The organism is Mesorhizobium helmanticense, assembly GCF_003034915.1.
GTDB lineage: Bacteria > Pseudomonadota > Alphaproteobacteria > Rhizobiales > Rhizobiaceae > Mesorhizobium > Mesorhizobium helmanticense.
Map to the genome: position 1 here is coordinate 170383 of NZ_PZJX01000026.1, position 54848 is coordinate 225230.

40 protein-coding genes (1 of these 40 running past the window's edge) are annotated in these 54848 nt (G+C 63.5%); 31 read left to right on the forward strand and 9 right to left on the reverse strand.

Translation table 11 applies throughout. The annotated features are described in order from the left end of the window. Positions 1-149: the 3' portion of a Tex family protein gene (locus C9427_RS13280; protein ID WP_107649615.1), read on the forward strand. Its footprint begins 2170 nt before the window's first position; only the last 149 of its 2319 coding nucleotides appear in the window; its start codon lies off the left edge, out of view; the stop codon is at positions 147-149. Between the two features lie 4 nt (positions 150-153). On the opposite strand, the gene C9427_RS13285 is transcribed toward C9427_RS13280, so the two are convergent. Beyond that, on the reverse strand, positions 154-1131 hold the full coding sequence (locus tag C9427_RS13285) for an AraC family transcriptional regulator (protein WP_107649616.1): 978 nt from the start codon (positions 1129-1131) through the stop codon (positions 154-156). Between the two features lie 128 nt (positions 1132-1259). Between C9427_RS13285 and C9427_RS13290 the strand changes: the two genes are divergently transcribed. Continuing rightward, the gene (locus C9427_RS13290; RefSeq protein ID WP_107649617.1) at positions 1260-2153 is read left to right on the forward strand and encodes an SDR family oxidoreductase; all 894 of its coding nucleotides are present in this window, start codon (positions 1260-1262) and stop codon (positions 2151-2153) included. 54 nt (positions 2154-2207) lie between these two features. On the opposite strand, the gene C9427_RS13295 is transcribed toward C9427_RS13290, so the two are convergent. Then, a complete protein-coding gene (locus C9427_RS13295; RefSeq protein ID WP_107649618.1) occupies positions 2208-3116 on the reverse strand; it encodes a LysR family transcriptional regulator in 909 nt (302 codons plus the stop codon). A 108-nt stretch (positions 3117-3224) separates the two neighbouring features. Between C9427_RS13295 and C9427_RS13300 the strand changes: the two genes are divergently transcribed. The 8 genes from C9427_RS13300 to amaB all read left to right on the forward strand — a co-directional run bounded on the left by C9427_RS13300 (position 3225) and on the right by amaB (position 15995). After that, positions 3225-4415 (forward strand): acyl-CoA dehydrogenase, encoded by a 1191-nt coding sequence (locus C9427_RS13300; RefSeq protein ID WP_107649619.1) that lies wholly within the window; start codon positions 3225-3227, stop codon positions 4413-4415. Between the two features lie 123 nt (positions 4416-4538). Next, entirely contained in the window at positions 4539-7898 is a 3360-nt protein-coding gene (locus C9427_RS13305) for a transglutaminase family protein (RefSeq protein ID WP_107649620.1), read from the forward strand. 6 nt (positions 7899-7904) lie between these two features. Then, a complete protein-coding gene (locus tag C9427_RS13310; protein WP_107649621.1) occupies positions 7905-10316 on the forward strand; it encodes a circularly permuted type 2 ATP-grasp protein in 2412 nt (803 codons plus the stop codon). Between the two features lie 2 nt (positions 10317-10318). Next, positions 10319-11203: a transglutaminase family protein gene (locus C9427_RS13315; RefSeq protein WP_097572135.1), complete on the forward strand. Its 885-nt coding sequence runs from the start codon at positions 10319-10321 to the stop codon at positions 11201-11203. 78 nt (positions 11204-11281) lie between these two features. After that, positions 11282-12424 (forward strand): DNA topoisomerase IB, encoded by a 1143-nt coding sequence (locus tag C9427_RS13320; RefSeq protein ID WP_107649622.1) that lies wholly within the window; start codon positions 11282-11284, stop codon positions 12422-12424. A 108-nt stretch (positions 12425-12532) separates the two neighbouring features. Beyond that, positions 12533-12907 carry a YciI family protein gene (locus C9427_RS13325; RefSeq protein WP_107649623.1) on the forward strand — a complete coding sequence of 125 codons (375 nt, stop codon included), beginning with the start codon at positions 12533-12535 and terminating at the stop codon, positions 12905-12907. Continuing rightward, positions 12904-14178: an RNA polymerase sigma factor gene (locus tag C9427_RS13330; RefSeq protein WP_107649624.1), complete on the forward strand. Its 1275-nt coding sequence runs from the start codon at positions 12904-12906 to the stop codon at positions 14176-14178. The genes C9427_RS13325 and C9427_RS13330 overlap by 4 nt, the downstream gene beginning before the upstream one ends. Positions 14179-14483: 305 nt before the next feature. Continuing rightward, positions 14484-15995, forward strand: coding sequence for an L-piperidine-6-carboxylate dehydrogenase (gene amaB / locus C9427_RS13335; protein ID WP_107649625.1), 1512 nt, complete (start codon positions 14484-14486; stop codon positions 15993-15995). Here the strand turns inward: amaB and C9427_RS13340 are convergent. Then, positions 15992-17488: an HAL/PAL/TAL family ammonia-lyase gene (locus tag C9427_RS13340; RefSeq protein WP_107649626.1), complete on the reverse strand. Its 1497-nt coding sequence runs from the start codon at positions 17486-17488 to the stop codon at positions 15992-15994. The genes amaB and C9427_RS13340 overlap by 4 nt on opposite strands. A 661-nt stretch (positions 17489-18149) precedes the next feature. On the opposite strand from C9427_RS13340, the gene C9427_RS13345 reads away from it, so the two are divergent. From C9427_RS13345 to C9427_RS13375, 7 genes are all read left to right on the forward strand, one after another. Further along, positions 18150-19685: an FGGY-family carbohydrate kinase gene (locus C9427_RS13345; RefSeq protein ID WP_107649627.1), complete on the forward strand. Its 1536-nt coding sequence runs from the start codon at positions 18150-18152 to the stop codon at positions 19683-19685. After that, a complete protein-coding gene (locus tag C9427_RS13350; protein ID WP_107649628.1) occupies positions 19682-20458 on the forward strand; it encodes a DeoR/GlpR family DNA-binding transcription regulator in 777 nt (258 codons plus the stop codon). Before C9427_RS13345 ends, C9427_RS13350 begins: the two co-directional genes overlap by 4 nt. Further along, complete coding sequence (locus tag C9427_RS13355; RefSeq protein WP_167434337.1) at positions 20455-22218, forward strand: glycerol-3-phosphate dehydrogenase/oxidase; 1764 nt, start codon at positions 20455-20457, stop codon at positions 22216-22218. The genes C9427_RS13350 and C9427_RS13355 overlap by 4 nt, the downstream gene beginning before the upstream one ends. Positions 22219-22716: 498 nt before the next feature. Then, positions 22717-23382, forward strand: coding sequence for a DUF2291 family protein (locus C9427_RS13360; RefSeq protein WP_107649629.1), 666 nt, complete (start codon positions 22717-22719; stop codon positions 23380-23382). After that, positions 23379-24926, forward strand: coding sequence for a sugar ABC transporter ATP-binding protein (locus tag C9427_RS13365; RefSeq protein WP_107649630.1), 1548 nt, complete (start codon positions 23379-23381; stop codon positions 24924-24926). Before C9427_RS13360 ends, C9427_RS13365 begins: the two co-directional genes overlap by 4 nt. Beyond that, entirely contained in the window at positions 24923-26080 is a 1158-nt protein-coding gene (locus tag C9427_RS13370; protein WP_165779579.1) for an ABC transporter permease, read from the forward strand. The genes C9427_RS13365 and C9427_RS13370 overlap by 4 nt, the downstream gene beginning before the upstream one ends. 32 nt (positions 26081-26112) lie before the next feature. Beyond that, the gene (locus C9427_RS13375) at positions 26113-27072 is read left to right on the forward strand and encodes a D-ribose ABC transporter substrate-binding protein (protein WP_107649661.1); all 960 of its coding nucleotides are present in this window, start codon (positions 26113-26115) and stop codon (positions 27070-27072) included. 107 nt (positions 27073-27179) lie between these two features. Here C9427_RS13375 and C9427_RS13380 read toward each other — a convergent pair whose 3' ends face one another. The 4 genes from C9427_RS13380 to C9427_RS13395 all read right to left on the reverse strand — a co-directional run bounded on the left by C9427_RS13380 (position 27180) and on the right by C9427_RS13395 (position 31687). After that, entirely contained in the window at positions 27180-27824 is a 645-nt protein-coding gene (locus C9427_RS13380) for a hydroxypyruvate isomerase family protein (RefSeq protein ID WP_245437065.1), read from the reverse strand. Positions 27825-27958: 134 nt separating this feature from the next. After that, complete coding sequence (gene otnC / locus C9427_RS13385; RefSeq protein ID WP_107649631.1) at positions 27959-28594, reverse strand: 3-oxo-tetronate 4-phosphate decarboxylase; 636 nt, start codon at positions 28592-28594, stop codon at positions 27959-27961. Beyond that, positions 28591-29844 carry a 3-oxo-tetronate kinase gene (otnK, locus tag C9427_RS13390; protein WP_107649632.1) on the reverse strand — a complete coding sequence of 418 codons (1254 nt, stop codon included), beginning with the start codon at positions 29842-29844 and terminating at the stop codon, positions 28591-28593. Before otnK ends, otnC begins: the two co-directional genes overlap by 4 nt. Before the next feature lie 472 nt (positions 29845-30316). Next, positions 30317-31687 carry an aminotransferase-like domain-containing protein gene (locus tag C9427_RS13395; protein ID WP_107649633.1) on the reverse strand — a complete coding sequence of 457 codons (1371 nt, stop codon included), beginning with the start codon at positions 31685-31687 and terminating at the stop codon, positions 30317-30319. 142 nt (positions 31688-31829) lie between these two features. Between C9427_RS13395 and C9427_RS13400 the strand changes: the two genes are divergently transcribed. Genes C9427_RS13400 through C9427_RS13430 form a run of 7 tightly spaced genes read left to right on the forward strand, consistent with a single transcriptional unit; the run spans position 31830 to position 40813 of the window. Then, positions 31830-33149 (forward strand): hydroxymethylglutaryl-CoA reductase, degradative, encoded by a 1320-nt coding sequence (locus C9427_RS13400; RefSeq protein WP_107649634.1) that lies wholly within the window; start codon positions 31830-31832, stop codon positions 33147-33149. Between the two features lie 3 nt (positions 33150-33152). Beyond that, positions 33153-34160 carry an ABC transporter permease gene (locus C9427_RS13405; RefSeq protein ID WP_107649635.1) on the forward strand — a complete coding sequence of 336 codons (1008 nt, stop codon included), beginning with the start codon at positions 33153-33155 and terminating at the stop codon, positions 34158-34160. Positions 34161-34197: 37 nt separating this feature from the next. Next, the gene (locus C9427_RS13410; protein WP_167434338.1) at positions 34198-35214 is read left to right on the forward strand and encodes a sugar ABC transporter substrate-binding protein; all 1017 of its coding nucleotides are present in this window, start codon (positions 34198-34200) and stop codon (positions 35212-35214) included. 14 nt (positions 35215-35228) lie between these two features. After that, positions 35229-37343 carry an ABC transporter permease gene (locus C9427_RS13415; protein WP_107649637.1) on the forward strand — a complete coding sequence of 705 codons (2115 nt, stop codon included), beginning with the start codon at positions 35229-35231 and terminating at the stop codon, positions 37341-37343. Then, on the forward strand, positions 37343-38446 hold the full coding sequence (locus C9427_RS13420; protein WP_107649638.1) for an SMP-30/gluconolactonase/LRE family protein: 1104 nt from the start codon (positions 37343-37345) through the stop codon (positions 38444-38446). Before C9427_RS13415 ends, C9427_RS13420 begins: the two co-directional genes overlap by 1 nt. Then, positions 38443-39939, forward strand: coding sequence for a sugar ABC transporter ATP-binding protein (locus C9427_RS13425; RefSeq protein ID WP_107649639.1), 1497 nt, complete (start codon positions 38443-38445; stop codon positions 39937-39939). The genes C9427_RS13420 and C9427_RS13425 overlap by 4 nt, the downstream gene beginning before the upstream one ends. Next, a complete protein-coding gene (locus tag C9427_RS13430) occupies positions 39923-40813 on the forward strand; it encodes a hydroxymethylglutaryl-CoA lyase (RefSeq protein ID WP_107649640.1) in 891 nt (296 codons plus the stop codon). The genes C9427_RS13425 and C9427_RS13430 overlap by 17 nt, the downstream gene beginning before the upstream one ends. A gap of 30 nt (positions 40814-40843) precedes the next feature. On the opposite strand, the gene C9427_RS13435 is transcribed toward C9427_RS13430, so the two are convergent. Beyond that, complete coding sequence (locus C9427_RS13435) at positions 40844-41074, reverse strand: hypothetical protein (protein WP_107649641.1); 231 nt, start codon at positions 41072-41074, stop codon at positions 40844-40846. A 67-nt stretch (positions 41075-41141) separates the two neighbouring features. On the opposite strand from C9427_RS13435, the gene C9427_RS13440 reads away from it, so the two are divergent. The 7 genes from C9427_RS13440 to C9427_RS13470 all read left to right on the forward strand — a co-directional run bounded on the left by C9427_RS13440 (position 41142) and on the right by C9427_RS13470 (position 54274). After that, positions 41142-41678 (forward strand): hypothetical protein, encoded by a 537-nt coding sequence (locus tag C9427_RS13440; RefSeq protein WP_146172537.1) that lies wholly within the window; start codon positions 41142-41144, stop codon positions 41676-41678. A gap of 526 nt (positions 41679-42204) precedes the next feature. Beyond that, positions 42205-45180 carry an autotransporter outer membrane beta-barrel domain-containing protein gene (locus C9427_RS13445; protein ID WP_167434339.1) on the forward strand — a complete coding sequence of 992 codons (2976 nt, stop codon included), beginning with the start codon at positions 42205-42207 and terminating at the stop codon, positions 45178-45180. Positions 45181-45289: 109 nt separating this feature from the next. Continuing rightward, complete coding sequence (gene bcsN, locus C9427_RS13450) at positions 45290-46360, forward strand: cellulose biosynthesis protein BcsN (protein ID WP_107649644.1); 1071 nt, start codon at positions 45290-45292, stop codon at positions 46358-46360. A 195-nt stretch (positions 46361-46555) separates the two neighbouring features. Next, positions 46556-48751 carry a UDP-forming cellulose synthase catalytic subunit gene (gene bcsA, locus C9427_RS13455; RefSeq protein WP_107649645.1) on the forward strand — a complete coding sequence of 732 codons (2196 nt, stop codon included), beginning with the start codon at positions 46556-46558 and terminating at the stop codon, positions 48749-48751. Beyond that, positions 48748-51075, forward strand: coding sequence for a cellulose biosynthesis cyclic di-GMP-binding regulatory protein BcsB (locus C9427_RS13460; RefSeq protein ID WP_107649646.1), 2328 nt, complete (start codon positions 48748-48750; stop codon positions 51073-51075). The genes bcsA and C9427_RS13460 overlap by 4 nt, the downstream gene beginning before the upstream one ends. 53 nt (positions 51076-51128) lie before the next feature. Beyond that, complete coding sequence (locus tag C9427_RS13465) at positions 51129-52133, forward strand: family 8 glycosyl hydrolase (protein WP_107649662.1); 1005 nt, start codon at positions 51129-51131, stop codon at positions 52131-52133. Then, a complete protein-coding gene (locus C9427_RS13470; protein ID WP_107649647.1) occupies positions 52130-54274 on the forward strand; it encodes a tetratricopeptide repeat protein in 2145 nt (714 codons plus the stop codon). Before C9427_RS13465 ends, C9427_RS13470 begins: the two co-directional genes overlap by 4 nt. Positions 54275-54472: 198 nt before the next feature. Here the strand turns inward: C9427_RS13470 and C9427_RS35240 are convergent, their stop codons facing one another. Beyond that, entirely contained in the window at positions 54473-54598 is a 126-nt protein-coding gene (locus C9427_RS35240) for a hypothetical protein (protein WP_280954154.1), read from the reverse strand. Between the last annotated feature and the right edge of the window lie 250 nt (positions 54599-54848).

A 54848-nucleotide genomic window follows, 5' to 3' on the forward strand; every position in this document is an offset into this window, starting at 1 on the left:
ATGGTGACGGTGGTGCTTCGAGAGGCGGGCCACGCAACAATGGCGGCAAACCCGTGCCGCGCGCGCCAGCACCACAGCGTCAGCCGCAACAGCCGGCACAACAGGGTGCCTTCGGCGCTGCCCTGGCCGAGGCGATGAAGCGGAAGTAGCCAGTCAACTGGCGATGGGTCCGAACCGATTGGCGTTGGCGGCTTCCGCTTGGGAAGAGGGTTGGCCATATGAAGAGGGGTCGCGGCCACGGCCATATTGCCGTGGCGAACAGCCCATGACCCGCTTGAATGCCGTGCTGAAGGCGCTTTCGGATTCATAGCCGAGCGACAAGGCGATAACGGAAACGGGATCGCCGGAATTCGCCAGCCTGTCGCCTGCCAGCAGCATGCGCCAGCGCGTCAAATAGTCCATGGCCGATGTGCCGACCATTTGCTTGAATTTAAGGGCAAAGGTCGATCGCGACATGCCAACACGCTCTCCCAGTTCCTGCAATGTCCAGCCATGTGCCGGATCGTCGTGCATGGCGTTGATCGCAACACCTATCTGCCTGTCGGCCAGGGCGAAGAGCCAGCCGACCCGCAACCCTTGCGCCATATGCAGGCGCAGGGCCTCGATCAGGATCATGTGGGCGAGATGTTCGACCACCAGGAAGCCGCCAGGTTGCGGCTCGCGCAGTTCCTGCATCATCCGCTCGACGGGCCAGCGCAGCGCCGACCGGTCGGATTCCCTGCGAATGTGCACGATTGGCGGCAGCATACGCAACAGGATGCCGGCATGGCCGCCGGCAAGGGCAAAGCGACTGCTGACAAGAAGAAAATCGCCACCGCCATTGTGCGAGGTGATGCCACCGGTGCGGGCGGGCGAAAAGATCGTGCTGGCAGCAACCGGTGTCAGGCTCAGGTCGCTGGCGAGACGGAAAGGCCGTCCGCGCGGCAGCAGGAAGCAGTCGCCCGTCTCCAGGCGCACCGCGTCTGACTGGCCCTCCACCGATAGCCAGCATTGGCCGGAAACCACCGCGCCGCATTTGATGGCCGCCTGCTGGTCGGGGAACTGGATCGACCAGTCCCCGCCTGCTTCCAGGCCAGCGGAAAGGTAATTGCGCGGCTTCAGCAGCGACAGCACGTCTGAGAGCGGATCCATAGGCTGTTCCGGACGATTGCGAAGACAATACGGACTTTACAGCATAGATCGTATTTCCTCAATCGCCTACTCCTTCGCCAACGGGGGCCGCCGATGCGGTCCTCTCAGAAAGCAAAGGAGACATTGCAATGCGTGTGTTCGTTACCGGTGCCACCGGTTTTGTCGGTTCGGCTGTCGTGCGGGAACTCGTTGAAGCGGGCCATCAGGTGACAGGCCTTGCCCGCTCGGATGCGGGCGTGAAATCCGTTGCTGCCGCAGGCGCACAGGCGCTTCGCGGTGATCTCGAAGATCTAGAAAGCCTGCGCAGTGGCGCGACCACGGCTGACGGCGTGATCCACACCGCCTTCAATCACGATTTCTCGAAATTCGCGCAAAATTGCGAGGCGGACCGTCGCGCCATCGAGGCGCTCGGTGGTGTACTCGAAGGCTCCGAGCGGCCATTGCTGGTCACCTCCGGCCTCGCTCTGCTGACAAAGGGCGGCATGGCGACCGAGGACGATGCGCCTGTGCCGCCCTCGGCCTCCTATCCCCGCGCTTCGGAAGTGACGGCCGCCGCGCTGGCGGCGCGTGGCGTGCGTGCGTCGACGGTGCGCCTGTCGCCCTCCGTCCATGGCGACGGCGACCACGGCTTTGTACCGATGCTGATCGGCATCGCGCGCGAAAAGGGCGTTTCGGCCTATGTCGGCGACGGCCTCAACCGCTGGCCAGCGGTGCATCGGCTCGATGCCGCCCGCCTCTTCAGGCTGGCGCTGGAGAAGGGGACCGGCGGAGCCCGGTATCACGGCGTCGCGGAGCACGGCGTGCCATGCCGGGCGATCGCCGAAGTCATCGGCCGGCGGTTGAACCTGCCGGTTGTGTCAAAGCCCCATGAGGAGGCGGCCGGCCATTTCGGTTTTCTCGGGCATTTCTTCAGCATGGACTGGCCGGCATCGAGCGAGCAGACCCGCGACGTGCTGGGCTGGCAGCCGAAGCAGCCCGGGCTCATTGCCGATCTCGACCGCCCCAGCTATTTCGAAAGCTGAGCGGAAGCGCTTAGCCCTCCTGGCTGACATGGATTCTGGTCTTGATGCATGTCGTTACTCCAAAACCGTCCCGTCCTTGGCGACATGCGTGAGCAGCCAGTCGCGAAAGGAGGCGACCGGCGGATGGCCACGCTTGTCGTGTGGCACGACCAGATAGTAGGCATTGCGGCTCTGCATCGGCCGGCCCGGCGCCGGCACGAGTTGGCCGCGCTGCAACTCGCCCGATATCAGGATCGACGGCAGCAGGGCGACGCCCAGCCCGGCCATGCAGGCCTGGGCGGCCGTGCCGAACTGCTCGAATTGCATGCCGGGTCCGGTCGGCGCGCTCAGGCCCTGGTGCTCGAACCATTCGGTCCAGGCTCCGGGGCGCGTCGCCATGTGCAGCAGTGGCAGGCGCCCGATATCGGCCGGCGTGGCAATAGCGCGGCCGGCCAGGAATTCGGGCGAGACGACAGGCGCCACGGTCTCGCGCACCAGCAGCGTGGAGTCGGCCTCCGGCCAGTCGGGCAGGCCGTAATGGATCGCGGCATCCAGCCTTTCGCGCGCGAAGTCGAAGCGGCCGACGCGGGTGACGAAGTTGATGGTGATATCAGGGTTGTTTTCGACGAAATCGGGAATGAGCGGCATCAGCCAGCGCGTGCCGAAGGTCGGCAATATGGCGAGGTTCAATATGCCGGTATGCCGATTGCTCATCAATCCGAGTGCCGCGTCGCGCAACTGGCCAAGCGCGGAACGCACCGCTTCGGCATAGATTTCGCCGGCCGTGGATAGCCTGACATTGCGGCTGTCACGGTCGAACAGCCGGCGGCCGAACTGCTCTTCCAGCAGTGCAATCTGCCGGCTCACGGCGCCTTGGGTCAGATCGAGTTCGCGCGCGGCGGCGGTGAAGGAGCCGAGACGCGCCACCGCCTCGAAGGCGGCAAGGGCGCCAATGTTCGGCAAGAGGCGGCGCTGGACGTTCATGATCCATTACTAACGCTCATTGATCGGTGATGCAATTTCGTTTGATTTTTTTGAGACAGGGGTCGATAAGCCGGGCACTTCAAGATTTTGTTGTGGGGATCGAGAGCCATGGCCGCCGAGAAGAATGTTTTCGTCTGGAACGATCCTTTCCTGATCGAGGACCAGCTTTCGGAAGACGAACGCATGGTGCGCGATGGCGCGGCGGCGTTTGCCGCCGACAAGCTCGCGCCGAGGATCGAGGAGGCCTATCTCGAGGAAAAGACCGACGCCGGCATCTTCCGCGAGATGGGCGAGGCCGGCCTGCTCGGCATCACCATCCCGGAGGAATATGGCGGGCTTGGCGCCAACTATGTCACCTACGGGCTGGTGGCGCGCGAAGTCGAGCGCATCGATTCCGGCTATCGCTCGATGATGAGCGTGCAGTCGTCGCTGGTGATGTACCCGATCCACGCCTATGGTTCGGAAGCCCAGCGCAAGAAATACCTGCCGAAGCTTGCGTCGGGCGAATGGATCGGCTGTTTCGGGCTGACCGAGCCGGATGCCGGCTCCGATCCCGGCGGCATGAAGACCCGGGCCGAGAAGACGGCGAACGGCTACAGGCTCTCCGGTTCGAAGATGTGGATTTCCAACGCGCCGATCGCCGACGTCTTCGTCGTCTGGGCGAAATCGGCCGCGCATGACAACGAGATCCGTGGCTTCGTGCTGGAAAAGGGCATGAAGGGGCTGTCGGCGCCGAAGATCGGCGGCAAGCTCAGCCTGCGCGCGTCGATCACCGGCGAGGTGGTGACGGAAGGCGTCGAGGTCGGCGAGGACGCCCTGTTGCCCAACGTTTCCGGGCTGAAGGGACCGTTCGGCTGCCTCAACCGGGCGCGCTACGGCATCTCCTGGGGCGCGATGGGCGCGGCCGAGGATTGCTGGCACCGGGCGCGGCAATATGGCCTCGACCGCAAGCAGTTCGGCAAACCGCTGGCCGGCACGCAGCTCTTCCAGAAGAAGCTCGCCGACATGCAGACCGAGATCGCGTTGGGCTTGCAGGGCTCGCTCAGGGTCGGGCGGCTGATGGATGAAGGCAAGATGGCGCCTGAGATGATCTCGATCGTCAAGCGCAACAATTGCGGCAAGGCGCTCGATATCGCTCGCCAGGCGCGCGACATGCACGGCGGCAACGGCATTCAGATCGGCTACCACGTCATGCGCCACGCTCAGAACCTGGAGACTGTGAATACCTACGAGGGCACGCATGACGTGCATGCGCTGATCCTCGGGCGGGCACAGACCGGGTTGCAGGCCTTCTTCTAGGCGGCGTTAGACCGTTCGGCGCTGCTTAAATTAGGTGCACCGCAACATCTCTGCTTGGAGAATGGCCAGCATTTGTGTCAGGGTTCGGCGAACTCGTTTTGAAACGCCGACTTCCGGGGCACCATGGCAATTCTGGCCGCCGTCTACCACCTGACCCACTACAAATACGACCGGCCGGTCGTGCTTGGTCCCCAGGTCATCAGGCTGCAGCCGGCGCCGCATTCCCGCACCAAAGTGCTCAGCCATTCGCTGAAAGTCGAGCCGGCAAACCACTTCGTCAACCTGCAGCAGGATCCCTACGGCAATTTCCTTGCCCGCTTCGTCTTTCCGGAGCCGGTGAGCGAGCTCAAGATCGAGGTCGACCTCGTCGCCGACATGACGGTCTACAATCCGTTCGACTTCTTTGTCGAGCCATCGGCCGAGACGTTTCCGTTCGAGTACCCGGAAGAGATCAACGACGATCTCGCCATCTACCGGACGCCGGAGCCGGCTGGGCCGCTGCTGTCGTCCTTTCTCGCTACTGTCGACCGCAGCCCGAGGAACACGGTCGATTTCCTCGTCGACCTCAATGCGCGGCTGCAGCGCGAGATCGCCTATATCGTGCGGATGGAAACCGGCGTCTTCTCGCCGGAGGAGACGCTTGCCGCCAGGAAAGGCTCATGCCGCGACTCGAGCTGGCTGCTGGTGCAGATCCTCAGGAATCTCGGTATCGCCGCGCGCTTCGTCTCCGGCTATCTGATCCAGCTCAAGCCCGACCTCGTCGCGCTCGACGGGCCGCCCGGAACCGCTGTCGACTTCACCGATCTGCATGCCTGGTGCGAGGTCTATCTGCCGGGCGCCGGCTGGATCGGCTTGGATCCGACCTCAGGCCTGCTCACCGGCGAAAGCCATGTGCCGCTGGCGGCGACGCCGCATTTCCGCAACGCTGCACCCATTTCCGGCATGGCAAGCTTCGCCAATGTCGAGTTCGGCTTCGATATGCGGGTCGACCGCATCGCCGAGCATCCGCGCATCACCAAGCCGTTCTCCGACGAAAGCTGGCAGGCGCTCGATGCGCTCGGCAACAAGGTCGATGCGGCGCTCCAGGCCGGCGATGTGCGACTGACCATGGGCGGCGAGCCGACCTTCGTGTCGATCGACGATTTCGAGGCGGACGAATGGAACACCGCCGCCGTCGGCCCGACCAAACGCGAAAAGGCCGACGCGCTGATCAGAAAACTGCGCGAGCGCTTCGCGCCGGGCGGCTTTCTCCACTATGGCCAGGGCAAATGGTATCCGGGCGAGAGCCTGCCGCGCTGGACGTTCTCGCTCTACTGGCGCACTGATGGCGAGCCGGTGTGGAGCGACCCGTCGCTGATCGCACGGGAAAAAAGCAAAGCCGATGTCGGGCCGAAGCAGGCCGAAAGCCTGCTGACGGCCATCGCCGGCGAGCTCGGCATCGACAAGGCGATGGTCAGCGAAGCCTATGAGGATCCGGCCGAGTGGCTGCTCAAGGAAGGCAAGCTGCCGGACAATGTCGACCCGTCCAATTCGAAGCTGGAAGACCCCGAAGAGCGCAGCCGCATGGCGAAGGTGTTCGAACGCGGCCTGACCAAGCCGTCGGGTTATGTGCTGCCGGTCCAGCGCTGGAACAGCCAGGCTTCGGGGCCGCGCTGGCGCTCGGAGAAATGGAAGACGCGCCGCGGCCGGCTTTTCCTGGTGCCGGGCGATTCACCGGTCGGCTACCGTTTGCCGCTGGGTACGCTGCCCTATGTGCCGCCGGCGCAGTTCCCCTACATCGTGCCGGTCGACCCGTCGCTGCCGCGTGGTCCGTTGCCGGCGCGCGAGGCCATCTTGCCCCAGGCTGCTCCGGCCGAACTGGAGGGCGCCGACGAGATGGCGCGCCGCCAGCAGGCGGCATCGTTTACGGCCACGACTGGTCAGCAGGATCGCGTCGAGCAGGAGATTACCGAGATCGGTGGCGCGGTGCGCACGGCACTCTCGGTCGAGCCGCGCGAGGGGCGGCTTTGCGTGTTCATGCCGCCGGTCGAGGCCTTGGAGGACTATCTCGAACTCGTTGCGGCGGCGGAAAACGCGGCAAGGGCGATCGGGGTGCCGGTGCATATCGAAGGCTATGGCCCGCCGCACGATCCGCGCCTCAACGTCATCAGGGTGGCGCCTGATCCCGGCGTCATCGAGGTCAACATCCACCCGGCCGCGAATTGGCAGGATTGCGTGGCGACGACCACGGCGATCTACGAGGAGGCGCGGCAGACGCGGCTCGGCGCCGACAAGTTCATGATCGACGGCCGCCACACCGGCACCGGCGGCGGCAATCATGTCGTCGTTGGCGGCGCGACGCCCGACGACAGTCCGTTCCTGCGCCGCCCGGATCTGTTGAAGAGCCTGGTGCTGCAATGGCAGCGGCATCCCTCGCTGTCCTATCTGTTCTCGGGCCTGTTCATCGGCCCGACCAGCCAGGCGCCGCGCTTCGACGAGGCGCGCCACGATTCGCTCTATGAGCTCGAGATCGCGATGGCACAGGTGCCGCATCCCGACAGCGGTAGCGCGCCGCTGCCGTGGCTGGTCGACCGGCTGTTCCGCAACCTCCTGACCGACGTGACAGGCAATACGCACCGCTCGGAAATCTGCATCGACAAATTGTTTTCGCCCGACGGTCCGACCGGTCGGCTGGGGCTGGTCGAGTTCCGCGGTTTCGAAATGCCGCCCAATGCGCGCATGAGCCTGGCGCAGCAATTGCTGGTGCGCGCCATCATCGCCCGCGCCTGGAAGAACCCGCTCGACGGCCGCTTCGTGCGCTGGGGCACCTCGCTGCACGACCGTTTCATGCTGCCGCACTATGTCTGGGCCGACTTTCTCGACGTGCTCGACGACCTCAAGCTAAACGGCTTCGAATTCCGTCCCGAATGGTTCGACGCGCAGCTCGAATTTCGCTTTCCGTTCTGCGGCGAGGTCCGGCATGCCGGCATCAAGCTGGAGCTGCGGCAGGCGCTGGAGCCATGGCATGTCATGGGCGAACAAGGCGCTATCGGCGGCACGGTGCGCTTCGTCGATTCCTCGGTCGAGCGGCTGCAGGTGAAGACCGAAGGTCTCAACCCGGAACGCCATGCCGTCGTCTGCAACGGCCGCATCGTGCCGCTGAAGGTGACCGACAACAGGGAGATCGCGGTGGCGGGCGTCCGCTTCAAGGCCTGGCAGCCGGCCTCTGGCCTGCATCCGGCGCTGCCGGTCAACACGCCGCTGGTCTTCGACATCTACGATCGCTGGTCGGGCCGGGCGGTGGGCGGCTGCGTCTACCATGTCGCGCATCCCGGCGGGCGCAATTACGACACTTTCCCGGTCAATGGCAACGAGGCGGAGGCACGGCGGCTTGCCCGCTTCGAGCCGCGCGGCCACACACCGTCAGCCTATGTGCTGCGCGACGAAGAAGCCGCTGAAGATTTCCCGATGACCCTTGACCTCAGGCGGCCACCAAGACTCTGATCAACGATGGCAAAGGGGAATCAGAAAAAACTACGCGGCAAGCCGCTGGTCCATAGTCTGCTGGAACACTACCAGCCGATCGACGGCGTCGTCGACGAGATGGTCGATGCATCGGGCAACCCCCGCCCGGTCTGGAAGGACTTCATCGAGGCGCTGGAAGAACTGGGGCCGGAAAAGCTCGGCCAGCGCTTCGCCCGCGCCGACCAGTATCTGCGCGACGCCGGCGTCTACTACCGCGTCTACGACAAGGCCGGCGCCAATGAGCGGGAATGGCCGCTGGCGCATGTCCCCCTGCTGATCGAGGAGAAGGAATGGGCCGACATCAGCGCCGGCCTGGTCCAGCGGGCCGATCTGTTCGAGGAAACGCTTGCCGACATCTACGGGCCGAACCGGCTGGTCGAGAAGGGCATCCTGCCGGCGGGGCTGATCGCGGCGAGCCCGGAATATTTGCGGCCGGTGGTCGGTGTCAGGCCTGCCAGTGGGCATTTCCTGCATTTCTGCGCCTTCGAGCTTGGCCGCGGTCCTGACGGCCGCTGGTGGGTTCTGGGCGACCGCACGCAGGCGCCATCGGGCGCGGGCTTCGCGCTTGAAAACCGCGTCGCCACGACGCGGGCGCTGTCCGACATCTATGGCGAGATGCATGTGCACCGCCTTGCCGGCTTCTTCCGCCGCTTTCGCGACGCGTTGAACGGCATGGCCAACGTGTCCGGTGGCCGCGTCGCCATCCTGACGCCGGGGCCGCTCAACGAAACCTATTACGAACATGCCTATATCGCGCGCTATCTCGGCATCATGCTGCTTGAAGGCGAGGATTTGACCGTCTCCGGCGGCAGGCTGATGGTGCGCACCGTTTCGGGCCTGATGCCGGTCAGCGTGCTGTGGCGGCGGCTGGACGCCGCCTTCGCCGACCCGCTCGAACTCAGGCCGGAGTCGCAGATCGGCACGCCGGGGCTGGTCGAGGCGATCCGGCGCGGTGCCGTTTCGGCGGTCAATGCGCTCGGTTCCGGCCTGATGGAGACACGGGCGTTGCTCTCCTTCCTGCCGAAGGTTGCGCGCGAATTGCGGGGCGAGGCGCTTTTGTTGCCCAGCGTCGCCACCTGGTGGTGCGGGCAGGAGAGCGAACGCCGGCACGTGCTCGCCAATTTCGACCGCATGGTGATCGGTCCGGCGCTGTCGACGCGGCTTGCCTTCGAGGACGACAATTTGACCAAACTCGGCTCGGCGTTGTCCGACGAGGAGCGGGCCGAACTGATCGCGCGGATCGAACGGGACGGCGGCGATTTCGTCGGTCAGGAAGCGGTGACGCTTTCGACCACCCCGGTCTATGTCGGCGGCCGACTGGAGCCACGGCCGGCAAGCCTGCGCGTCTATCTGGCGCGCACGCCGGAAGGCTGGACGGTGATGCCGGGCGGCTTTGCCCGGGTCGGCTTTTCGCTCGATCCGACGGCGATCGCCATGCAGCGCGGCGGTCAGGCGGCGGATGTGTGGGTGATCAGCGACAGGCCTGTCGAGCGCGAGACGCTGCTGCCGCAGGAGCACGACAGCTTCACCCGCACCATGCCGGGCAGCCTGCCCAGCCGCTCGGCGGAGAACCTGACTTGGCTCGGCCGCTATATCGAGCGCTCGGAAGACACGGTGCGCATCCTGCGCGCCTATCATGTGCGGCTGGCGGAGACCTCCGATCCGGAGATTCCCTTGCTTGCCGATATCAGGGACTATCTCGAACCTTTCGGCATCGACGTTCAATCGGCAATCCCTTCGGGGCTGATCTCGACGCTGGACAGCGCCGTCTATAGCGCCGGGCAGATCCGCGACCGGTTCTCGCCCGACGGCTGGCTGGCGCTGAAGGATCTGTCGAAGACCATTCACCAATTCGCGGAGACGGTGGCGCCGGGCGATGATGCGACGCGAGCGATGACGGTCATGCTGCGCAAGCTCGCCGGGTTTTCCGGCCTGCTGCATGAGAATATGTATCGCTTCACCGGCTGGCGTTTCCTGGAGATCGGTCGGCGCCTGGAGCGCGGCATCCAGATCGCCCGCACGCTTGCCCGGCTGACCGGGACGGCGGCGCCGGACGGTGCGCTCGACATGATGCTGGAGATCGGCGACAGCGTCATGACCCACCGGCGGCAGTATCCAGTGCAGGCCGGCCGGCGCACGGTGATTGATCTCCTGGTGCTCGATCCGCTCAACCCGCGTTCGATCCTGTTCCAGCTCGAACGGCTGAAGGCCGAAATCGCGCTGTTGCCCGCTGTCGGCGGGGAGGGGCACATGTCGCTGGCGGCGAAAGAGATATTGCAGCTCAACACGGCCATCGCCATCAAGGAGCCTTCGGATATGACGGCAAAGGCGCTCGACGATCTCGCCAATGAGATAGGCGGTCTCTACAGCAGCCTTGCCAAAGCCTATTTCGGGTAAGCATGCTTTACGACATCAGGCTTCATCTCAGCTACGACTACGATGCGGCGGCCGGCGGCGGCCGCCATCAGGTCCGCGTGCTGCCGTCGACGATATCAGGCGTGCAGCGCGTGATCGCCGCTTCGCTGTCGTTTGCGCCGGCGCCGGGCGAACGCTCGGATTTTTCCGATTTCTTCGGCAACAGCGTCACCTCGATCGCCTTTCGCGACGTGCATGATGCGCTCGACATCAGGATGAGCGCGCGGGTTTCGGTCTCGCGGCCGGAGATTGGTCTGGACGTGTCGCCCGACATTCGCCGGCTGCGGGAGGAACTCGATGCGGTGCGATCGCTCTCGCCCGGATCGCCGCATCACTTCCTGGCTGCCAGCGATCACGCCGGCATCGACGCTGCTATCACGGCCTACGCACGCGGTAGTGCCGGCAGCTCGGCTGTCAGCACGGCGATGAACCTGTGCAACCGCATCCACCACGATTTCACCTATGACGGCGAGGCGACCACGGTGCGCACCCGGGCCAGCGACGCTTTCGGCCTGAAGCGGGGGGTGTGCCAGGACTTTTCCCACATCATGATCGCCGGCCTGCGAGGGCTCGGCATTCCGGCCGGCTATGTCAGCGGCTTCCTGCGCACCATCCCGCCGAAGGGCAAGCCGCGGCTCGAGGGCGCCGACGCCATGCATGCGTGGGTCAAGGTGTGGTGCGGGCGCGATGCCGGCTGGCAGGAATTCGATCCGACCAACGGGATGCGGGCCAGCAACGACCACATCACCGTCGGCCATGGCCGCGACTATTCGGATGTGGCGCCGATCGTCGGCGTCCTGAAGACGACAGGCGGGCAGGTCGGCGAGCAAGCCGTCGACGTCATCCCCGTCGTGCTCGAGAAGGCCTGATAGCAGTCCAAAAGCCAGGAGCCGGAACCAGCGGCCGGTCCGGCGCTTATCTATGGGAAATTTTTCCATGGAGAGGACATGCTGGACAAATCGGAGTCGCCGTCAGGCCGATTGGCCACCATATCGGGCAACGCGTCGAAGAATGGGGCGTCGAAGAATGGGGCGTCGAAGAATGGGGCGCCGAGGAACGGCGGCGAAGCCTCCGCCGACCGAGCTTCGCTCGCCTATGTCAGCGACGCCGAGCCCGGCATCCGTCGTGTCAGGACCGGCAAGGGATTTTCGTACAAAGGGCCGAACAGACGAGCCGTGAGTGAGGATGCCGTCGCGCGCATCAAGGCGCTCGCAATACCGCCAGCCTGGACCGATGTGTGGATTTCGCCAGACGCCAACGGCCATATCCAGGCAACGGGCCGGGACCAACGCGGACGCAAGCAATATCGCTATCATGCACAATGGGCCGAGGAGCGGGACGGCGTTAAATATTCGAGCCTGATTGCCTTTGCAGAAAGCCTGCCTGAACTGCGACGCCAGATCGACGCCGATCTGCGCCGTCGCGGCCTGCCGCTGGAGCGGGTTGTCGCTGCTGTGGTCTGGCTGCTCGACAACACTATGATCCGCGTCGGCAATGCCGCCTACGCTCGTGACAATAACAGCTTTGGGCTGACCACGCTGCGTGACCGGCATGTCGACATCAAGGGCTCAAGCCTGCGCTTTGCTTTCAAAGGTAAGTCCGGCAAGGAATGGAAGCTGAAACTCGTCGATCGCCGGATCGCGCGCATCGTGCGTGGCGCCCAGGATTTGCCGGGCCAGAAGCTGTTCCAGTATCTCGACGAGGACGGAAACAGGCGGCCGATCCGCTCCGACGACGTCAACCGCTACATCAGGGACAAGGCCGGAGCCGATTTCAGTTCAAAGCATTTCCGCACCTGGGGCGGCACCATCCATGCCGCGTCGCTGTTTGCGCAGACGGAGCGCCCTGAAAGCCCGGCACAACAGAAGCGGGTGATCAACGGCGTCATCGACAAGGTGGCCGAGCGGCTTGGCAATACGCGCGCCGTCTGCCGCAAATGCTACATCCATCCGCAAGTCTTCGACGCTTGGTCCGAAGGACGGCTGCTCGGCGAAATGACGGAGGCGAACAGAAGGAAGCGGTCGATACAAGGCCTCGATGACGAGGAAGCGCTCGTCCTGAGATGGCTGAAGGCGTGGGAGGGCTGCTAGGTTCGGCCTGTCGACGGCTTGTGTCTCCGTGGCAGGGCGATTTTTTTATCGACGCACTGTCGGGATCAGTCCTAGTGTTTCGTCCTTTGACGGAGAAAAGGACATCCCATGCTCTACGCTATCCTCTGCTACGCTTCTGAAGACGTCGTCTGCTCCTGGAGCAAGGAACAGGATGACGAGGTCATGACGAAACTTCTCGGCGTGCAGGAAAAATACGCTCAAGCCGGCCGGCTTGGCCCGGTGGCGCGGCTGCTGCCGACGACGGCCGCGACAACGCTGAGGAAGGTCAAGGGCGAAGCGGTCGTCATCGACGGACCATTTGCCGAAACCAAGGAACAATTCCTCGGTTTCTACACGCTCGAATGCAACGATCTCGATGAGGCGGTCGATTTCGCGCGCGAGCTTTCCGAGGTCAATCCCAGCGGCGGCTCCTACGAGATACGGCCGGTTTCGCTCTTCAATCCCGCCAAGGTTTCCGCATGACCGACCTTACCTGGATCAGCACGGCGATCAGCACCGCCCGCCCACAGGCGATGGGCGCGCTGCTGCGCTACTTTCGCGATCTCGATGCCGCGGAAGAGGCTTTCCAGGATGCATGCCTGAGAGCGTTGAACAACTGGCCGAAGAATGGCCCGCCGCGCGATCCGGCGGCCTGGCTGATCTTTGTCGGCCGCAACAGCGGCATCGATGCGGTGCGCAAGCGCGCCAAGCAGGCGCCGCTGCCGGAGGAAGACCAGATCTCCGACCTTGAGGATGCCGAAACCGATATCGCCGAGCGGCTGGACGGCGCGCACTACCGCGACGACATCTTGCGGCTGCTGTTCATCTGCTGCCATCCCGATCTGCCGGCCACGCAGCAGATCGCCGTGGCATTGCGCATCGTCTCCGGCCTGACGGTCAAGCAGATCGCCCGCGCCTTCCTTGTCGGCGAAAGCGCCATGGAGCAGCGCATCACCCGCGCCAAGGCGCGCATTGCAGATGCCGGCGTGCCGTTCGAGACGCCCGGTGCGGTCGAGCGCTCGGAACGGCTCGCCGCTGTCGCCGCCATGGTCTATCTGATCTTCAACGAAGGCTATTCGACCAATAGTGGCGAGGCTCCGGCCCGCGCCCCGCTCTGCGAAGAGGCGATCCGGCTGGCAAGGTTGCTTCTGCGGCTGTTTCAGACCGAGCCGGAGATCATGGGCCTGACGGCGCTGCTGCTGCTCCAGCATGCGCGTGCGCCGGCGCGCTTCGACGAGAATGGCGAGATCGTGCTGCTCGAGGACCAGGACCGCAGCCTGTGGAGCCGCAAGATGATCGACGAGGGGCTGGCGCTGGTCGACAAGGCGCTGCGCCACCAGAAGCCCGGGCCTTACCAGGTGCAGTCGGCGATCGCCGCGCTGCATGCGCGGGCGGCAAAGCCCGAGGATACCGACTGGACCGAGATCGACCTGCTCTACAGCCTGCTCGAGCAAATGCAGCCGTCGCCGGTGGTGACGCTCAATCGCGCCGTCGCGGTCGCCAAGGTGCGCGGGCCGGAAGCAGCACTTGCCATGATCGAGCCGCTGGAACAAAAGCTATCCGGCTATTTCCACTTCTTCGGCCTCAAGGGCGGCCTGTTGATGCAGCTTGGCCGGGGCGATGAGGCACGCACTGCCTTCGACCGCGCCATCGCGCTTGCCAATACGGCCGCCGAGGCCGCCCACATCCGCATGCATATCGACCGGCTGATGAAGGACGGCGCGGCCCAGGGGGCTTCCCGAAAGGCGCTCTGAACCTGGTTCAACGGTCTGATCCCGGCCTAAGGCCTGTTGATATTCAGGTGAGGCTGGCCTGCAAATGGCGATTTCCTGCGCTTCCGGTGCTCACGTACTTTGAGTACGCTCCGCTCCGGTTCTCGGAAACCGTCATTTTCGACTCAGCCTGACCTGAATCTCAACACACCTTCGACCATGCCGGGGTGGCGATTTTTCCCCGAAACGCGTAATGCCACGCCATGACAGCGCCTGATGTGCCCGATGGCGCACGGCGCAAGGCTTTGACCTCCGTCCTTTGAGCGACGGACCTGAAAGGGAAAAATATGACGATTGCGAAGGAAGCGGCCGATCTCCTGGCCAAATTGGGCGTCGCCAAGGACGCGCTTGTCGGTGGCGACCTCATCGTGCGCAGCCCGGTGACCGGTGAACAGATCGCGGCGCTGAAGACGATTTCGCCGGCCGAGGCGGCAAGGACCATCGATGCCGCCCACAAGGCCTTCCAGGCCTGGCGGCTGGTGCCGGGGCCGAGGCGCGGCGAACTGGTGCGGCTGCTCGGCGAGGAACTGCGCGCGCACAAGGCCGAGCTCGGCCGGCTGGTGTCGATCGAGGTCGGCAAGATTCCGTCCGAGGGGCTTGGCGAGGTGCAGGAGATGATCGACATCTGCGATTTTGCTGTCGGCCTTTCCCGCCAGCTCTATGGCTTGACCATCGCCACCGAACGCCCGGGACACCGCATGATGGAGACCTGGCATCCGCTGGGCGTGGTCGGCGTCATCTCGGCCTTCAACTTCCCGGTCGCGGTGTGGTCGTGGAACGCGGCACTGGCGCTGGTTTGCGGCGATGCGGTGGTGTGGAAGCCGTCGGAAAAGACGCCGCTGACCGCGCTTGCCTGCGAGGCGATCTTCAAGCGCGCGGCCAAGCGTTTTGGCGATGCTCCCGAGGGACTGGCGCCGGTGCTGATCGGCGATCGCGCCGTCGGTGAAATCCTGGTCGACCATCCCAAGGTGCCGCTGGTCTCGGCCACCGGCTCGACCCGCATGGGCAGGGATGTCGGGCCGCGCCTGGCGAAGCGGTTTGCGCGCGCCGTGCTGGAGCTCGGCGGCAACAATGCCGGCATCGTCTGCCCGACGGCCGATCTCGACATGGCGCTGCGCGCCATCGCCTTCGGCGCCATGGGCACGGCTGGCCAGCGCTGCACGACGCTGCGGCGCCTGTTCGTGCATGACAGCGTCTACGACGCCTTGGTGCCGCGGCTGAAGAAAGCCTATGAGAGCGTTTCGGTCGGCAATCCGCTGGAGACATCGGCGCTGGTCGGTCCGCTGATCGACAAGGCGGCTTTCGAGAATATGCAGAAGGCGCTGAAGGAAGCGGTTTCGCATGGCGGCAAGGTGACCGGCGGCGCGCGCGTCGAGAACGGCCACCCCGACGCTTACTATGTGCATCCTGCCTTGGTCGAAATGCAAAGCCAGGTTTCGCCGGTGACCGAAGAGACCTTCGCGCCGATCCTCTATGTGATGAAATACTCGGACTTCGACGCCGTGCTCGACGAGCACAATGCGGTCGGCGCCGGCCTGTCGTCGTCGATCTTCACCCGCGACCTGCAGGAATCCGAGCGCTTCCTCGGCGTCGACGGCTCGGATTGCGGCATCGCCAACGTCAACATTGGCACGTCGGGAGCCGAGATCGGCGGCGCCTTCGGCGGCGAGAAGGAAACCGGCGGCGGTCGAGAGTCGGGCTCCGATGCCTGGAAGGCCTATATGCGCCGCGCCACCAATACGGTGAATTATTCCAAGGCGCTGCCGCTTGCCCAGGGCGTCTCCTTCGACATCGACTAGGAACAGGATTGCGCGATCATGGCGGCGATGCTGGCGACATCGCAGCCCAACTCCCGGTCCTCCTCGAGGGGAGCAACCCGTTCGCGCACCGTCCTGTAGGCCTCGTCGGCGCCGCGGCCCAATCTGTCCGCTACACCCCGGATCTCGGCGGCGTAAGCCGCAGAGATGAGCTCCATGGCGACGAGGTAGCGGAATCGCTCGACGATCTGGTTGACCTTGGCGATGACCGCCGGCGCCATCGACGACTGATCCTCGACCCAGTCCGAAACCGCGATCGGGGTCAAAGAGATCGGGCTGGCGAGAAAGCGGATTTCGGCTTCCATCGCTGAAACGGGTTTCTGCAAAATGGCAAAACCCATGCGGTTCTGGCCGTTTGCCGCCAGGAAACGCGGCAGGCCGGCTACCGCAGGGGACATGAGTTTGATCGTCCGGTTGGCGATGCCCGCCGCCGCATGCGCCAACGCCTGGCTCAGCCGCTCCCAGGACAGGACGAAAGCGGTCATGTCGAAATTGCCATGCGAGACAATCCGGTCCTCCCCGGCCAGGACGACCGGATTGTCGCCGGAACTGGCCAATTCGATCTCGGTCGCGGCCCTGGCCTCGTCGATCGCGTGGCGAAGCGCGCCCCAGACCTGCGGCACGCAGCGATAGCTCAGCGGATCCTGGATCCGGCGGGCAGCGCCTTCCTTGAACAGCGTGCTGCCCGACAATAGCTCACGCAACCGTGCCGCCACCGCTCTCTGGCCGAAGGCGGGCCGTGCCGCCATGGCCGAATCGTCGAGCGAACTGACATTGGCGCGGAATGCCTCCAAATTCAGTGCGACAGCCCTGAGCGACCACTCGAAGGCCCGCTCAATGTCCTCCAGCGCCAGGCAGGCCTGGGCGACAGACAGGCTGTTGGCGACGATGATGGCGTGGCCGTCCTTGGCATGGATGTCGAGCGGCTTCAGCCCGGCGCGTTCGAGCGCCTCGGCCGCCGGCATGGTCTCGCCGCCATACTCCGCCTGGCCGTGGCCAAGCAGGCCCAGCGTCATATGGGCAAGCGGCGCGAGATCGGCCGCACCCAGCGAGCCGAGCGACGGCACCACCGGATGCAGGCCGGCGTTCAGCGCGGCGACAAGCCCCTCGAACACGGCAGGCGAAATGCCGGTGCCGCCGGCAGCCATGCCGGCGATCCGCACCGCCATCATCGCGCGCACCGCCTCCCGCGGCAAAGCCTCCCCGAAACCGACCGCATGACCGAAAGAAACCCGCCGCTGATAGGCGATCAGATCCTCCCCGCTCAGCGGCGTATCCACGGCGGCGCCCAGCGCGGTGGTCAGCCCGTAGACCGGACGGTTCTCCGCCGCATGGCGTTCGATCACCGCGCGGCTGGCGCGGATCAGGGCGTCCGCCTCGGGAGAGACCTCGACCAATGAATGGCGGCGGGCGATGGCGGCAATGTCCTGCGTCCGCAGCGGCGCGGCGGTCAGTCGGACGGGCGTCGATGTCATGGATGCTTCCCCCAATTCGGCAATGCAATTCCTTGGTGTAGCCGAGTAGCCCGCTGTCAGGGTAGTGTCTCGCTCATGCCCGGCGTGAAATAGAAAGCTATATTGTTTGAAGCCGTCTTTGAGCGTCTGGCTCAAACCGGAAGCCGGGTCCGGCCTGAAGCTCTGGCTGGTTGACAACCGCCATACGTGCAAAGAGTCGCCGACTGTTGGCAACAGGCTGTCGGATACCACTCGTTGCGACGCTGCAACGGCCCAATAGCCATATTTGCGGACTAGCCCCTCGAAAATCACACTCATTGACGTTAATTTAACACCATAGTATGGTCGATTCCGTTGGTTCGTATTCTCGCTGCCATGTTCAAACGCGGCTTGTTCGCCGTCTCTGTATCCACAGGGCATCGCGACCAAAAGGGAATCCACGCCATCGACAGGGATGAAGCCGCAGCCTTCTTCCGCCGGCGTCAAAGCGCAGCGCGTCAGAATCCTGCTCTTGCGGCGGGACGGCAGAAGTGGTGTTGCGGTCGCCAGGCGGCTGCCCGACGAGGGATGGGTCCATGATGTCTACCGGCACGCAGATGGTTCGACGTGAACATCCTTTGCTCTAGTTGGCGCGAGGACGAGTTCGCGATGCGTATCGGCAAGCGCTGAGCCAGAGGGAGCCATGTCCAGCCTGCTTGGGATCGACAACGGCCTGACGGTGACGAAGGCAGTGATCTTCGATGCCGACGGCTCGCAATTGGCGGTGGCGCGACGGCGTGTGCCGCAATCCATGCCGCATGCGCGCTGGGTCGAACGCGACATGGCGGGCCTCTGGCAAGCGACCGCCGAGGCGATCGGCGAGGCGATTGCCTTGAGCGGCAGGCCGGCCAGCGACATCGAGGCGGTGGCGGCGACCGCGCATGGCGACGGCGTCTACCTGCTCGACAGGGAGCGCCGGCCGCTCGGCCCCGGCATATTGTCGCTGGACAGCCGGGCAGGCGATATCGTCGACAGATGGTCGCAAGGTCCTGTGTTCGCCGAGGCGCTCGCCGTGACCGGCCAGGTGCCGCACGCATCCTCGCCGTCGTCGCTGCTGGTCTGGTTGCGGGAGCACGATCCGGAACGCTTCAACCGGATAGCTCACATATTCGCCTGCAAGGACTGGCTGCGTTTTTGCCTGACCGGAACCATCGGCACCGACCTCACTGAGGCGAGCACGTCCTTCACCGATATGCGCACGCAAAATTTTGCGCCGGAAGCGATGCGCATCTTCGGCCTTGAGGAATTGTTCGAGGCGTTGCCACCGGTGGCGCATTCGGCCGATATCGTCGGCCACGTCACCGCCGATGCAGCGGCGCTCACCGGGCTAGCCGAAGGCACGCCGGTCGCGTGCGGCCTGCACGATGTCACGGCCTCGGCGCTTGGCATGGGCGGCCACGAGGAGGGCGTGGTCAGCATCGTCGCCGGCACTTATTCGATCAACGAAATCGTCTCCGCCGAGCCGCGCGTCGACAGGCGCTGGTTCTGCCGCAACGCCATCGACCGCGGGCGTTGGAACAACATGTCGATCTCGCCGGCCTCGACGGCGAATTACGACTGGTTCCTCGACACGCTTTGCCGCTCGGAGCAGGACGAAACCAGAAGGACCGGCAGCTCGATCCACGAAATGCTGGCGGCAGAGATCGACGTGGCGCTTGGCAAGCCGTCGACCATCTTCTTCCACCCCTATCTGTTCGGCTCGCCTTACGGCAATGCCGCCAGCGCCAGCTTTCTCGGCCTGCATGGCTGGCACGATCGCGGCGACATGCTGAAGGCGGTGCTGGAAGGCATCGTGTTCAATCATCGCACGCATGTCGAAGCGCTGCGCGAGGGCTTTGCCGTTCGCGAGGTGCGGCTTACCGGCGGCGGGTCGCGCAATCCGGCCTTCGCGCAGATGTTCGCCGATGTGCTCGACGTACCGGTCATCGTCACCTCGACCGACGAGGCGGCGGCCTTCGGCTCGGCCCTTTGCGCCGGTGCGGCGGTTGGCCTTTTTGCCTCGCCGCAACAGGGAGCGCGCGCCTTCAGCAAGGTGAGCCGCGAATATCTGCCCGACAGAGCGCGGAGCGCTGTTTTCGAGGACCGGTTTTCTCTTTACTGCCGCATTGCCGAATCGCTCAAGCCGCTCTGGCCTGAGATTGAAAGGCTGGCGGGGCAAGGCATCGGGGGAACTGCATGATCAAGGCCGACGAACGGCGCGAGGAAATCGCCGATTATGTGATCAAGCTTGGCCAGGTGCGCATCGACGATCTGGTTGAGCATTTCGGCGTGTCGCGCATGACCATCCACCGCCACATCGATCAGTTGGCGCATCAGGGCGTGCTGCGCAAGCTGCATGGTGCGGTGACCGTGCAGCCTTCCGGCCTTTATGAAAGCGCTTTCCGCTACAGGGTCACGGTCGGCAGGGCCGAGAAGGATGCGCTGGCACATGCGGCGCTGGACTATGTCGAAGCAGGTCAGGCGGTCATGCTGGACGATTCGACGACGGCGAACGCGATCGCGCCGCTGCTGCTCGACATCAAGCCATTGACCGTGATCACCAACAGCGTGGCGACCGCGGCGCTGCTGACCAATGTCGACGACATCGACTTCATCTGCCTCGGCGGTCAGTTCCACCGCACCTACAATGCCTATATCGGCATCGTCTGCGAGAATGCCGTGGCGCAACTACGCGCCAATCTTTTGATCTGCTCGGCTTCGGCAATCTCCGGCACGACTGCCTTCATCCAGGACCAGCATGTGGTGCGGGTCAAGCAAGCGATGTTTGCCGCCTCGACCAAACGCATTCTTGCCGTCGACCATTCCAAGTTCGACAAGGTCGCCCTGCATGTCTTCGACGATCTGACCCGCTTCGACGCAGTGCTGACGACCGACGGCATAAGCGACGCGCAGGCGCAAAAGCTCGAACAGGCCGGCGTAAAACTGCGTGTCGTCAACATGGCCCGGTCATGAACCCTGCCGACGACGCCGGCCTGTCGCATTCCGCTGTACCGGACCACACCGTACCGGACCACACTGGGCGCATCGCCGCCATGGCCAGGACGGGCGAGGTCGACGTCGTCATTCTTGGCGCCGGCATCAACGGCGCCGGCCTGTTTCGCGATCTGTGCGCGCAAGGCGTCAGTTGCCTGATCGTCGACAAGGGCGATTTCGGATCGGGCACCAGTGCGGCGCCCTCGCGGCTGATCCATGGCGGTCTCAAATATCTCGAAACCGGCGAGTTCGGACTGGTGGCGCAGTCGACGCTGGAGCGCAATCTCTTGCTGAAGAACGCGCCGCACTATGTCAGCCCGCTGCCGACGGTCATCCCGATCTTCTCCTGGAGCAAAGGCATGTGGGCGGCGCTGCGTACGTTGCTGGGCTCGACCAGCGCGCCGCGCAGCCGCGGCGCCATCCTCATCAAGATCGGTCTGGCAATCTACGATTTTTACGGGTCGCGGCACAGGGTGATGCCGCGCCACCGGCTGGTCGGACGGCGGCGGGCGCTGCGCGATATGCCGGCGCTGACCAGGTCAATCGTCGCCACCGGCACCTATTACGACGCCAAGATCAGTCATCCCGAAAGGCTGGTGCTCGAGCTGATCACAGACGGGCTGGCGGCAAGTATGCTCGCTGCGGCCGCCAATTACACGGCGCTGGTCTCTTCGTCCAATGGCGTGCTGACTTTTCGGTCAAAAGGCGCAGGCCAGTCCGAGGATAGCGGCGTGTTTTCGGTGCGGCCGAAACTGGTCGTCAATGCAGCCGGTCCGTGGATCGACGATGTCAACGCCTTGCTCGGCGCGCCGTCGAAAATGATCGGCGGCACAAAGGGCTCGCACATCCTGTTGAAGCACGACGAGTTGGTGCGAAGCCTGGCGGGCCGCATGCTCTATTTCGAAGCCGATGATGGCCGCATCTGCCTTGTCTACGACTATCTCGGTCTCGCGCTCGTCGGCTCGACCGACATCCAGGCCGACAATCCCGACACGGTACGCTGCGAGCCGCAGGAGATCGACTATCTGCTCGAAAGCGTTCGAGCGCTGCTGCCTGGCATGAGCTTCGGACGCGATCAGATCGTCTATGCCTATAGCGGCATCAGGCCCTTGCCCGCATCCGACACCTCTGTGCCCGGCTTGATCAGCAGGGACCATTCGGCGCCGGTTGCCGAGCCGGAGCCTTCGCGTCCGTTTCCGATCATCTCCCTGGTCGGTGGCAAATGGACGACGTTTCGCGGCTTTGCCGAAGAGGTTGCCAACACGGTGCTCAATCGGCTGGGACGCGGCCGCAAGGTCACCACGCGATCGATGGCGATCGGCGGCGGCAAGGATTTTCCAACCGAGGCGGTCGCCCGGACCGCCTGGCTGGCCGAGGCCAGGTCGGCCACAGGCGCCGACCTGCGTCGTCTCGACCAGCTTCTGTCGCGCTATGGAACCAAGGCGTTGCAGATCGCCCGCCACCAAAGCCCGTGGAGCAATGAAGATCGCCTGCCGGGGGCGAGCGACTACGGCACGTCCGAAATCGACTACATAGTCCGCAACGAATTCGTCGAGCATCTCACCGATATCGTCATGCGGCGCACGACGCTTGCCATTGGCGGTTCCCTGACCATGGGCGATTTGAAGCAGATCGCCGCCATTGCGGGCCGGGCTCGGAATTGGGGTTCGCAGCGGATTTCGGATGAGCTCGACGCTGCTGTCGCGCAACTCGGCGACAAAAATCTCGTGCGATTGTGATCTGCTCGCTGATCCCGACCGATGGGTCGCCGCAATATCCTGTCTTCGACAAATACTCTGTAAAAACAGTATGTTAATCTTCTCTGGCGGATTTCGCGTCTCCGGGTGCGTTGGGAGTCGAGCCAAATATCACATATCTTGACGTGAACTTAACACTATTGTATGGTCGATTTCGTGCTTGGGCCTGGACCTGTGGGACGGTTTCGGCTCGTGAGGAATTTCTTGCCTAGGCAGTTGGCTGACGAACCGGCGCATCAGTCGCAAGACCGTGCAGCTTCCGAACACTGGCTGTTGGTTCCCGGTCACGATCAACTGCTGCGCGGCAAGGGTCTCTCGATGGCGCCGTTGCACGCGGATACCTTCGAAGGCCGATTGACAACGACACGAACGCGTGAAAAATTTTTCAACTGAAGATAATAATATCATCTCGGGAGGAGATGGAATGAAATCCAGCAACGCCGCCAGTCGTGGTCGTGAGCTGATCGTGGTCGTCGTGCCATGAGCTCGCAGTCCACGATCAATCGGCGCGTGACGCCGGGCGTGCGATGGCCGGGGGTTCGCTGGATTGTCGCCGCGGCCGCAATCCTCGTCTTGCTGGCCGCCATGGCTCTCGACACCAAGGTCGTCGTAATCGGTTCGGCGGAAGACGCGCGCAAGGTTGCGTTTTCGCCGGAGGCATTTGGCAAGTCCGAGTTTCCGAATGTCCAGTCCGCCGTCGACCAGCGCGCGGTGGCCGCCGGTGTCCTGGCATCGGCCATCGCCAAGGACAAGGCCGCGGCGGAGAAGCAATATGGCGTGCCGGCCAATGTCGGGACGGAATTCTCCGTCAAGTTCACCGGCGTCGTCGGCGAAGGGAAGTCCGGCATCTATGCCGTCAAGGTCGACGATGTTCCGAGCACCCTGGTCATTCGGGTGCAGACCGGGCCGGCGATCAACGGAACCGACCTGCGCGATGCCACCGGTACGATCACATTTGGCCAATTCACCAACCAGATCGAGTATCAGAACGCCGGATCGGCCCTGAACAACGAGATGAAGAAGCAGGTCCTGTCGACCATCGACAACACTAAGCTCACCGGTAAGACGGTCTCGGTCGTCGGCGTCTTCAAGTTGGTCAACCCCAAAGGCTGGCTCGTCACGCCCGTGAAGCTGAGCGTTCAATGAATGCGGCAGCACAATTCGAGCCGGCTCCAGCGGACACCGTGCTCGCGGCGCGCAACATCGTAAAATCCTATGGCGGCACGCACGCTCTCAAGGGCGTCAATTTCGACATCCGCCGTGGTGAGGTCACCACGCTGTTCGGAGAGAATGGCGCCGGCAAGTCGACGCTGATGAAGATCCTCTCCGGTGTCGAGACGCCGACATCGGGAAGCATCGAACTCGATGGCCGTCCCGTCGCTTTCTCGTCGACTGTCGATGCGCGGGACCGCGGCATCTCGATAATCCATCAGGAATTGAGCCTCGCGCCCAATCTGAGCGTGCGCGACAACATCTTTATGGGTCGCGAGTTGCGCGGGCGGACAGGCCTCGACTTCGCCGAGGAGGCTCGTCAGACGCGACTGCTGATGGCCGATCTCGAGGAAGACATCGATCCGCTGACCCTGGTGCAAGATCTGCGCCTTGGGCAGCAGCAGATTGTCGAGATCGCGCGCGCGCTGTCGGTGGATTCGCGTATACTGATCATGGACGAGCCGACGTCCGCGCTGAGCGCGACCGAGGTCGAGGTGCTGTTCCGCGTGATCCGGGACCTGACCGCCCGCGGCGTCTCGATCGTCTACATCTCCCATCATCTCGAGGAGGCGCTGCAGATCACCGACCACGCGGTGGTGCTGCGGGACGGAACGATCACGGCCACGGCCAAAGCGAAGGATATCGATCTCGAATGGATCGTCCGCAACATGGTGGGCGAGAACTTCGACCTGGGATCGCCGCCCGACGGCTACGCCTTTGGCGAGGTCGCCTTGTCGATCGAGGATGTGAGCATCGCCGATAGCTCGGGTTCGGACCGTCTGGTCGTCGACCGGCTGTCGCTCGATGTCCGTGCCGGCGAGATCGTCTGCATTTACGGGCTGATGGGCGCCGGGCGCACGGAATTGCTGGAATGTGTCGCCGGACGCCTGCCGGTGACGGGCGGGCGGGTTCTGCTGGAGGGCGAGGACATCTCCCGCCTCGGCATTGCCGAACGCATATCAAGGGGGCTGGTGCTGGTGCCCGAGGACCGGCAACGCGACGGTCTGGTCCAGACGATGTCCGTGGGGACCAATCTGTCGCTGGCCAGCATTGGCGCCTTCGTCACCGGGATGTTCCTGTCCCGGTCGCGGGAGCGCTCGCTGGTCGAGCGTTCCATACGCGACGTGCGGGTCAAGACCGCGGGCGGAGGCGCGCCCATCGGATCACTGTCCGGCGGCAATCAGCAGAAGGTCGTCATCGGCAAGATGCTGACGACGAAGCCCAAGGTCATGCTCCTGGACGAGCCCAGCCGCGGCATCGACGTCGGCGCCAAGGCGGAAGTGTTCCGGCTGCTCGGCGAGCGGGCCGCGCAGGGCCTCGCGGTCGTGTTCTCGACTTCGGAAGTCGCCGAATGCCTTGGGATCGCGCACCGCATCATCGTCATGCGCCGGGGCAGGATTTCGGCAGAGTTCGGCGCTGGCGTCACGAAAGAGCAGATCATGGCCGCCTCGGGCGAGGCCGTGATCGCCTCGTCATGAAGAATACAGGAGCCCAGACCGTGACCGATGTCAGCCAGAACCGCAGCCGCTCCGGCCCGAAAACATCGAGCGGCGGCTTCAGCCTGGCCAAGCTGTTGCTGGAGGGCCGGGCGTTCCTCGCGCTGATCGTGATCATCGTCGTGTTCTCGATGCTGTCGCCCTATTACTTTTCGCTCGGCAATTTCCTCACCATGGCCTCGCATGTCGCCATCTTCGGCATACTGGCGGTCGGCATGCTGCTGGTCATCCTCAATGGCGGCATCGACCTGTCGGTGGGATCGACGCTCGGCCTGTCGGGGGTCATCGCCGGATTCCTGATGCAGGGCGTGCAGTTGCAAACGCTTGGCGTCGTGCTGTTTCCTCCTGTCTGGGTGGTTGTGGTGCTGGTGTGTGTGCTGGGCGCGCTGGTCGGCCTGGTCAACGGCGTCCTCATCGCCTGGCTGAAAGTGCCGGCCTTCGTGGCCACGCTGGGCATGCTCTATGTGGTGCGTGGCGCGGCGCTGCTGATGACCAACGGCCTGACCTACAACGACCTTGGCGGCAAGCCGGAGCTCGGCAATACCGGCTTCGACTGGCTGGGCTTCAACCGGCTGTTCGGGGTTCCGATCGGCGTGCTGGTCATGGCGGTCATCGCCATCATCGGCAGCATCATCCTCAATCGCACCGCCTTCGGCCGCTGGCTCTATGCCTCCGGCGGCAATGAGCGCGCCGCCGAACTTTCCGGCGTGCCGGTGAAGAAAGTCCAGGTGGCTGTCTACATGCTCTCCGGCATATGCGCCTCGGTGGCCGGCCTCATCCTGTCCTCGGAACTGACCTCGGCGGGGCCGACCGCAGGCAATTCCTACGAACTGACGGCAATCGCGGCCGTCGTCATCGGCGGCGCCGCGCTCACCGGTGGTCGCGGTAATATCCGCGGAACGCTGGTCGGGGCCTTCGTCATCGGCTTCCTCTCCGATGGTCTGGTGATCATCGGCGTGTCCGCCTATTGGCAAACAGTGTTCACGGGCGCGGTCATCGTGTTGGCGGTGCTGCTCAACGCCATCCAGTATCGCCGTCGCGTCAGGCTGCCTGGCCCGACCGACGGCCCTTCGACTTCTCCGCAACAAGGCAAGGCCCGAACGGCCGATCCCGCTCACGAGAAGATTGCCGGGTGACCGGCGCCATCAACAACCAAGGAGGAAATTTCATGTACAGCAAGGCAAGAATTCTGATGCTCACGGCCTTTGCGCTGGCCGCTCCGGTCCTCGCAGGATCCGTGACCGCGGCGTCGGCTGAAGGTCTCATCTCGATCATCGTCATCGATCCGGCGAACCCGTACTGGCTGACCGAAGGCAACGTCGCCAAGGCCGAGGCCGAGAAACTCGGCTACACCGCGACGGTCGGCGCCTCGAAAGCCGACACCAATACGGAGAGCAAGCTGATCGACACCGCGATCACCAACAAATCCGTGGCCATCATCCTCGATCCCGCTGACGCCAGCGGGTCCATCGGCGCGGTGAAGAAGGCTATTGCCGCGAACATCCCGGTCTTCCTCGTCAATGCCGAGATCAATCAGGAAGGCCTGGCCAAGGCGCAGCTCGTTTCCAACAACGCGCAGGGCGCAGCACTTGGCGGTCAGCAATGGGTCACGGACATCGGTGAGAAGGGCAATTACGTCGAGCTGCTCGGCGCCCCCTCCGACAATAACGCAGCGACCCGGTCAAACGGCTACGAGACCGTGATCAGCCAGTATCCGGACCTCAAGAAGGTCGGCTCTGAAGTCGCCAACTGGGACCGTACCCAGGGCCATGACAAGATGCAGAGCCTGCTGCAGGCCCATCCCGATATCATCGGCGTGACCAGCGGCAATGACGAGATGGCGCTCGGCGCGATCGCTGCGCTGAAAGAGGCCGGGAAACTGTCGAGCATCAAGGTCGGCGGCTTCGACGGCTCTCCGGACGCCGTCGCCGCGATCAAGGCGGGCGACCTGCAATACACCGTGCTCCAGCCGGTGGCCGTCTACTCGGCGAAGGCCGTGCAACAGGCCGACTCGTTCATCAAGACCGGCAAGACCGGAGCCGCGACGGAGAAGCAGTTGTTCGACTGCCTGCTCATCACCAAGGACAATGTCGACAAGTACACGGCGCCCTTCACGCTCTCGGAATAAAACGGAAGAGGAGTGTCCCATGGGACACTCCTCGCTCGGTCGAGAGTCGTAAGGTGACAGCCTGGCGGCCACCTCGCAGGCCGCTGTCACCGCCTTCGCTGCTTTGTCTACAGCGAAACCTGCAGCGTCTTCAGCCAGCGCAACCCCTCATCGGTGCCGGCGCGTGGCCTGTATTCGCAGCCGACCCAGCCGGCATAGCTGAGCCCATCCAGTGCTGCGAACACGGCGCCATAGGCGATCTCGCCCTCGTCCGGTTCGGCGCGGCTTGGAACGGCGGCGATCTGCACATGGCCGATCATCGGCAGGTGCCGTTCGAGGCGTTTGAGGATGTCGCCTTCGCTGACGCCGACATGATAGACGTCGAACATGATCCGGATGTTGGGCGCGCCGACGCGCTCGATCAATGCTGCGGCTTCCGCGATCGTCGAATAGAAATAACCCGGCTTGTCGCGCTGGTTGATCGGCTCCAGAAGCAATGTCAGGTCCGGGGCGGCACCGGCGGCAAAAGCGAGATTGCGCGCGAATATCTCCGTGGCTTCCGGCTTGGCCGCCGGCTCGACGACGCCGGCCATGACATGGACCGACGAGGCGCCGCTCTGGCGCGCATAGTCTGCCGCCTGAAGGAAGCTCTTCTCGAAATCCGCCTGCCGGCCAGGCAAAACGCCGAGGCCGAAATCGCCCTTGGCCGTGTCGCCAGGAGGCGTGTTGATGCCGAGCAATTCTACGCCGTGCCCTTCGCAGGCCTGCTTCACAAGCCCGGCCGGGATGTCTTAAGGCCAATGCAATTCAACCGCCTTGAAGCCCGCCGACGCAGCGGCAGCGATACGATCCAGCAAGGGCAGATCGGTCCACAGGAAACCGAGATTCGCGGAAAATTTCGGCATGGTCACTTCAACTTGAAATGCTGGTTGAGTTCGGCGATGGCGCCGGCGTCGAGATGGCGCACGCTCATGCCTCGCAAGATGATGGCAAGCTTTGCCGCTTCCTCAAGCTCCTCGATGGCGAAGACCGCCGCATCAAGCGAGGCGCCGGCGACCACCGGCCCGTGGTTCTCCAGGAGGACGGCGGGATGGCGCGCGGCCAGTGCGTCTATCAGCGGCTTGACCGCCGCGGATCCGGGGCGCGTATAGGGCACGACCGGCACCTGCCCGACGCGCATGACGACATAGGGCGTGATCGGTGGGATCGCGTCGGCCGGATCGACATCCGCAAGGCAGGATAGTGCGGTCGCATAGGTCGAATGAAGATGCACAACGGCGCGCGCCGTGGGGCGCTGATCGTAGAAGCCGAAATGCAGCGGCAATTCCTTGGTCGGCGCATCGCCCGAGACATGCTTGCCCGAGGTGTCGAGCTTGGACAGCCTGTCGGCGTCGAGAAAGCCGAGACAGGAATTGGTCTGCGTGAACAGAAAGCCGTCATCGAGCCTCGCCGACATGTTGCCCGACGAGCCTGCGGTGAGGCCGCGCTCGAACAGCGATTTGCCCCATCTGACCAGATTGTCGCGGATTGCCTGCTCGCTCATGGCGTACCGATCCTTTGCACTGCCTTCTCGAAAAAATCACTCGCGCCAAAATTGCCGCTCTTCAGTGCGAGGCCAAGCGGGCCGTCGCGTTCGGCCAGCAATGCCGGCACGCCCGGGTCGATCTCTTCGCCAATCTGCAGGCTGCTCACGCCCAGTGCCTCAACGATGGCCCCGGACGTCTCGCCGCCGCCGACCACCACGCGGCGCACGCCGCCATCGACCAGCCGACGCACCAGCGTTGCGAAGAAAAGCTCGATGGCGTCGGCCACCTCGGCGCGCCCGTAACGCGCCTGGGCGCCGGCAACAGCGCCGGCGTTGGCTGTCGAATAGATGATCGGCGCTTGCTTCTGGCGCCAGAACCAATCGACAGCCTGGTCGACGGTCATGGTTCCGTCCATGAGTGCTGCCGGATCAAGTGCTAGGCCGGGATGGGCAGCGAGATAGGCGGCGACCTGCGCCTGCGAAGCCTTCGAACAGGAACCGCACAGCACTACGGCGGGTCCGGTGGCACCGGCGGCAGAATGAGCTTTCCGGGATAGCCGGCCAGCCTTGCGGAAATTCTCCGGCAGTCCCATGGCGATGCCGGAGCCGCCGGTCACAAGCCTGTGGCCGGCAAGCGCCTGGCCGAGCAGCAGAAGATCGTCTTCCGCGACAGCATCGGCGACGACAAGCCGGCGGCCCTGCGCCTGTTGCTCCGCGAAGGCCCGGCCGATCGCGGCGACGCCACCACGGACCGTGTCCAGCGGTACCAGCCCCACGTCGCCACGGGTCTGAAGCCGAAGCCAACGGCGGATATCGGCGTCGGTCATCGGCGTGAGCGGATGGTTCTCCATGCCGGATTCGTTCAACAGCCGGTCGCCGACGAACAGATGGCCCATGAACAGCCGGCGTCCGGTTGCGGGAAAGGCCGGACAGACAACCGCCATGTCCGCTCCGAGAAGATCGAGCAGGGCTTCGGCGACCGGACCGATATTGCCTTTCGGCGTGGAATCGAATGTCGAACAGTATTTGAAGATGATCTGTTCGCAGCCCTGGGCCAGCAGCCAGCGCGCGGCCTCGAGCGACTGGCGCACCGCCTCCTCGGCAGCGATGGAGCGTGTCTTCAAGGCGACAACGCCTGCCTCGCAGCCGGACGGCGCGGCACCGGCCGCGATGCCGACGAATTGCGTCGTCGCCATGCCACCCTTGGCCAGCGTGTTGGCGAGATCGCTGGCACCGGTGAAATCGTCGGCGATGGCCCCTAGAAGCATGGCGAATTCCTAGAGCAAAATAAGGTTGGATTTGATCACTTTACCGGGCTGGTTTGAGGCAATCCTTCGGACGCGATCTGCAACATGACCGTATCGCATACGCCCTCTTTCGCGGTCGGCTTTTGGATCGCTTCGTGCTGAGGAGAAAGGGGAACCGGCATCACGATCGCCGACAACTTTGCTGTTAATCGGTCCAGTTAAAACCATTCTCCCATGGCTGTCACGCTAAAGCTCAAACACGGGCCGGGGCGGTTTCAATCTGCGCATGTGGCTCTATGGAGTGGGCTGATGTGGCCTACCGTGCCGTCGTTGAAACGTCACATGGGCTGACCCATATAAGTGCTGCGTCGGATGTCTCCTCCCATTGCATCCGATGCGTTCCCCTCTGGAGGTTTTAAACCTTCATGCTTGGCCGGACTTAACAGTCCGGCCTTTTTCTATTGAGGACCCGCGTGGCCGACAGGTGTCGATTTCACCGCTGTTGGGTAGCGCGGAAGAGAAAATCATAGAATCTTGGATCTTCCGCCCAGGCGATGTTGATGCGTATTCCGGCCGCTGCCGTCTGCTTTGCCGGTGCAAAGACGCTGCCTGGGGCGATGAAGATGCCTTCGCGCGCGCCCTGGCGGGCCAGTTCGATATCGTCGATATGCGGCGGCAATTCGAGATAGACATAATAGCCGCCCGTCGGCTCGGCGAACAGCTTCAGTCCGCCCTTCAGCAAACGGGGAACCACCATCTCGGTGGCCTGGCGCACACGCTGTCCAAGCCGCTTCAGATGCCTGCGGTAATGGCCTTCGTTGATCAGTCCGAGGATCAGCCGCTCGATATGCCCGGAACTGTTGACCGTGGTCAGCATCTTCAACTCAGCCAGTGAGGCGATGAGGTCGGGACGCGCGGCGATATAACCGCAGCGCAGGCTGGCCGACAGCGTCTTGGCAAAGGTGCGCACGCAGATGACGTTCTGCAACTGATCGAGCGGCGCCAGGCCGACGCCACGCACCGTCGGCAGATCGACGAACGGGTCGTCCTCGACCACAAGCATGTCGCAGCGCGCGGCGATCGTCAGGATCGAATGGGCGGTCGGCAGATTGGTCGAGCTGCCCGTGGGATTGTGGGCGAGCGATTGCGTGAAGAACAGCTTAGGACGCTCACGCTCGGCCTTGCCGGCGAGGTCCTCGAGGTCAGGGCCGGTTTGCGTCCGCCTCACGCCGACCATGCGGATCTGCGCCAGCTTCAGCTTGGCGAACAGCGGGTAATAGCCGGGGTCGTCGACCAGCACCGTGTCGCCGGCGACGAGAAAGCGGCGGATGATCAGGTCCAGCGCATGGTTGGCGCCGAAGGTCAGCAGGATCTGTTCCGGGCTCGCCTGCACCTCGCGTTCCATGAGGTCGAAGGCCAGCCGCTCGCGCAGCGCCGGCAGGCCCATTGCCGAGCCATAGCCGTCGCTGCTGGAGCGCTGGTGCCGGCCGAGCAGCCCGAGGTGGCGACGCACTTCCGATTCCTCCATCCATGAGGCGGGCGGGCGCCCGTCGCCGACACGGATCGAAAAACTCTCCTCCAGTTGCGCATTGAGCAGCGAGGCGATGTCGACCGCTTCCGCGACATGGCGCGGACGTTCGCTCGGCGTCTGCCGACGGCGCTCGGCCACCGTGAAGCCGGCGCCGGGCCGGGAATGCGCGATCCCCGCGGAGACGAGCCGGTCATAGGCGTCGACGATGGTGTTCTTGGAAACGTCGAATTGCCCGGCGGCCTTGCGTATGGACGGAAGCTTGGCGCCGACGGCAAGGGAGCCGACCTCGATGCGCCTCCTGATTTCTGCCGCCACGGCCTCGGCGCGCGTCATCTCAGAACATCCTCCGATGGGCTGCGTGCCCGAAAATGAACTGGTACAGTCTGTTGCTGTTTCCCAAAACTGTACCTTGATAGATGGTATCAGTTAAACGATAGCTGCCTCAACGACAAGCATTCGCAGGGAGGCGATCGTAATGGGGGCTGTCCAGGACAGCGGTGTCGGGCCGCGGCTGAATTCCCGCATCGAGAAATTCCGCGACCTGTCGCCGGCCGATCGCCTGACGGCAGTCGGCGATGCGGCGCGTCTTGCGCAGGCGGATCGCGATGCCTTGCGTGGCGGCGTCCTGCCCCTCGATCTCGCCAATGGCATGATCGAGAATGTGGTCGGCACCTTCGAGATACCGCTCGGCGTCGCCACCAATTTCACCATCAACGGTCGCGACTACCTCATTCCGATGGCGGTGGAAGAACCGTCGGTGGTCGCCGCCGCTTCCTACATGGCGCGCATCGCGCGTGGCTGTGGCGGCTTCGAGACATCGAGCACCGCGCCGATCATGAGGGCGCAGGTGCAGATCCTCGGCCTCTCCGATCCGCATGGCGCGCGCGCCAGGCTTTTGTCCGCCCGCGACCAGATCATCGCCGCCGCCAATGAAAAGGACCAGGTGCTGATCGGGCTCGGCGGCGGCTGCCGCGAGATCGAGGTGCAGGTGTTCGAGGACACCGCCGTCGGGCCGATGGTGGTGCTGCATCTGCTCGTCGATGTGCGCGACGCGATGGGCGCCAACACGGTCAACACCATGGCCGAAGCGGTCGCGCCGATGATCGAACGCATTTCGGGCGGCACCGTTCGGCTGCGCATCCTCTCCAACCTGGCCGACCTCAGGCTGGCGCGGGCGCGGGTGCGGCTGACGCCAAAGGCGTTGGCGACGAAGGAGTTCACCGGCGAACGCATGGCCGCCGGCATCGTCGAGGCCTGTTCGCTGGCGATTGTCGATCCCTACCGGGCGGCCACGCACAACAAGGGTATCATGAACGGCATCGATCCGGTCGTGGTCGCAACCGGCAATGACTGGCGGGCGATCGAGGCGGGTGCCCATGCCTGGGCGGCGCGCAGCGGCCGCTATACGTCGTTGAGCCGCTGGGAGATCGACGCCGCCGGCAATCTCATGGGCACGCTGGAAATGCCGATGGCGCTGGGCATGGTCGGCGGCGCCACCAAGACGCACCCGGCCGCGCGCGCGGCGCTGAAACTGCTGGGCGTGACCAGTGCGCAGGAGCTTGCCGAGGTCACCGTCGCCGTTGGACTGGCGCAGAACATGGCGGCGCTCAGGGCGCTGGCCACCGAGGGCATCCAGCGCGGACACATGGCGCTGCACGCCCGCAACATCGCCATCGTGGCGGGCGCGAGCGGCGCCGATATCGATACGGTGGCAAGGGAACTCGCGGCCGACCACGATGTGCGTGTCGACCGCGCCCGGGAAATCCTTCTCAGACTCGGCAAAGAGAAGGCCTGAGCGGTGAGCGGGGCGGTTGCACAGGGAAATCAGGCACAGCTCTCCGGCCTGCTCAAGAGCCAGGAAGGCATCGTGCTGGTGCTGGCGGTGCTGGCCTTCGTGCTGTTCTCGTTGCTGCTGCCGTCCTTCTTCAGCCCGGGCAATATCCTCGCCCTGATCAGGAGCGTCTCGATCCTCGGCATCCTGGCGCTCGGCATGGCGCTGGTCGTCATCGCCAGGGGCATCGACGTCTCGATGATCGCGACGATGGTGGTGTCGGTGTCCTGGGCCTTCGTCATCGCCCGCTCGGGTTACTCGTTGGAATTCGCGCTGCTGGTCGGCGCGCTGTTTGCGGTGGTCGCCGGCGTGTTGATCGGGGTGCTGATCGCCTTCGGCGAGGTCGCGCCGATCTTCGCGACGCTGGCCGCGGGCTCGGTCATCTACGGCCTTGGCCGCACCTTCTTCTTCACCCTGGAGATGCAGAATGTGCCGCCGGACGCAGGATGGTTCTCGCTCATCGGCCAGGGCCGCATTCTCGGCGTTCCGGTAACGGTGGTGGTGTTTGGTGTGCTTTGCCTGGCGCTGCACCTTGTGCTCAGCCGCACGCGGTTCGGCTGGCAGACCTATGCGATGGGCAACAATCCTGGTGCCGCCAGGATCACCGGCATTTCCAACCGGCCGATGATCGTGGCGCAATATGCGATCAGCGCGCTGGTCGCTTATGGCGCAGGACTGGTGCTTGCCTCGTCGGCGTCGGCGATCAATGCCCGGCTTTTCAATTCGACGATGATCTACGACATCCTTCTGGTCGTCGTCCTGGGCGGCATCGGCCTGAATGGCGGCCACGGCAAGGTCCGCAACGTCATTCTGGGCACGATCTTCGTCGGCATCCTGCTCAACGGCATGACGATCATGAACATCCCTTACACGATCCAGAACCTCGTCAAGGGCGTGGTCCTGCTTCTGGCCATCGTCATCGATTCGCTCGTCAATCCGCGCGACGAGCAGACATCCCAACAGGGGGATCTCTGACACTTAATTTCAACGTCAAATGCAATGGGAGGAAACCATGCGACTTCTGAAAACGACAAAATGGCTGGCCGCGGCCTGCATCGCGCTTGCCGGTATCGTCACCGCCAGCGCCCAGGACAAGGGCCTGGAAAATCCGCGCTCGACGACGTTCCGCAAGACGCTGGAAGGCAAGAAGGTCGTCTTCCTGCCGCTGTCGATGGGCTTCGACCTGACCGAAGGCTGGGCGGCGGTGATGCGCCAGCAGGCCAAGCGCCTCAAATATGATTTCGAGATCCGCGACCCCGCCTGGAGCACCGATGCGGGAACCCGCGCGCTGCAATCGCTGATCAGCGAGAAGCCGGACCTGATCGTCGCGCACAATCCCGACATCCAGTCCTACGCCCGCCTGCTCGCGCAGGCGCAGGCCGCCGGCATCAAGGTGGTGCAGATCAACCTGGAATCGAACACGCAGACCGATTCCTATGTCGGCGCCGACTGGACCGAGATCGGCGAACAGGCGGCACAGGCCGTGGTCGACAAATGCAGCCCCGGCAAGGGGGCCTCGACCAAGGTCGCCATCGATACCGGTGTGCCAACGGCAGCGTCCGACGTGTTCCAGCTCGACGGCATCTATCGTGTGCTGAACCAGCATCCCGATATCCAGGTGGTTTCGCAGCAGGCCACCGAATACAATCCGGAAAAGGCGCGCTCGATCATGGAAACGGTGCTGCAGCAGCATCCGGACCTGTGCGGCGCCATCGGCATCTGGGACAATCAGGATACCGGCACGGCGTCGGCGATCCAGCAGGCCGGCAAGGGCGACCAGGTCTTCCTCGTCACCAGCGGCGGCGGCAACAAGGTCGGCTGCGAGAATGTCGAGAAGGGCCTGTTCAACCTCTACATCAGCTACAACGTGCCGCTGCAGGGCGAAATCCTGAATGCGGAGATCGCAAGGCTGCTGCTTTCGGATAGCACGGCCGGCGAGAACAAGACGCTCTACTTCAACCCGCTGACACAGATCACCAAGGCCAACGTGAACCAGCGCAATTGCTGGACGCTGGACGATCTGAAGTAGGGAATTCCTGATCTATGGCCACCAGCGATGCGCTTTCACGGCTGCGGTACCGGCTTTTGCCCGACCGTCTGTTCGGTGAGTTGCTGACCAAGAGCTGGATCGACAATGTCATTCCGGCATTGGCGCTGGTGGTCACAATCCTCGTCATGACCTGGATCGTTCCCGGCTATCTCACGGTCGCCAACCTCACCGATCTTGCCCGCCAGGTGTCGGAATTCGGCCTCATCGCATTGGCGCTGACCATCGTCATCCTGTCGGGCGGCATCGACCTCTCCGTCGGTTCGGTGTTTGCGCTATGCGTGCTCGCCGCCCTGGTGTCGATGAACGTGCTCGGCCTGCCGGTCGGCGTGGCGCTGGCCGTGACGCTTGCCACTGGCCTCGCCTGCGGGCTGCTCAACGGGGTGCTGATCGGCTATCTCAGGCTGCGCGCCTTCATCACCACGCTGGTGACGCTGGTCATCTACCGGGCGCTCTACGACATCATCTTTCCCCGGCTTGCCAGCGCGATCGTCGGCTCGATGCCGGTCTCCCCGACATGGGACCTGATCGGCTTCGGCACCGTCTACGGCCTGCCCGTCTCTTTCGCCATTTTCGCCGTCATCGCCATCGGCGTGCATATCGTCCTGTCGCGGCTGAGGCCGGGATGGCGGTTGCGCGCCGTCGGCGGCGCGCGCCGCTCCGCCTACAATGCCGGTATCAACGTCAAGCTGACCGTCTGCCTCGCCTATGTGGCGTCGGGCCTGCTGACCGCGATCGCCGCCTTTCTCTTTTCCGCCAGGCTCGGCAGCACCGGCGCCGACACCGGCATCGGGCTGGAGATTTCCGTACTGACGGCCGTGGTGCTTGGCGGCGTTTCGCTGGGTGGCGGCCGCGGTTCGGTCGGCAATGCGGTGATCGGCTCCATCCTGGTGCTGATCCTGACCAGCGGCCTCATCCGCCTGTCGATGCCTGGTTCGGTCAACCAGCTGATCCTCGGCCTGGTGCTGATCGCGGCCGTGCTGTTCGATGCGAAATGGGTGAAGAACCGCGGCAAGTTGTTGAGCAAGGTCTATGTCTCGCCGACCTATCTGAAGCTGCCGAATTTGACGCCGCCAACTGGAACCGACGTGCTTGCCGTCAATGACAGGCTTGGCGCGGCGGAACTCATCGGGCTCGGCGCGGTCGAAGGTCCTGAAGACGTCGTGCTCGACCGTGACGACAATCTCTATACAGGGACGCGTCACGGCACGATCGTCCGCTTCCTTGCACCCGACTATGCACGGAACGAGGTCTTCGCCCGTGTCGGCGGTCATCCGCTGGGTCTCGCCTTCGCGCCGAATGGCGATCTTCTCACCTGCGTCGGCGGCATGGGCGTCTATCGCGTCTCGCCGGACAGAAAGGTGACGAAGGTCACCGACGAAACCAACCGCAGCCTGCTGTCGGTGATCGACGATTCACGTCTGCGGCTTCCCGACGATCTCGACATCGCGCCGGATGGGCGCATCTTCTTCAGCGAGGCGACGATCCGCTACGAGATGTCGGAATGGGCTGTCGATGCGCTGGAGGGCAGGGGCAACGGCCGGCTGATCTGCCACGACCCGAGGACCGGCGCCACCCGCACCATCCTGCGTGGCCTGATCTTCCCCAATGGCGTTACCATCTGCCGCGACGGCCAGTCGCTGCTCTTTGCCGAGACATGGGCATGCCGCATCTGCCGCTACTGGTTCGACGGACCGGACAAGGGCAAGCATGAAATCTTCCTCGACAATCTGCCGGGCTACCCCGACAATCTGAATCGCGGCTCGGATGGCACCTACTGGATCGCGCTGCTCGGCATGCGCACCAGAACCTTCGATCTGGCCATGCGCAAGCCAGGTTTTCGCCGCCGCATGGCCAAGCGCATCGCCGCCGATGAATGGCTGTTTCCCAACATCAATCGCGGCTGCGTGCTGCGCGTCTCGGCAACCGGCGAGATCATCGATGCGCTCTGGGACGAAGCCGGCGAAAACCATCCCTCGATCACTTCGACCTGCGAGCACAAGGGCTGGCTCTATCTCGGCGGCGTCTCCAACAACCGCATCGGCCGCGTCCGCATCGAAGGCGCCGATCCGCAATGGACGGCGCATGACGATTATTGGGGGAAGCGCTGATGGCGGGGCTGGGCACATTTGTCCGCCGGCTGTTTTCGGCTGATGAAGCCGGCATCAGCGTGCCGGCCATGGACGGCGTCTTCAAGCCGGACAATCGGCTGGAAGAGGCGGAGCGGCTCGTGTCGCTTCCGGCGATCGACAATCTCGTCTCGTCGCCGGCCGGACTGCTCTGCAGCAGCGGCAAGACGCTTTTCCAGCTTGATCCTGGCGGCGCCAGCCTTTCGCCTGTCGCGATAGCGGAGTTCGCGGCGCCGATCAGCTTTGTCGCATCTGCGCCCGATGGCCGCCTTGCGGTGGGGATCGAGGGTGAGGGCCTGCAGACCGGGCAGCCAGGCGCCTGGAAGCGCGTCGACCTCCCAGGCGACATCGCATCCTGCCTGACCGCCGGCGTCTTTGCAGCGGATGGCTCGCTTTACGTGTGTGTCGGCTCCCGCAGGCACCCGGCGCGCGATTGGAAGCGCGATCTGATGGAGGGCGGCAGCAGCGGCATGGTTCTCGCCATCGATTCGGCCGATGGCTCCCATCGCGAACTTGCAGCCAGATTGGCATTTCCCAACGGCGTGGTCATGCTGGGCAATGGCCATCTGGCGATCAGCGAAAGCTGGCGCCACCGCATCGTCGCCGTCGATCCGAAATCTCCGCGTCCGGTAGCGATGCTGGAGGACCTGCCGGCCTATCCGTCGCGTCTGTCGCCCTCTTCCGAGGGCGGTTTCTGGATGGCGCTGTTTGCGCCGTGCCGCCAGCTTTTCGAACTGGTGCTGCGCGAGGACGACTATCGCCGCGAAATGATGGCGACGATTGATCCCGGCGAATGGATCGGGCCGGAACTCGCCGGGTCGGCACGGCCGGATCAGCCGCTGAGCCAGGGTTCGGTCCGGCAGATGGGCGTGCTGAAGCCGTGGGCGCCGTCACGCTCCTACGGCCTCGTCGCGCGCTGCGACGACAGCGGCCTGCCCAGGGAAAGCTGGCACAGCCGCGCCGACGGCAGCATGCATGGCATCACTTCCGTCTGCGAGCACGGCGGCAGCGTCTACGCCGCCTCTCGCGGCTCCGGCACGCTGCTGCGCCTGCCCGGCGCGATATCCGGCGGGGGTCTCGCATGACTGACGTTGTCGAGTTCCGCAAGGCGACCAAGGCCTTCGCCGGCAACGCAGCGGTGCGCGACGTCGATTTCACGCTACGGCAAGGCGAGGTCCATGCGCTGCTCGGCGAGAACGGCGCGGGGAAGTCGACGCTGACCAAGGTGCTGGCGGGCCTCTATCCGCTGACCTCCGGCGAGATGCTGATCGACGGCAAGCCGGTCAGCTTTTCGTCGCCGGGCGACGCCATGAAACACGGCATCGCCATGGTGTTCCAGGAGACCAATCTCATCCCGTCGATGAACGTCGCCCAGAACATCTTCCTGGGCGAAGAAAGCTTCTTCAACCGGTTGCGCGGCGTCAACATCAAGGCGCAGCAGCATTTGCAGCGACTGAACTTCCATGTCGAGCCGACCGCGCTGGTGTCGACGCTCGGCGCCGCCAAGAAGCAGATGGTCGAGATCGCCCGCGCCGTCCACCACAATGCCCGCATCTTCATCTTCGACGAGCCGACGGCGACGCTGACGCCGGAGGAAAAGCAGCACTTCTTCGCCCTGGTCGAACGGCTGAAGGGCGAGGGCGCCTCCATCATCTTCATTTCGCATGCGCTGGAAGAGGCGCTGTCGATCGCCGACCGCATCAGCGTGCTGCGCGACGGCGCGCTGATCGTCACCGACGAAGCCCGCAATCTCACCCGCGAGAAGATCGTCCAGGCGATGGTCGGCCGACAGCTGACGGACGCGCTCTATGGCGACGCCGCCAAACGCGTCGCGCGCGCACCGCGCGAAAAGGTGCTGACGCTCGAAAACGTCTCGATGGGCAAGGCGGTGCGCAGCGCCACGCTGTCGGTGTTTGCCGGCCAGGTGACCGGGCTGTTCGGCCTGGTCGGCGCCGGCCGCACCGAGATGATGAAGATCGCGGCGGGCGTTTTGAAACGCGACTTCTTCCATGGCGGCCGCATCACGCTGCGAGGCGAGGTGGTGCGCTTCCGCGTGCCGCGACAGGCGGTGCGGCGCGGCGTCGCCTACATCACCGAGGACCGCAAACTCGACGGCCTGTTCGACACGATGGGCATCGCCCAGAACGTATTTTTGGGCAAGCTGGCCAAGGGCTCCAATCCGGTCTCGGTGATCGGCCTCAATGAGGCGCGCCGGCAATCGGCCGAATGGATCGAGACCATGAAGGTCCGCTCGATCGGCGCCAATGCGCGCTTGGTCGAGCTTTCCGGCGGCAACCAGCAGAAAGTGGTCATCGCCAAATCGCTGATCCAGGCGCCGTCGCTGATCATCTTCGACGAGCCGACGCGCGGCGTCGACGTCGGCGCCATCGCCGAGATCCACCAGATCATCGAGCGGCTTGCCGATGCCGGCGCGGGCGTCGTCGTCATCTCGTCCTATCTTCCCGAAATCCTCAACCTCTCGGACCGTATCCTGGTGGCGCGCCAGGGCCGCATCGTCGAGGAGATGACCATCGACGAGGCCTCCGAAGAAAAGATCATGTATGCCGCCGTCCATTGAACAGCCCGGCGGGGACCGGCAGGTCACGATCGTCGAAGTCGGTCCGCGCGACGGGCTGCAGAACGAAAAGCGGCTGGTCTCGACCGGTGAAAAGCTGCGCCTGATCGGCATGCTGGCCGATTGCGGCTTTGCCCGCATCGAAGCGACGGCGTTCGTCTCGCCGAAATGGGTGCCGCAGATGGCCGACCACGAGGCGGTCATGCGCGGTGCTGCGCGGCGTGCGGGTCTTGTGCTGTCCGCCCTGGTGCCCAACGAGCAAGGTGCCCGCGCCGCGATTGCGGCCGGCGCGCAAGAACTCGCTGTGTTCACCAGCGCTTCGGAGACGTTTTCGAAACGAAACACCAATTGCACGATCGAGGAAGGGCTCGCCCGTTTCGTGCCGGTGATGGCGCTGGCCGCGGAACACGCCTTGCCGGTGCGGGGCTATGTTTCCTGCGCCGTCGATTGCCCCTATGAAGGCCCGATCGAACCCGGCGCGGTCGCAAAGGTCGTCGCTCGGCTGCGCGATCTCGGCTGCGCCGAAATCGCCGTCGCCGACACGATCGGCAGGGCGACGCCGGAGCGCGTGCATGCCATGGTGCTGGCCACCCTCGAAGAGGCTGAGGCTGCGCGGCTGGCCGGCCATTTCCACGACACCAGCGGCCTCGCGCTCGCTAACGTCGACGCCGCCTGGGATCTCGGGCTCAGGGTCTTCGATTCCGCTGCCGGTGGCCTGGGTGGCTGTCCCTATGCGCCTGGTGCCGCAGGCAATCTTCGAAGCGGTGCCCTGGTGGAGCACTTTGCGTCGAGAGGGATCGCGACCGGGGTCAATCGCGAGTTGCTGGCCGAGATAGAAAACATGCTCGCCGAAGGCGCTTTTTTCAGCGAGCTGTGAGCATTCAAACCATCTGGCCGATCAAGGCTCTCATGGAGCGTCCGGCGACGCCTTGCGATAGGGGCCTGCCAGCATGGCTGAGAGGTCAAAGCGCAAGATGTTCCTGCCCGGATCGAAATCCGGGATGGGCATCGGTGCGAAGTAGACAAGTGTGGTGTCATACGCCGGACAAGTGACCCGCGCGAGGCGGATCGCAATCAGCGGAGGCAGGGCTTCCAACTGAATTTGCAGCGGCGAATGGCTCCCGAGATGCTGATCCAATATCGCACCTCCGACCTTAGTTCAAAATGGCTCAGCGGATACGCATGATAAGCGGGCGCATGCCAATTTGGTCAGCGTGATCACCTTCACGGAAGCAGTCTTCCAAATCGCTAAAATGATTACGCTGCACAACTCCCGATGGGCTAGCAGCAGGAGGACAGACCAAATGACCACGTACCGCATAAGTTGGGGATTGCTCGCGGCGCGCCGCATTGCGGCGGCGCGCGGGCTCGATCCGTTCGACGGCGAAGCCTTCGCCCGCTCGCTCGCGCCCCGCATTCTTGAGATCGCGCATGCAATCATGCAGATTGAACCGCGCCGTGGGCCGCGCGAGATCGCGCTGCATCAGTTGCGTGAGGTGATAGGCCGCCACGCCGCCGATATCCCCGATCTGGTGGTTTCGGAAAACATCGCCCAGGCGGCCGTATGGCTGCTCCGCTGGGCGCAGGAAGGTCCAAGTCTAGCCGCCGACAATCCCAAGCCGGAGCGTACCTTGCTGCGCAACATGCGGATGACCGTCTTTCTTGCCGATGGCTGCGCGAAAGAGTGGGACAGGGTTGTTGAGATAGACCGCCATCCCACTCGACATGACGGCCGCAGATGACTTGAGCGGGGAGGCCCCCAAGCCCGCCTCAAAAAAGGATTTTCACCCATCCCCGATGCTGTGCGGTCCCTAGGAACCCTTCGCGCCGATCGAGATTAACGTCTGCTTTCCCCGATTCGCTCTTAGGCTCTCTGGCTGGAAAGGATGCTTGGCGGGAGCTTCTCTCAAGAGTAACCGCAACGGCTGGCATCTTGCTATGGTGCGGCGATGAGAATCTTCAAGTTACTTTGGCCGACTGGACAGCTGGATCTATTCGAATAATTGTCATCTCCACAATGATTCGCTGCTGCTATCCATTTCACGTCCAATGATCCGCCTGTTCAGACCGGCAGAATCGGGCGAAATGTGTGCCAGATCGACCGTTGCAATGGCTATTTGTCCCTTCGCCGCCGTTTTCCTGCTCCAGCCTGTGAGTTCAGGGGCACAGGAGCACGTGCCGCAGCCATTCCAGATTCGATCTTCGGATGTGAACCCGAAATCCTCGGCCGGTGATGGCAACGCGCCTTTCGCAATTACCGCCGATGACGTGGCCCCTAAATTAACCTCGAGCGGTAGTGTCACGACCTATCAGGGAACGGAATCGGCCGGCGAAGCGGCAATCACCAACAACGAGAACGACAGGGTGGAATTCCTCGACCAGAGCACCGCGGCTCAGGCGACCATCGTAAACAATTCAGGCGGCAGCGCGCATTTTTCCGACCAGTCGACGGCGGGGAGTGCGTTCATGACCAACAATGCCGACAGCCTGATCGAATTCACCGGCCAATCCACGGCGGCGGGATCGAACATCACGAACAATGAAGGCGGCAAGATTTCCTTCGACGATGACGCCGGTGGCGGCAACGCCGCGATCGCCAATAACGGCTCGATCGCCTTCCAGGGCAACGCCAGCGCCGAACAGGCAAACATCGTCAGCAATGCCGGTGCTACCGTTTCGTTTTCGGGAAATGCCACTGCCGGCACCGCCCAGATCACCAACAATGGCGGCTTGAATTTTGAAGGGAGTTCGAGCGCGGGCCAGAGCCTGATCACCAACAATGAGGGTGCCGCGACGCGTTTTTCCGGCAACAGTTCGGCCGCGACCGCGGCAATCACCAACAATGGCGGCGTCACCTTCACGGACGATGCCACCGCCGGTTCGGCGAGCATCATCAACAATCAGTCCGGTGAGGTTGCCTTCTCCGGCAATGCCTCTGCCGGGACGGCTTTCATGGCCAATAGCGGACAGCTCGATTTTGCCGGCTCCAGTTCGGCCGGCACCGCGGAGGTCGTCAACAATGCAAGCGGTGTCGTGACGCTTTCGGGCTCGGCCACGCTGGCCAATGCCTCCGTCAACAATGGCGGGTTGGTGGATTTCTCCGGCAATGCATCAGCGGGCGCTGCCACCATCGTGACGGGGCCAGCCGGCCGGACGGTTTTTCGCGAGCTGAGCTCGGGCGGCACCGCCGCGCTGGAGACGAACCTGGGCGGAACGGTCGATTTTTCCGGGGTTTCCGATGGACAGATCGAAGTCGGGTCAATCCAGGGGCCGGGGACGTATTATCTCGGTGGCGTCGCCCTCGTCGTCGGAGGAAACAATTTGTCCACGACAGTCGATGGCGCCATTGTCGACGGCGGATTGTCGGGCGGCACCGGCGGTTCACTGGTCAAGACAGGCGGCGGCACGCTCACGCTCTCGGGGCCCAATACCTATACCGGGGCAACGGATGTCAGCGGCGGCGTTCTGCAGGCAGGTGCGGCGGGTGCTCTTTCGGCAAGGTCGGATTTCATCGTTGGCGCCGGAGCGCTGCTTGACCTCGCCGGTTTCGACCAGACGATCGGCTCGCTCTCGGGCACAGGATCGGTCGATCTCGTCACCGCCCGGCTGACGACAGGCGGGAACGATGCCGACACCGTCTTCGGAGGCACGGCCAGTGGGACCGGCGGCCTTACCAAGACTGGCGCCGGCACCATGGAACTCGCCGGCGTCAACGCCTATTCCGGGACGACCGAGGTGGAGCAAGGCGAGCTGCGCGTTTCGGGCTCCATCGCCGCTTCGGCAGTGCAGGTCGATGCCGGCGCCATCCTGAGCGGCAACGGCACTGTGGGCGCGACGACGGTGGCGGGCACTCTGGCACGGGAAAACGACGGTGGCACGCTGTCGGTCGCTGGCGATCTCGTTCTCGGCCACGGTTCCACTTACAGCCTGTCGCTGGATCCGAATGCTGGGGCAAGTCTGTTGACTGTGAACGGCACTGCGACGGTTGAGGGAAGCTCCCTCGTCGTTTCTGTGATCGGCGACTTCACCATCGAGGGGACCAGCTTCAGAATCCTCTCGGCATCGCAGGTGATCGGCAGTTTTTCCGACGTTCAAAGCGACATGCCGTTCATCGACCTCGCGCTGCACTATGGGGGCGGGACCGTCGACCTCGACGTGTCACGCAACAATACAGATTTCACATCGGTCGCCGAAACCGCCAACCAGCGAGCCGTGGCGGGTGCGCTCGCGGACTTGCCGGACGGTGCGATCGTCGATGCCGTCGTTGCTTCGGCAAGTCCATCCGCGGCGCGTTCGGCGTTCGATGCGCTTTCGGGCGAGATCTACCCGAGCCTCGCCAATAGCCTGTTGGAAAGCGATGCCGCGCTGCGCGATATCATGCTCGCCCAGGCCAGAAATTCCGCTGCCGAAGATGGTTCCCAGACACGGTCACGGCTATGGTTCGATCCCTATCTGGCCGAGATAGCGGGCGGCTCCGACGGCAATGCCGCCAGCAGCCATATAAGTCGCTCCGGTTTTCTCACGGGTGGCGATCTTAAACTGAGTGAAAACTGGCTGGTTGGCCTTGCGGCGGGTTATGGCGAGAGCGATTTCGACGTCAGCGCACGCGCGTCGGACGCCAATGTCGACACGCTCAGCATCGGGGCCTATTCGGCATGGGCAGGGTCGGGATTGCGGGGCCGGTTTGGCGGGCTGTATTCCTGGCATGAAATCAACTCCGAACGAAGCATCGCCTTTGGAGCGTTCAGGGACAAAGTCAAAGGCAACTACAATGCGCGCTCCGGACAGGTGTTCGGCGAAATCGACTATCCATTCAAACTTGCTCGGGCCGAAATTGCGCCGTTCGTCAACCTGACATATGCGCGTTGGGATGCGGATGGCTGGTCCGAAAGCGGCGGTGACGCCGCGCTGGACATCCAGGCCTCGCATCTGGACGGCTTGATCACCACGACCGGTTTGCGCATGGGCGCCGAATTTCCCTGGAGCAGCGATCTGCTGGTCCGGCTCGGGGCAATGGCCGGCTGGCGCTTCACATCGCTTGGTGGCAGCGGAGAGTGGCACCAGCTCGCCGGCGCGAGCCCATTCTTTATTGGCGGCGTCCCCGTTGAACGAAACGCTGCTGTACTCGGCGCCGATCTGCGCCTAGCGTTTCGATCGATGTCGCTGGGCCTAGCCTATGATGGATTGCTGGAGCGTGGCTCCCAGTACCAATCATATAAAGGCTTCCTCACGGTGAAGTTCTGACCAGGGCGAGTTGCAAATTTGACTCGGTTACAGGCTTCTCTTGGGGGCAAGGTTCTTTTGCTGGGATTATTCCTTCGTCAAGCAGCGCGAATCTCATAGCGTCGCATGCATGGACTTCGCCGAGGGTCGCCACGTCTGCCCGGTTTTGAGGGAGCGTCTCGATTCAATTCGAGGCTCTTGCCTGTGGAGAATTGGCGCGGCGTTCGCCCTGAAGATTGCAAGCCTGGCCCTGGTACTGATGCTTGCCGCTTGCGCCCAGCCTCCGCCGCTTGTGAATTCGTCCGGAACGAACCTCGTTTCGACCGAAACGGCTTTTGCGTTTCCCGCGCCAGGCGGCCCTGCAATCACCGCCATCATCGAGCGGCGATTCACCAATGCCGCCCAGCAGGACATTCTGCTTTCGACATCGGCGCGTACGCCCGGCCAGAACATGTTGAGGGTTCAGTTGTTTGGGCCGGTCGATACATCGGTCGCCGGGGAAACCCGGCTTCGCGACGGATATCTTCCGATCGGCGATGTCGGGTCGGAGATGCGGAAGCTGCTGCCGGGCATCCGGATGTTGCGTTCGCCCTATTATGTGCAGAACAAATATGGGCCGTTTGGCTATGCCGCGGGGCGCTCGGCATCGGGTGACACCTGTCTCTACGGCTGGCAGCGTATAAGCTCAACCGGCATGACCCAAACCTGGGTGGGGAACAAAGGCTCGATCCAGGTTCGTCTTCGTCTGTGCGACCAGAATGCATCCGAGCAAAGACTTCTCGACGTCATGTATGGCTATACGATCACCTCGTCCTTCAAGACGCGCAATTGGAATCCGTATGGCGAGCCCGCCGCGCCAGATGCATCCCTTGGCAAGTCAGGGCAGCCGATCTACCCCGTTGGTATTTCGCGTTTCGAGACTGTAACCGGGCCGCCGCCCGCCGCGCAGCCAGGACAGTCAAATGGCCGGGTGTATCGCACCCAGAGGCAGGCGTCGGTAGAGCCACCTCCAGCTCCCTCGCAGCCAGCGTCCGTGGGGCCAGTCGTGCCACCGCCGCCGGGAGCGGAGAGTGCCAACTCCCAAACGCCGGCTTCGTCCGTAGCGCCTCCGGTCTCCGCGGCGGATACCGTCGGGAAGGGCCCTGTGCCGATCGTGCCGCCGCCGCCTTGCGTGGCTGACGCGGCGGGCGGCTGCAAATGAGCGAGTTTACCATTCGCTAACCATACCGAGAACGGGCACGGGCCATGAAGCCGAAATCAACCATTACGTGTTCGGATGCATGGTCGCTGCGAGTGGTGGCGCACCCCACAAAAAAGCTGGGAACGCAGGGGCGCAGCCGGGGACCGGGACGCGATTGAACCGACAGGTGGCAAGCGTCCGAATGTAGAGGCGTGAATGCGGAAGTTCCTGAGCGTCGTTCAATGGGCCTTGGCATCGGTGTGCGTGCTCACACTTGTGACGCTGCCCATCAGTTTGGAAACCCAATTGGTTGCCGGCATGTGCGTGCTCGTCGCCATGATGGTGCTGAAGCTCGTGCGACCGGATGGCATCTGGCGGCTGGTTGCCCTTGCTTTCGGCACAGCCATCGTCATGCGCTATGTGTACTGGCGCACGACAAGCACGCTGCCGCCAGTCAACCAGCTGGAGAACTTCATCCCCGGCTTGATGGTCTATCTCGCGGAAATGTACAGCGTGCTGATGCTGGCGCTCAGCCTTTTCGTCGTGGCGCTGCCGCTTCCCTCGCGACCGTCGCGCGCCAATTCCGGCGATCGCATGCCCTCGGTCGACGTCTTCATTCCCACCTACAACGAAGATCCGGACCTGCTGGCCAACACGATGGCCGCAGCCAAGGGCATGGATTATCCAGCCGACAAATTCAATGTCTGGCTGCTCGATGATGGTGGAACCGTTCAGAAGCGGAACTCGGACAAAATCGGCGACGCCAACAATGCGGAGCGGCGCCGTGCTCAATTGCAGAAGTTGAGCGCCGAGATGGGCGTGAACTACCTGACGCGCGATCGCAACGAACATGCAAAGGCCGGCAACCTCAATAACGGACTCTCAAAGTCGACGGGTGAGCTCATCGCCGTGTTCGATGCGGATCATGCGCCGGCACGCGATTTTCTCAAGGAGACGGTCGGCTATTTTGATGAAGATCCAAAGTTATTCCTAGTCCAGACGCCGCATTTCTTCCTCAATCCAGACCCAGTTGAGCGAAATCTTCGCACCTTTGAAAAAATGCCGTCCGAAAACGAGATGTTCTACGGCATTATTCAGCGTGGCCTCGACAAATGGAATGCGGCTTTCTTCTGCGGATCGGCGGCGGTGCTGCGCCGTACGGCTCTTGCGGAAACCGGCGGCTTCAGCGGCGTCAGCATCACCGAAGACTGCGAGACTGCGGTCGAACTGCACGCGCGTGGCTGGCATAGCGTCTATGTCGACAAGCCGCTGATTGCCGGATTGCAGCCGGCAACCTTCGCCAGTTTCATCGGCCAAAGAAGCCGCTGGGCGCAGGGCATGATGCAGATACTGCGATTCAGATTCCCGCCGCTCAAGCGTGGCCTCTCAATTCCGCAGCGTCTTTGCTACACGTCGTCGACGCTGTTCTGGCTGTTCCCGTTCCCGCGCACGATCTTCCTGATCGCGCCGCTGTTCTACCTGTTCTTCGACCTGCAGATCTTCACCGCGTCCGGCGGCGAGTTCATGGCCTACACGCTCGCCTACATGATCGTGAACCTGATGATGCAGAACTATCTCTACGGCGCCTTCCGCTGGCCATGGGTCTCGGAACTCTATGAATATGTCCAGACGGTGCATCTGCTCCCCGCCGTGATTTCCGTGATCCTGAATCCGAGGAAGCCGACATTCAAGGTCACCGCAAAGGACGAATCGATAGCGAGGAGCCGGCTGTCGGAAATCGGAAAGCCGTTTTTCGCCATCTTTGGTGTCCTGCTCGCTGGCGTGGCGATGACGGTCTACAAGGTTTACACCGAGCCATACAAAGCGGATGTCACACTGGTCGTCGGGGGCTGGAATCTGCTCAACCTCATTATCGCCGGATGCGCGCTAGGTGTGGTCTCCGAACGGGGAGAGCGCGCCGCCACGAGACGCGTCAAGGTCAGCCGTCGCTGTGATTTCCAGGTCGCCGGGAAATGGCTTCAGGGGACAATCGAGAATGTGTCGGCAAACGGCGCCCGCGTGCTGGTCTTCGGCGCCGAGCTCGAGGATCTCGTGATCGATGCCAAGACTGGAATTCGGTTCAAATTGTTCTCCGACGGGACTGAAGCCGTCTTGCCGGTGTCGATACGAAACTTCGAGCGAACAACGGACAGCATCGCGATCGGATGCCTCTACCTGCCGACCGAAGCCGTTCATCATCGGCTTGTCGCCGACCTGATCTTCGCGAACTCAAAGCAGTGGGAACAGTTCCAGCTGTCGCGCAGAGGCAATCCGGGGTTGCTGCGGGGGACGTTCTGGTTCCTGAGGTTGGCGATCTTCCAGACCTACCGGGGCCTGGTTTACTTCTGGCGTGACCTGCGCGGACGGGACAACATAGAGCCCATCGGACAACTCGCGGAGAAGCGGCAATGAGAGCCGTTTTCGTGTCGGTCGCATTGCTTCTGCTGGCAGTATCGCCGGCAGTCTCCCAAACCAGCCCGTTCGACATGTCCCCTGAAAAGCCGGCTGTTCCCGCGCCTGTTCAACCGACAGGAGTGGCGCCAGCCCAAAATGACAGCGCGCCGATTGCAGCGGCGGCGCCGCAGCCGGCCGCGTCGCTGGCACGGCGCTATATCGTGCCATTCACCGAGCTGGTGCTTTCGGGAGAATATTCGCAACGCTCGTGGTCACTCTTTCTCACGCCGGAACAGGCTGCCGCGAAGGCGGAGCTGCATCTGGGCTATCAAAATGCCGTTGTCATCGCCCCCGAGGCGTCGCGTCTGAAAATATCCATCAATGGCAGCGAGTTGGTCGATGCGCCGATCGCCTCGTCGGAGAATGCCTCCGACATCTCGGTCAACATACCCGCGAACCTCCTGCACGCCGGGATGAACGACATAGCGATATCCGCGCTCCAGAGGCACCGTACGGATTGCACGATTGAATCGACCTACGAACTGTGGACGCAGATCGACACAGCCAAGACCTTTCTTTCATTCGACGGTCCCGACGCAGGGCGTTGGAAGCGCGTCGACGATCTGCGCGCGATCGGCGTGGACGAAAATGGCGCAACGACCTTCAACCTGATTGTTCCGTCAATGGGACAAACAATCTCGACGTCACCGGCGGTGCGCCTGGGTGAGGCACTGGCGCTGATGGCCAGTATGCCGAACCAGTCCTTCGACGTCAGCGAGACCGGATCGTCGGCCGCCAAACCCGGCATGGCGACCATAGTCCTGGGGCCAGCATCGGAGCTTTCCAATGTGCTGGCGACAGTCCCCCCTGCCGCCGAAACCGGTCCGGTGGCAACATTGATCGACGATCCCAGGCTTGGTCCTTCCATCCTGGTGGTGAGCGGCCCCACCTGGCAGGCAGTCGATATGGCGATCGACGATATTGCCAAGCAAGTCGACCGGCCTGCAGGGAGCCTACGGACGAGCCTGTCGACCCGGACATGGCGGATGCCGGATGTGCCATTGCTGTCGAGTGCCAGCCGATTGAAGTTTTCCGAGCTTGGCATGAACACGCTGGAATTCTCAGGGCGCAGGGTGCGCACCGATTTCGCGGTCGGGGTCCCTTCGGACTTCTATGCCAACGCCTATGGCGAAGCGACGATCCTATTGGATGCCGCCTACTCGCAGGACGTGCTGCCCGGGAGCCACATCGACGTCTATGTCAATGACAATATTGCCGCCACGGTGCCGATCACGACCTCCGGTGGTGAGATTCTGCGGCATCTGCCGATCAAGGTCACCATGCGGCACTTCAGACCGGGCGACAACGTCATTGCGCTTGAAGCCGTTCTCATGACCCGGGCCGACGCAATATGCGCGCCCGGCGCGACGGCGCAAGGCGGCCAGCGCTTCGTGATTTTCGACAGCTCCGAGTTGGCCGTGCCCGACTTCGCGCGAGTGGCCAGGACGCCCGATCTTGCAGGTATCAGCGGCACCGGTTTCCCCTATAACCGTTCGGAATACACGTTGCCGCTGATCATGGACCGAACTCAGCCGGAAAGCGTTTCCGCTGGGGTCACGCTTCTGGCGCGCATGTCGGTTGCCGCCGGACGCCTCATCGCCGTGGACTCCCTGACCGCGGCCACCGCCGTGGCGGACAGGAACGCTCTGTTCATCAGCGCGATCTCGCAAGTTCCCCCGACAGTGCTGGCGCAGGTCGGTGTTTCGAACGGCGCCTCCTCGACATGGGGGGAAACCGTTGCCTCGATCCATCCGAATACCGAGGCGACATTCGACCGATGGCGCGAAAGGCTGCGCGACAGCGGGTGGCGCGGCCAGATCGGCTCGCTTCAGGATTGGCTGACAAGGACCTTCAACATATCCATGAATTCATTTCGGATCTTCCCAGGCCCCGCAGCCGAATTCACGCCGCAAGGCAGCGCCAGCCTGGTCGTCGCGCAGGAAGCCAGCCCGGTGGGTTCCGGCACATGGACGCTCGTTACCGCTCCGACGGTCGGTGCTCTGCGGGATGGTGTCCGCTCGCTGACGGAACAGGGCACTTGGCGGCAGATGGAAGGACACATCACAACCGTCGACGCCAGCGACGACAAGGTTGCCACCGTGCCAGTCACGCGTTTCAATTTCGTCGAAACGCAGCCATTTTCAATCTGGAACTATCGCCTGATCGTCGCCAACTGGCTATCCGCCAATGCGCTGTCCTATGCTGTCGTGCTGACCTTGCTGTCGATCTTGCTGGGCTTTGCAACCGCCGGACTGCTTGGCGCGCTGGGACGGCGCAGGTGACACGTTCTGCGCGGGCGTTGCTTGTTGTTCTTGCCGGCGCCCTGCTTGTTGTGATGGCGCAATCCCGGGATGCTCGATCGGCTGGAGCAATTACGACGAAGGAATGGACCCTTTACAAGGAAAAGTTTCTCGACCCGAGCGGAAGAATCATTGACAACGCCAATGGAAAGATCAGTCACAGCGAAGGTCAGGGGTACGGGCTGCTATTGTCCTATCTTGCCGATAACAGGGGTGATTTCGATCGCATCTGGGCATTCACCCGCACGGAGATGCTGGTGCGGAACGATGGATTGGCTGCCTGGAAATGGGACCCGGCGGCGGCCCCGCACGTAGCCGACACCAACAATGCCAGCGATGGCGACGTGCTGATCGCTTACGGTCTGGCGCTCGCAGGGGCTGCCTGGCAGCGCCCTGACCTCAGCGCTTCCGCACGCAATATCGCGGTCGCGCTGGCTGCCGGTGGATTGGAAACGGTGGGCGATCTTGTTCTGCTGAAGCCGGGCAATTCGGGCTTCGCCGCCAGTGACCGCAAGGACGGCCCCGTCGTCAACCCGTCCTACTGGGTGTTCGAAGCGTTTCCGGTATTGGCCGAGTTGGTGCCGGACGGGCCCTGGCGGGAGGTCGATGACAGTGGCAAGGCCTTGCTGGCGGCTTCCATGAAAATCGGGGTATCAAGCCTGCCGCCGGATTGGGTGTCCTTGAAGGCCAAACCTCGTCCTGCCGATGGGTTTCCCCAGGAATTCAGCTACAACGCCGTGCGAATCCCGCTTTACCTTGTCCGTTCCGGCAATCGCGACCGGGCGTTGCTGGAACCATTCATGACCCAAATGCCCGATCAGAAAGGGCGCGTGCGTATCGTCAACATTGCCACAGGCCAAACACGTCAATTGCTTGACGACGCCGGCTATCGCATCATCCCCGCCCTGGTCTCCTGCGTCCTCGACGGGACACCGCTGCCCGACGACATGCGGTCGTTCACGCCGACCGACTACTACCCTTCGACCTTGCAGTTGCTGGCGCTGTCCTATGCAAGGCGCCACAAGCCGGATTGTCTATGAAACCGGTGGTGTTCATAGCTGCCGGCGTTGCGCTGCTTGGCGCGGTCGTTCTCCGAGACGCCGGCTATTTCGGTGGGGGTGCTTCGATTCCCGATGCCGGTCGTCCCGCTACCGGCAATGCTCAATCCGAGGCGGGATATTCGTCTGTTGCGCAGCAAGCGCCCGCAACGACGGCTCCTGCGAAGCCCAACGGTGCGCGGGCTGCGTCGCCGAAGGTCGACGAGACCGCGCTCCGCTATTTTGCCTCCAAGGGCGATACCAAGCGGTTGGAGGCTGAGATTGCCCGGCTGAGAGCCCTCTACCCGCAATGGACGCCGCCGGAAAATCCCTTGGCCGTGCAGGAAGTGGGCGACCTGCAACTCGACCAGATGTGGAAGCTCTATTCCGAAGGCAAACTCGCCGAGGTACGAAAGGCGATAGCCGACAGGCAAACCGCGCAGGCCGGCTGGCAGCCCCCAGCGGACCTGCTCGACCGGCTGGCGGTCGCGGAAGCCAGGGAACAACTCGTCAACGCCTCCAATCTAAAGCAATACGAGGCCGTCATCCGGATTGGCTCAACCAGCTCAAGTCTGCTGACATGCGGCGATGTCGATGTGCTCTGGCGCGTGGCCGAAGCCTTCGCCAACACACATCGCGAGGACCGGGCGCGCGACGCCTACCTCTATGTGCTGAACAATTGCAAGAAACCCGAGGAGCGCATAGCCACAGTACAGAAGGCGTTGCCGCTGCTGTCGCGGCCAAATCTCGAGCAGCTTCTGGCCACGGAGCAGAAGACGGCCGACGGCAAGGGAGAATTTTCGGCGATACGCGGCGATATTGCCAGACAAAGCCTCGCCGACGCCGACGCGGACCCGAAGCTGGTTGTCGCACCGGCCGATATTGCGACTGTGAAAGCGCTGGCGACCGAGGGCGGGTTGCCGTCCGATGCTCTTTTGCTGGGCTGGTACTACGTCCGCCGTGACAACCCGAAAGATGCGGAAGAATGGTTTCGAAAGGCCCATGACAAGGAAGACACAGCCGGTGCCTCGCAAGGGCTGGCGCTTGCACTGATCAACCAGAATCGCCCCGCCGAAGCCGAGCAAATCCTCTATTCGTGGCGCGATACGAACGATGATGTGCGACGCGTCTATCTGGCTGCGATAGCGAACCTCCTGGCTGTCACGCCGCCGCCGCCCCTCAGCACTGAAGTCCTGCAGCGGATGGTTCAGGAAGTCTACGCCGCCAAGGATGCCGCGTCCGCGCAACAGCTCGGCTGGTACGCCGACGGGTTGGACCAGTGGCAGACAGCCGCGCAATGGTTCAAGCTAGCACTCGACTGGAAGCCCGATGACGAGCCTTCTGCCTACGGCCTCGCGCTGACCCGCTGGAAAATCGGCGACAAGGCCGGTGCGCGGGAAATACAGGCGGCTTGGGCGGGACGCTCCGAACGCATACCGACGGTCGGCGAGCGCAGCATCGAGACGGCGGCTGTCGGAAAAGACGCGGGGACAGACCCGCGCGCGCGACAGCCAGTGATACAGAGCCGCCCTGAGGATCAGGCGAAAACAGATCAATCCGAGGATCAGCCAAGATCCAATCGAAATGACGCACAAGCGAGCCCTCGTGCCAGAGCCAAGCGGCAGAATCGAGGCTGCTCGAGCACCATCGATCCAGCGTCATTGGCTCCCGCCGCGGCGCTTACGCGCGGCTGGTGCCTGATGGAGGCAAACAGGCCGGTTGAAGCGGCAGTGGCCTTTGAAATCGCGCTAGGCGGTTCCGGCAAAACCCGCTCCGACGCAGCGTACGGGCAAAGCCTGGCCTATTTGCGTGCCGGGCTTTCCGACATGGCGGCAGTGGCTGCCTCCAAGGCGCCTTTGGATGCCGACCGCAGGGTCCAAGTACAGACCGCGCTTCTGGAAGCCCAAGCGACAACCGCTTTCGACCAGGGGCGATATGTCGAGGTCCTCATGGCATTGGATGAAAGGTCGCGCATTGCGCCCGAGCGCACCGGCCTGATGGTGCTGCGCGGCTACGCATATCTGAAACTGCGGCGGTTCGGCGACGCGGAACAGGTTTTTCGTGCGGCCGCAGGCACCGGGAATCGGGATGCTCTGAAGGGGCTGAACGATGTCAGGGTGACCCGCGACGCTAGATTTCAGTGACGAGCCATCAGAGTTCGCTTCTCGTCGCCAGCCTTCGAGACGTTCGTCGCTGAGGAATTCCTCCGCGATGCAATGTGAAAGAGAGGTCCCACTCGCTGGCACAGGTGGCATGTTGCCACACGGAGGACCCGGGCAGGACGCCGCTATGAGAACGGCAGTCCCGCCAGCACCGAGCGCGGACTGCCATCCTCACCATCGTCACTCAACAATCACGATGCCGACCGGCTGAAGGCCAATCTGCTCGGCCTCTACGTCAACGCCGTCAGACGTTTCTGGTGATTCCGAATCTGCATCGGCGATGCGAGACTTGATCGAAACCGTCACGGTATTTCGAGACCATCGAGGATCGGCGGGATCGATGTCGAAATCGCTGGGCGCTTAACGGCACTCTTGGGCGAGGGCTCCTTCATGCGCGACCTTGCAGACCGTCGACAATCCGTTCGGCAAGATGTCTTAGGTACAAACTGTTACCCATGTCTCCGGGCCGTACACAGGGGGAATGGTGGTAGCGGGAGAGCGCTACCGCCTTTCCCATACTCGGAGACTATTCGATATCTTCTACGGTGCTGGGGAT

Coding starts and splice junctions, on each gene's coding strand:
- C9427_RS13340 (WP_107649626.1), bottom strand. CDS start 17,488: ATGACATCGACGCCCGTCCGACTGACCGCCGCGCCGCTGCGGACGCAG.
- bcsA (WP_107649645.1), top strand. CDS start 46,556: ATGCGGAAGTTCCTGAGCGTCGTTCAATGGGCCTTGGCATCGGTGTGC.
- C9427_RS13470 (WP_107649647.1), top strand. CDS start 52,130: ATGAAACCGGTGGTGTTCATAGCTGCCGGCGTTGCGCTGCTTGGCGCG.
- C9427_RS13395 (WP_107649633.1), bottom strand. CDS start 31,687: ATGACGCGCGCCGAGGCCGTGGCGGCAGAAATCAGGAGGCGCATCGAG.
- C9427_RS13300 (WP_107649619.1), top strand. CDS start 3,225: ATGGCCGCCGAGAAGAATGTTTTCGTCTGGAACGATCCTTTCCTGATC.
- C9427_RS13325 (WP_107649623.1), top strand. CDS start 12,533: ATGCTCTACGCTATCCTCTGCTACGCTTCTGAAGACGTCGTCTGCTCC.
- C9427_RS13430 (WP_107649640.1), top strand. CDS start 39,923: ATGCCGCCGTCCATTGAACAGCCCGGCGGGGACCGGCAGGTCACGATC.
- amaB (WP_107649625.1), top strand. CDS start 14,484: ATGACGATTGCGAAGGAAGCGGCCGATCTCCTGGCCAAATTGGGCGTC.
- C9427_RS13460 (WP_107649646.1), top strand. CDS start 48,748: ATGAGAGCCGTTTTCGTGTCGGTCGCATTGCTTCTGCTGGCAGTATCG.
- C9427_RS13375 (WP_107649661.1), top strand. CDS start 26,113: ATGTACAGCAAGGCAAGAATTCTGATGCTCACGGCCTTTGCGCTGGCC.
- C9427_RS13425 (WP_107649639.1), top strand. CDS start 38,443: ATGACTGACGTTGTCGAGTTCCGCAAGGCGACCAAGGCCTTCGCCGGC.
- C9427_RS13400 (WP_107649634.1), top strand. CDS start 31,830: ATGGGGGCTGTCCAGGACAGCGGTGTCGGGCCGCGGCTGAATTCCCGC.
- C9427_RS13415 (WP_107649637.1), top strand. CDS start 35,229: ATGGCCACCAGCGATGCGCTTTCACGGCTGCGGTACCGGCTTTTGCCC.
- C9427_RS13295 (WP_107649618.1), bottom strand. CDS start 3,116: ATGAACGTCCAGCGCCGCCTCTTGCCGAACATTGGCGCCCTTGCCGCC.
- C9427_RS13345 (WP_107649627.1), top strand. CDS start 18,150: ATGTCCAGCCTGCTTGGGATCGACAACGGCCTGACGGTGACGAAGGCA.
- C9427_RS13355 (WP_167434337.1), top strand. CDS start 20,455: ATGAACCCTGCCGACGACGCCGGCCTGTCGCATTCCGCTGTACCGGAC.
- C9427_RS13360 (WP_107649629.1), top strand. CDS start 22,717: ATGAGCTCGCAGTCCACGATCAATCGGCGCGTGACGCCGGGCGTGCGA.
- C9427_RS13465 (WP_107649662.1), top strand. CDS start 51,129: ATGGCGCAATCCCGGGATGCTCGATCGGCTGGAGCAATTACGACGAAG.
- C9427_RS13365 (WP_107649630.1), top strand. CDS start 23,379: ATGAATGCGGCAGCACAATTCGAGCCGGCTCCAGCGGACACCGTGCTC.
- bcsN (WP_107649644.1), top strand. CDS start 45,290: ATGGACTTCGCCGAGGGTCGCCACGTCTGCCCGGTTTTGAGGGAGCGT.
- C9427_RS13410 (WP_167434338.1), top strand. CDS start 34,198: ATGCGACTTCTGAAAACGACAAAATGGCTGGCCGCGGCCTGCATCGCG.
- C9427_RS13290 (WP_107649617.1), top strand. CDS start 1,260: ATGCGTGTGTTCGTTACCGGTGCCACCGGTTTTGTCGGTTCGGCTGTC.
- C9427_RS13350 (WP_107649628.1), top strand. CDS start 19,682: ATGATCAAGGCCGACGAACGGCGCGAGGAAATCGCCGATTATGTGATC.
- C9427_RS13320 (WP_107649622.1), top strand. CDS start 11,282: ATGCTGGACAAATCGGAGTCGCCGTCAGGCCGATTGGCCACCATATCG.
- C9427_RS13285 (WP_107649616.1), bottom strand. CDS start 1,131: ATGGATCCGCTCTCAGACGTGCTGTCGCTGCTGAAGCCGCGCAATTAC.
- C9427_RS13315 (WP_097572135.1), top strand. CDS start 10,319: ATGCTTTACGACATCAGGCTTCATCTCAGCTACGACTACGATGCGGCG.
- C9427_RS13310 (WP_107649621.1), top strand. CDS start 7,905: ATGGCAAAGGGGAATCAGAAAAAACTACGCGGCAAGCCGCTGGTCCAT.
- C9427_RS13370 (WP_165779579.1), top strand. CDS start 24,923: ATGAAGAATACAGGAGCCCAGACCGTGACCGATGTCAGCCAGAACCGC.
- otnK (WP_107649632.1), bottom strand. CDS start 29,844: ATGCTTCTAGGGGCCATCGCCGACGATTTCACCGGTGCCAGCGATCTC.
- C9427_RS13305 (WP_107649620.1), top strand. CDS start 4,539: ATGGCAATTCTGGCCGCCGTCTACCACCTGACCCACTACAAATACGAC.
- otnC (WP_107649631.1), bottom strand. CDS start 28,594: ATGAGCGAGCAGGCAATCCGCGACAATCTGGTCAGATGGGGCAAATCG.
- C9427_RS13330 (WP_107649624.1), top strand. CDS start 12,904: ATGACCGACCTTACCTGGATCAGCACGGCGATCAGCACCGCCCGCCCA.
- C9427_RS13420 (WP_107649638.1), top strand. CDS start 37,343: ATGGCGGGGCTGGGCACATTTGTCCGCCGGCTGTTTTCGGCTGATGAA.